This window comes from Magnetococcales bacterium, assembly GCA_015231175.1.
Classification (GTDB): Bacteria; Pseudomonadota; Magnetococcia; order Magnetococcales; family DC0425bin3; genus HA3dbin3.
In genome coordinates, this window is record JADGBZ010000026.1 from 1 (window position 1) to 41485 (window position 41485).

A 41485-nucleotide genomic window follows, 5' to 3' on the forward strand; every position below is an offset into this window, starting at 1 on the left:
TGAGGTCTCTGTCTCGCTGTAACGACGGGTGGTCAGATTGAATTGATTGGTCTTGTTGATCAATTGTACGATACGGCCCATGCTGGTGGCATCAAAGGGGGCAAACCGGACCCGCATCTCCAGGGATTGGAGGAAGAGATCGAGGTTGCCGGAGTGTTGTTGCCTGATCTGGTCCAGTTGTATCCGGTTGCGATAACCGGCGGCCCTGGTTCTGTCCTCGGCGGTCAAGGCGGTGGTTTCAAAATAACCTGCCGCCATAACCCACCTGGGGATCAGGGCGGGATCCCGTGGCAACTCCGGCGTCGCCACCCTGGGCAGGGCCTGGCGCACCTGCGCCCGTTCCGCCGGGTTGTCATCCAGAAAAACCAGGGAATCCACCCCCAGATCCAGCATGGCGGCCATGGATGCAAGGTTGGTGGCCTTGTCGTTCCAATTGGCCATGAATACCGCAAAATCGGACTCCCGCAACAGCATGTCCGGGTGGTGGCGAAAGGGGAGAAGGGCGGTATCGTGGTCGTTTTTGGAGCAGACGGCGAGCACGATGCCACGTTGGTTGAGATCCAGTGCCATGCGCTGCACGGCGAGATGGGCCTCCCCCAGGGCATCCCCCTGACCGATCCGGATGCCCTCCAACCCATCGTCCCCGACCACCCCCCCCCAGAGGGTGTTGTCCAGATCCAGCACCAGACATTTGCGGCTCTGCCCCCGGCTGGCTGCAATCAGACGGACGACATGTTCGGCATAGAGAGGCAGCAGGTGTGGCGCGAAAGGCAATTTGGCCCAATGCCACTGGACCGGATCGAACCACCGCTCCAATCCCACCGTGGCGGCGAGCCGCTCCACGTCCAGGATCAAGTGGGGTCCACCGGCAACCCTCTCCCGCAAGCCGGCGTTGAAGGCGGCAATCCGTCGCAAAAGGGTCGCCGGTATCCGACAATCCAGATGGCCCAGGAGAGGTTCGGGAGGGGGAGGCAGCGTCTGGAAAATCAAGGTGGGCGGCTGGGATCCTGCCTGAAATCCGGCGGCGATCAGCTCCAGGTGGCGCAGAGGGGCATCCTCATCCGGACCCTCGTCGGCCAGGGGGTCGCGTGAAAAGGGCAGGCCGCGGTGATCCAAGGCCAGGAGAAGGGCATCCAGCCGGGCGTTGCGCAACGTCGAGCCAGGATGCAGCGCCTCGGATACGGCTTGATCATAGCCCCCCACGACCACCTCCAGATCAAGGCCGTGTCGGAGGGCGCTGGCTGCAAGACAGGGAAGCAAAAAATCCGTACTGCCATGAGCGGCAACACCCAAACGAAAGGGGATCAGCCCGGATGATCCTTGCTGGCTCGCAACCAGACGTTTGAGCTTCGCCAGACGGGAAAGTTGGTTGAGATCCAGGAAATGGCCCGCCAGCCGGACCAGCTCCTGCCAACAACCCGGGTCGGTGGGATCCAGGGCCAGACAGGTCGCGGTGAAGGTCTCCGGTGGCCGGGGCAGCCAGGGCAGGGAGGCGAGAGAGTCGGGAGTCATGGCCTGTCGGAATCAGACGGTGATCTTGGCCAGGATCATCGCCACAAAATCGCCTACATGGCGGTTGGACGAAAGCTCCTGAGTGGTAAAGCGGATCTTGAAGTGTTGTTCCACAGCCACCACCATCTGGATGTTGCTCAGACTGTCCCACTCCGGCACATCGTCCGCGCACAACTCCCTGGTGACCTCCAACTGCGGATCGTCGAAGACATCCCGGAAGATGGGTGTCAACACCTGGTAGATTTTCTCTTCGGTCATGGCGAATTCCCGGGGATAAGATGAATAAACGTGTGTGAAGGTCTGACACAGCGGGCGCTGAACAGCGACCTAAAACTGAAAATAGACGTAGGGCACCGCCTGCTGGACAAAAACCGCCACGATGGAGACCAACAATACCGCACTAGCCCACCAACTCACACGCGCACGCGACCAGGGCGAGGGGCAGGTCACGGGAATCCGCGTGACCGGGTAGCCCTTGCTGGCGAGTCCCGGTTTTTGTGCGCCCAACATTTCGCAGGAGTTGGGCAGGTTCAGTACCGCCCATAGCAGAGGAGGGAACAGCAGGAAATATTGAGTGGCCGGGACATGTCCCAGAACTCCGGGAACCAGATGCAGAAAGTCGGCCAGCCCTGGCTGCACCTGGGCCAGTATCCATGGTGGCACAGCGAAGCCGTTCAATCCCGTGAGACCGGCGTACATGTTGACGATGGCAGCAAAGTTTGTGGCCCGAAAAGGAACCCAGGAGAGATTGAGCACCAGGAAGGTTGTCAACCAGGCCAGCCAGGGTGTGAGGGGCTTGCGACGCTCCTTCCAGGCGTGGGATACCACCGCCGCCACACCATGGATCAACCCGTAGAGGAGAAAATTCCAGCCCGCTCCATGCCATACGCCCATGAGCAGAAACGTGATCAGCAATGGCGCCGTGACGGTCATCGACCATGGTGAGAGTCGCCGTACCGCGTTGTGGGAGCGGTGACGCATGAACCACAGGGCCAGGGAGGCGTGAAGGTGATTCATGATCAACCGGGACAGGGTGATGTGCCAGCGTCCCCAAAATTCGATGATGGAACGGGCCTTCAGGGGAGAAGCAAAATTGATGGGCAGGCGGATCCCGAAACATAAGGCACACCCCATGGCCATGTCCGAATAACCGGAAAAATCGAAATAGAGTTGGAAGGTGTAAGCGGTCACCGCCGCCCAGGACTCCAACAGGTGCGGATGGTAGCCGCCCGCAGCGGCGTCAAAAACCGGGTTGACCCATCGCCCCATGACATCGGCCACCAATACCTTTTTGCCCAAGCCAATGGCAAACAGGGTTAAGCCGGTTTCCAGGTTGTCCCAGAGGTGTGGGAGCGGATTCGCCGCAAACTGATGGTCCGTCTCCCGGTGGTACACAATGGGCCCGGAGATCAAGTATGGAAAAAATGCGATGAAAACCGCATGGTCCAGAATCCCCCGGGGTTGGTCCTGTTCCTTCAGCCGGGCATCCGACAACAGGGTGATCTGTTGGAAGGTGAAGAAGGAGATGCCGACCGGCAGGATGATGCGCTCCCACTGCCAGTTCGTTCCGAGCAGAACATCAAGGTTTTCGAGGAAAAAATGGGCATATTTGTAGTAGGCCAGAGCGCCCACGTTCGCAACCACTCCCAACCAAAACCAGGTATCCCGATGCCGGGGAAGTTGACTTGCCCGCATCCGGTTCAATACCACGGCATTGATGGACAGGTAGAGTCCCAGCAGCATGGTGTAGCGCCACTCCCAACAGCCGTAGAAAAAAAAGGAAGCGGCTGCCAGCCAATAAAGAGCAAGGCGCTGTCCCCGCCAGCGGAAAAACAGGTAGTACATGGTGAGGACGATGGGTGCGAACAGGAGGATGAATGCTGCAGAGTTGAAAAGCATGGTCCGGTGGGACTCTTTTGTTGGGGTAACCACTCACTACCCGGCAACGCACCGGGGTCCAGGGGGCCGGCTCCCTGGCTTGGTCCAGGGCAGCTCCCTGGCGGGTTCGGGGCGAATCCTTGACAAAGGCTCTCATGTCCGAGCCTCCTTCCGCTCTTCGGGAGGCGGCAGTCTAGGTCATTTTTTTCAGCATTTCCAGCAGAATCACGATGGGTGAAACAGGCTGGAGTTTCGGGCCTGCAACTGTTAGCATCCGCAGCGCGAGGCACTGCCGGATGGGTCGGCTGCGGGTGGGTCGGCTGCGGGTGGGTCGGCTGCGGGTGGGTCGGCTGGCGATTGAGATCCCGATGGGTCTTGTTTCCCCGTTTGCATTGTCGTTGCATGCCGGTTATGGCAGGGGTGGCGTCGTGGTGGTTTTGCCTGTTGATTCATGGATTTGTGCTTCATGGGAATTGCCGCAGATATTGTCATGATCATGGTGGCTGCCTTGATCGGTGGGGTGGTTGCGCACCGTCTTGGCATGCCTTTGATCGTCGGTTATATCATGGCCGGCGTCGCGGTGAGCCCCCATACGGGCGGTATCACGGTCTCCAACGTCCACGATATCGATTTGTTGTCGGAAATCGGGGTCGCTCTGCTTCTTTTTGCTCTGGGGCTGGAGTTTTCCCTCAAGGAGCTGCAACCGGTACGTCGGATTGCCCTGATCGGCACTCCTATCCAGATGGTCTTGACCATGGCCTACGGCTATGGGGTGGGTTGGTATCTGGGGTGGCCGTGGTTGTCATCCCTGTGGCTGGGCGCCCTGATCGCCCTCTCCAGCACCATGGTGATCCTGAAGACGTTGATCAATCAGGGGTGGATCGGCACCCTCTCCAGCCGGGTGATGGTCGGCATGTTGATCGTGCAGGATCTGGCCGTGGTGCCCCTCATGATCATTCTGCCCAAGCTCAGCGACCCGGCTGCCGGTGTGCCCATGTTGCTCCTGGCGGCCCTCAAGGCGGGCGCTTTTCTGGCCGGCATGGTCTTTCTGGGAACCCGTTTCCTGCCCTGGGTTTTGGCCCGGGTGGCAAGATCCGGATCCCGGGAGTTGTTTCTCCTGACGGTGACCTCCATCGGTCTGGGGGTTGGCTACATTACCTACCTGGCAGGGCTTTCTCTCGCTTTTGGGGCCTTTGTGGCTGGCATGGTGTTGAGCGAATCCGACCATGGCCACCAGGCGTTGAGCGATATCGTGCCCCTGCGCGATCTGTTCGGCCTGCTGTTCTTCGTCTCCGTCGGCATGATGCTGGATCCACGCTTTCTGTGGCAACATATGGCGGAAATAGCCGTTCTGGTTGTGGCGGTCTCCCTTGGCAAGGGGGTCATTTTTTTTCTGTTGGCCCGATTGTTTGGTTACGGCAACGTCGTGCCTCTGGCCGTCGGGCTGGGGTTGTTCCAGATTGGCGAATTTTCCCTTGTCCTGGCCAAGGTGGGGTTGGCCAGTCAGGCCATCAGCCAGGATGTTCATACCCTGCTTTTGTCGGCTGCTGTGGTGACCATGGTCCTGACCCCCCTGGTCTCGGGCCAGACGGCGCGCATCTATGCCTGGCAAAGGCGTCATTCTCGCCGTGAACCTCTGTACGGCGTCAACCTGCCGGAGAGACGGTTCAACAAACATGTCGTCGTCATGGGGTGTGGGCGTATCGGCATGCAGGTGGCCATGGTCCTGAAACGGCTGGAGGTGCCGTTCGTCATGATCGATCTGGACCATCGCCACATGGAGCAGGCCAAAAAGGAAGGGTTTCCCGTCATCTTTGGCGATGCTGCACAAAAACCCGTTCTCCAGGCGGCCAGAATGGCTCAGGCCGACATGTTGCTGATCACCGCCCCGGGATTGGCCGTGGCCCTTGGGGTGATTCGCCAGGCGCACGCCATGAATCCGTCTTGCCCGATCGTCGTCCGGGCCGCCGACTTGACGCAAATGCAAATCATCCGGGAAGCCGGCGCGGTGGGGGTCATCCATCCCGAATTTGAGGCCGGCCTGGAATTTATGCGGCAAGCCCTGCTGCATCAGCATCTGCCGCTGTCGGTCATCCAAAAATACAGCGATTCGATTCGCCAGGACATCTACGGACCTCTCTGGAACAGCGCCCTGGCCTACCAGACCCTGCTGCAAGTGCAGACCGCCCAGCCCCAATTCGAGCTGGAGTGGATCCCCCTGAGCAGAGCCAGCCCCCTGATCGACCAATCTCTCCGGCAAGGCCGTATACGTGAGCTGACCGGGGCTTCCGTCGTTGGGGTGTTGCGCGCCGGCGAACTCATCATGAACCCATCCCCGGATTTTCTCCTGGGCGCCAACGACATGGTAGCGGCGATCGGGACGACCTCAGCTTGTGAGGATCTCCGGCGTTTGGCGGGGAAAGGGGGGTGACCACCCCTTCAACTCCTCCGTCATCTGCTGAATCACCTCCGCCCAGCCGTCAACCTGGGTCTGCCGGAAAAGGCGCATTACCCGGGGATACCAGGCGGTATCCGGCTGATCATGCAACCAGCGCCAACTGGTGTTGCTGCGGGTCAGCATCACCCAGCACGGTTTGCCCAAAGCCCCGGCCAGGTGACCCACGGCGGAATCGACCGTGATCAGCAAATCCAGAGAGGAGAGGATGGCCGCCGTGTCGCCAAAATCCTGGATCAACCCACCCAGATGAATGAGGGGTTGCCCCGGCGGAGAAAGGCGGGCTTCCTCTTCGCCATGGCCTTTTTGCAGGCTGAAAAAAGTGACGTTCGGCACGGTCCACAGAGGGGCCAGGAGTCGCATGTCAGGGACGGAACGGTTGGCGTCATTGATGTGCGTCGGATTGCCGCGCCAAACCAGACCTGCACGCAACCCTTTTTGCGCCAGAATGATGTCGCGACCGGTTTGGCGGTCGGGAGGGGCATGCAGATAGGGAATCTCGTCCGGAATGTTGGTGAGCGTGGTTCCCATATGGAGGGGGACGGAGAGGAGGAAGGTCCAGTAATCGTGGGGAGGAAATGTCCGGTTGTGCCCTGACAGGAGCTGGTCCACGCCGGCCAACGACTCCATCAACGTGGCAAGAGGCGGGGAACAGACAAGGGTAAGATGCCGGACGCCTCTGGCCTTCAGAAGAACGGTGTAGCGGCAGAATTGAATCTGGTCGCCGTAACCCTGTTCCAACATGACCAGGAGAGATTTTCCCGTCAAATCCTCTCCCTGCCACATGGGAAAGGGCACCTGGATCGGGAAAATGTCCCGGTTGCACTTGTTTTTGGCAAAGCGGGCCTCATACAGCGGCCACCCCTCTGCCAGGCGGCCATTCGAGATGTAAAACAGACTTAGATTGAACCGGGTATCGGCAGAATCCGGATCGAGCCGCAAGGCCTCCAGATAGGCTGCCTCGGCCTCTGTGTTGCGCCTGAGTTCGTCGTATAAATTGGCTATGTTATTGTGGGTCAGAGCCCGATGGGGATCCAGACGCAACGCCTCCTGGTAGGCCGCCTCCGCCTCGGCGAACCGTTTCTGCTCGTGCAAAACGTTGCCAAGGCTGTCCACGGCATCGACAAATCCCGGTTGGATGCGCAGGGCGTTCCGGAAGGCATCTTCGGCTTCGCCGGGCCGGTTCAGCAATGCCAATAAAATCCCCAGATTGTGCAGGGTTTTGGGATTGTTCGGCATGAGGCGCAAGGCCTCGCGATAGGCGATCTCTGCATCGGCGAGGCGTTTTTGCTGCTTGAAAAGCAGTCCCAGGTTGCTGTGGATCAGGGCAATATTCGGATTGATGCGCAACGCCTGCCGGTAGGCGGCCTCGGCTTCGGCAAAACGCTCCAGCTCGGTCAGGAGGATGCCCAGATTGTTGCAGGAGTTGATATGGTCAGGATGCAGCTGCAGGGCTTGCCGATAAGCGGTTTCAGCATCGACTGGCCGCTTTTGCTCGCGGTAGAGGTTGCCCAGACGGTTGAAGACATCGGCATCGTTCGGATTGATGCGCAGGGCCTGCTGGTAAGAGGTTTCGGCTTCGGCGAAACGTTTGCGTTCGGTCAAAAAGTTGCCCAGGTTGTAATAGGCATCGGCATAATTCGGATTGAGTTGGAGGGAGCGGAGGTAGGCGGCCTCAGCCCCTTGTGGATCACCTGCCATGTGGGCCAGATTGGCAGACAGATTCCATGCGGCACACGAGTTGTCGTTGGTCGCGAGGAAATCATCCAGAATCAGGCGCGCCTGATCATAGCGGCCTGCCAGATAGTGTTGGGCGGCCATTTCATAACCGTCGGGTGTTTGCATGCTGGCATCCCCCATGGATGACACGGATTGAAAGTGATGAGGTAACTATTCAGCACCCTCTCAAGAAAAGCCTGGATATGAAAGCCTTTGTCAGGGCTTCGTTCCGAACCCCGCCAGGACGCTGTCTCAGGCCCTGCCAGGGAGCTGGTTCCCCGGATCCCCGGTGCGTTGTCGGGTGGTGAATGGTTGCGGTGGATTCATGTCTGGGCGAAAAAAGCCTCCAGCAGGCGCAGGAGGTCACGCATGTCCTGGCAACCGGCTGTTTCGCGAACCGAATGCATGGCCCAGGAGGGGAGTCCCAGATCCACTGCCGGGATGCCCAGACGCGCCGACAGGGTAGGACCGACCGTTGAACCACAGGGCATGTCGGCGCGCACGGTAAAATCCTGGAGAGAGACCGCCGCACGAGCGGCCAAGACCTTGATGCGGGCCGCCGTGGCCCCCTGGGTGACATAACGCTGGCCGGCATGGTGTTTGACCACAACGCCGCCATTGATATGGGGTGCGTGGTTTTCATCCTGCCGGGCAGGATAGTTGGGATGATAGCCATGAGCGTTGTCAAGCGACAGAAGGAGGGAGCCCGGCATGGCACGGGCCAGAGAGTGACCATCCGGGTAGATGCGGAGCAACAGGCTCTGTAGAAAATTGCCGGCGGCACCGGCCATCGACAACGAGCCCGTCTCCTCATGGTCAAAAAGGGCGATCATGGCAAGGCTATGGGATGGGGTGGCAGCATGTCGGGCCAGAGCGACGACAGTGGCATAAACCGACAAGAGGTTGTCCAGCCGGCTGCCCACGATCCATTGCTGGTCAACCCCGGCCAACCTGGCTGGTTGGGTGTCGTAGAGTTGCAGATCCCAGGCGAGCAGATGAACGGGTAGGGATGTCGGGTCCAACCGGCGGATCTCATTCACCAACAGATCGATAAAGGGCTGTTGAGGTGGGGAGTCACCGTTCTTTGCCTGGTTCAGGGTCAGCTGAAAGGGTGCGGAAAGTTCTTCGTGGGGATTGATTTTTTGCTCGTCGCCGCCAGACTTCTGCAAGTGGATGGCCAGGTTGGGGATGCGTGTCACGGGTCGAGCCATATCCAGATCGATCTGTTTCTCCGTGCCCAGATGGTCCAGATAATAAACACGCCCCGCCAGCGATAAATCCCGGTCAAACCAAGTTGACAGCAGAGCGCCCCCATACACCATGAGGTCAAGCGCCAGATAATCCTTTTTGCGCTTCAGGGGGTTGGGCTTGACTTTGAGGGTGGGGCTGTCCGTGTGAGCAGCAGCGAGGAGGAGTGGGGGAGGAGCGTTGAACCGGGTTGGCAGGGTAAAAGCGACAAGGGAAGCATCGCTGCGGGTCACAACATAGCGACTCCCCGGCGCCAAAACCCAGGGATCCTCCTCGCGCAAAAGTTGGAAACCGTGCTCCGCCAGAATTTTTCTGGCCGCTTCCACGGCATGAAACGGGGTTGGCGATGTGTTGAGAAAATGCAGCAATCGGTCCATGGTCTCCAGGCCTCGGATACGGATGCAACAACCAGGTCGGGCCATACCCCCTTCGCAACTTTTGCGCCTGTTTGGTGATCACCCGCCTGGCTGCCGGGCTTGAACTTCCTTCCGAAGCGTGGCCAGAGTGGGTTTTTGCGTTGATATGGAAAATAGTGATTGAAGGATAGATGAAAATGATGCGATCATTGAACGCTCGACCATGTGCGCAAGCCTGACGGATGGGATTCCATGGGATTGAATGGCATGAGAATCCTGTCTGACGGTCATGGGAAGATCGGGTCGGCACGATTCCAGCATGAAAAATCACACCATGATCGCAATGATCGGCGGCTTAACAGGAGGTGAGCGAATGGATGGGTTTTTGGTTCCCAAGGATGCCGTGCCGCGGTGGATACACCGGCTTGCACAAAAAAATACCGTTTATTTTCCGCAATCCTCAGGACGCTCCAGCCTCCGGTTCAAGCGCGTGCGGGAGGGATCCGAGATCCAGTTCGATCGCTACCATCCGACCCTCGTGCCCCCGGGAAAAAAGCTGGCTCCGACACAGGAGATTCTGTTTCGTTACCGTAAAAAAGAGGGGGACGAAACGGAAATCGAGCCGGTGCTGGCGGAGGAGATCCAGATTCTGGCCGGGGTTAGGCCTTGTGATCTCAAGGGTATCCACCTGATGGACCAGGTGAACCAGGATGGGTATGGGGATCCCCACTATCAGGCGCGGCGCGCCCACACCATCCTCATCGGCCACGACTGCCTGCGGCCTTGTGATGGGGCATGCTTTTGCGACGCGACCGGTTCCCTGCACTGGCGTCAAAACGCCGACATTTTTTTGACCTCGATGGATCATCAGGTTTTGGTGGAGATCGTGTCGGAGCGGGGCCGGGCTCTCTTGCAAGGGAGTGAGTTTCCCGTTTGCAAGGATGTGGCGGCCCAGAAGGCCCGGGCGGAGAGCCTGCGGGCCAACCCCTTCGGTCGCCAGTTGGCCGCTCCGGTGGCCCAGTTGCCTGCCCTCCTGGCCAGGCAGTGGCAATCTCCCATCTGGAGCAAGCATGTCGAGCACTGTTTCTCCTGCGGCACCTGCAACCTGGTCTGCCCAACCTGCTACTGCTTCAACGTCGAGGACGATTTTCACCTGACGGAGATCCAGGCTGGTCAGCGCACCCGAAGTTGGGACAGCTGCATGCTTCCCAAATTTTCGGAGGTAGCCGGCGGACATAATTTTCGGCCCCAGCCGGAAGCGCGCCAGCGGCATCGGGTCAAACGCAAGTTTGAATATTTGACCCATCGTTTCGAGGAAGGCAGCTTTTGCGTCGGATGTGGCCGGTGTGGCCGGCAATGTACCGCCGATATCGATATTTTCGATATCGTCAACGATCTCGTCACTCATGCGGAGGCGATGTCATGACCATGCCGACTGCTGCCACCCACCCGACGTTTGACAAGGCGTTGTATCTTCCCCGCATGGCCCGGATTCTTGAGGTCCGGGCCATGACGCCCCGGGAGAAATATTTCAAGATCGAGCTGCCGCAACCCCTCGGGCATCGTCCGGGACAGTTTGTCATGCTCTCGCTTCTGGGGTTGGGCGAGGCCCCCATCTCCATCTCGTGTGGACCACGGGATGACAACATTCTGGAAATGGTCATTCGCAACGTCGGCAGCCTGACCCGGGTTCTGCACGGTTTGCAACCCGGCCAGCAGGTGGGTGTGCGTGGACCCTTCGGTTCCGGTTTCCATCTGGCCGATTTTTATGGCAAGGATGTCCTGTTTGTGGTGGGGGGGTTGGGATTGGTACCCCTGCGTTCCCTGATTCAGCCCGTACTGGCCCAGTCGGAGCGGTTCGGCACCATCACCATTGTCAGTGGCTGTCGCACCCCGGCGGACGAACTCTACCGGGAAGAGACCATCGCCTGGTCGCGCCTGGATGGTGGCCGGGGAAAAATCAACGTGATCCGCCTGGTGGATGACACCGCCAGCCTGCCGTGGGATGGGGCTGTCGGACTGGTGACAGAGCCCATCGCGGATTTGCGCATGGATGCGGGGCGCACAGTTGTGGCCCTCTGCGGCCCGCCCGTCATGTACAAGTTTGTCATCATGGAGCTGACAGCCAGGGGTATTCCCCACAGCCAGATCTTTGTTGACCTGGAGCGGCGGATGAAATGCGGTGTCGGTAAGTGTGGACACTGCCAGATCAACCATGTCTACTGTTGTCAGGATGGACCGGTATTCCGACTTGACCGTATCGAAAATCTTCCCGAGGCCTTGCAATGAAACCGAAAGTCGCGTTTTTTGATTTTGCCGGCTGTGAAGGTTGCCAGTTGACCGTGCTCAACTGCGAGGATGTGTTCCTGGATCTGCTTGCCTTGGTGGATATCGTCGAGTTTCGTGAAGCCATGTCGAACAAGGCGCCACGTTATGACGTTGCCTTCATCGAGGGGAGCATCAACCGCGAAGAGGATGCCCAAAAGTTGCGGGATATTCGTGCCCGCAGCACCTATTTGGTGGCCATGGGCGCCTGCGCCTGCATGGGCAACGTCCAGGCCCGCTCCAATTTTGTCGCGCCGGCGGAAAACTTCAAACGGGTCTACGGCGAAGCGGCCCGCAACCAGGTCCAGACCGATCCCGACTATTGGCCCCTGTGGGCGCACACCCGGGTGCGGGCGGCCAAGGAGATCGTGGCCGTTGATTTTGAACTGCGCGGCTGCCCCATGGTGGCGGAAGAGTTTGTGCGCCTGGTCAAAGCCCTGGTCAGCGGTTCCCTTCCTTACTTCCCGGCCAATGCCGTATGCGTCGAGTGTAAAATGAACGAAAACGAATGCGTTTTCGATCGCGGCGAGGTTTGTATGGGACAGGTCACCTACGGAGGTTGCAACGCCGTCTGCATCACCCACGGGTATCGCTGTGACGGCTGCCGTGGAACCTTGCCCCATGCCAACATGGTGGCCCACCGGGAGTTGCTGCGGAAGAAAGGACTCTCCGCTGCCCTTATCCAGAACCGGTACCGCCTGTTTTGCAGTACGGAGCCGCCAGGACGGGAGAATCGCTCATGAGAGCCGACACCAAAACCTACAGCATCGACGTTCACCACGTCACCCGTGTCGAAGGCCACGGCAGCATTCGCATCAACACACGTGATGGGGTGGTGGAAGAGGTCAAACTTTGTATCGTCGAGGCCAACCGCTTCTTCGAGAGCTTCACCCGTGGCATGATGCCGGATGAGATTCCCTGGGTGGTGGGACGGATCTGCGGCATCTGTTGTGTCGGCCACCAATTGGCTGCCACCAAGGCGGTGGAAGATGCCCAGAAAATCGTCGTCTCCCCGCAGACGATCCAATTGCGCAAAATGCTCAATGAATCCCAGTTTTTGCAAAGCCATGTCCTGCATGTCTATTTTCTGGCCGTGCCCGATTTTGTCGGAGCCCCCAGCGTATTGCCCTTGATCAAAACCCACCCGGAGGTGGTGAAACGGGCGCTGCGCCTGAAAAAATTGGCCAATGACTATACGGCGGTCATCGGTGGCCGCACCATCCACCCCATGAGCAACACCCTGAAAGGGTGGCGCGTGCTGCCGGATCTGGATCAGGTCGAGCTGTTGCGGGATCGCCTGCTGGCGGCAGTGCCGGATCTTCTGGAGACCGTCGGCATCGTCAAAACCCTGAAAATTCCCCCCTATGAGCGGGAAACCGAGTTTGTCTCCCTGAAACATCCCGATGAATATGCCCTCTATGACGGAGAGGTGTTCAGCTCGGATACAAAGCGGGGGATACCTGTCTCCGACTACCGCTCGGCGACCAATGAATTCACGGTCACCCACTCCACCACCAAGTGGTCGCGCTGGCACCGGGAGGCCTACGCCGTCGGCGCCCTGGCGAGGGTGAACAACAGTTTCGAACAACTCCACCCGCAGGCACAAGAAGTCGCCGTTGAATTGGGGTTGAAGGTGCCCTGCTTCAACCCCTATATGAACAATGTCGCCCAGGTGGTGGAGATCGTCCACTGCGCCTACAACAGTCTGGCCATGATGGAAAATCTTCTCAATGGCCGCTTGTTGGACGAAGATATCCACCATACCCCCATTCCGGGGCGAGGCTTTGGCGCCGTCGAGGTGCCACGAGGGATTCTCTTCCACGAATACGCCTTCGATGCCGAGGGGCGTTGTTGTGATGCCAACGCCATCATCCCCACCAGCCAGAACATCAACAATATCGAACAGGATATGAAAGCCTTTGTCCCGCTCATGTTGCCGGAAATGTCCAAGGATCAGCTGACGCTGCACATGGAGATGCTTCTGCGCGCCTACGACCCTTGCATCTCTTGCTCGGTACACATGCTGGATATCGATTTTGTCGATTGAACGGGCATGCCAGAGTTGACCGTGGTGGGTATCGGGAGCCGGTATGGGCGCGATGATGCGGTGGGGCTGCTGCTGGTGGAGACCCTGTCGGCGTCGGCCACCCGCCACGTCAGGACGCAAGTATGGGAAAATGCCGACGCCCTGACCCTGGTGCATGACCTGCTCGAACTGACCGGTCCGGTCCTTGTCGTCGATTGCGCCGATATGGGGTTGAAAGGTGGGGAGTGGCGCTTTCTGACCTGGCAGGAGGGGCGCTGTCGGTATCACCGCAGTTCGGTCTCCACCCATGGCCTGGGCATGGCCGAGGCCCTCGCCATGGCCAGGGATCTGGGTTTTACCCACCCGATCCATCTGTTTGGTGTGCAACCATTTGATCTTTCACCATTCCAAGGTTTGACAACCGAAATGCAGGGGTTTTTTTCGGCTGCGCTGCAAGCGTTGGAGGCGACGATTTGCCGACTTCTCGGAGTCGTGGACTCTGCCATCGCACCCATATGTCGGCGAGCAGGGAGGGAGTCATGTGTTTGGCCATCCCCATGAAAATCATCGCCATCGCTGAAGATGGCCAGACGGGAACAGTTGACCTGGATGGGGTGCGCTATGCGGTTGGGTTGATGTTGTTGGACAAGCCCGCCGTGGGGGATTACGTCATCGTACACGCCGGCTATGCCATCGAAAAACTGGACACGGCGGAGGCGGATGCCCGCTTGGCGCTGTTCGTTTCCCTGGCCGAGGTGTATGAACGGGAACTGGGTCAGGAGGTGGTCTGGGTGGCTCCGTCGCCGCCACGGGGCCATGGCGCATGAACTACATGGACGGTTTTCGCCGCCTGGAGGCTGCCGTTCACTTTCGTGCGCGCCTGGCCGGTCACGGTCGTGCGCTGGCCGGACAGGGACGCAAGGTCCATCTCATGGAGGTGTGCGGCAGCCACACCATGGCCATTGCCCGCTATGGCATCAGGGGTTTTCTTCCCGAGCAGGTGGCATTGGTCAGTGGCCCGGGTTGCCCGGTGTGCGTGACCGATCCTGGCTTGATCGACGTGGCCATCACCCTGGCCGGGCAGGGGGTGATCGTGGCCACCTTCGGGGATATGGTTCGGGTTCCCGGTTCCCATGCCACCCTGGCCAAAGCCCGGGCAGCGGGGGGACGCATCGAAATTTGTTACTCGCCGCTGCAAGCCCTGCAACTGGCGATTCACCATCCGGAAAGCGAAGTGGTCTTTCTGGCGGTGGGGTTTGAAACCACGATCGCGCCGATTGTGGCCATGCTGGATACGGCCATGCGCCAGGGCGTTGCCAATCTCTCCTTGTTGACGGCTTTCAAGCTTGTCCCGCCTGCCCTTGACGCCTTGCTGGCCGATCCTGACATCCGCATCGATGGTCTGCTCTGTCCAGCCCATGTCAGCGCCATCATCGGCGCCGATGCCTATCGCCCCTACGCCGAACGGCACGGGGTGGCCTGCGTGGTGGCCGGGTTTGAACCCCTGGACATCCTGTATGGCCTGGATGGTCTGGTCGAGCAACTGGTGACGAACAAACCGTGTGTGGACAATCAATACAGTCGCGTCGTCAAAGCCGAAGGCAACCGGCAGGCGCAACGACTCATGGCACACTATCTGGAGCCCGCTGCCGCCGCCTGGCGGGGTTTGGGGAGCATACCGGAAAGCGCCCTGGTGCTGCGGCGGCAGTTTGCCCGATACGACGCATTGCAACGCCACGGTTTGACTCTGCAACCGGGACGGCACAATCCACGCTGCCTGTGTGGAGAGGTTCTCAAGGGCAAGATACGTCCGAGGGAGTGCTCCCTTTTTGGCGTGGCATGTTTGCCGGAACAACCTTTGGGACCATGCATGGTCAGCTCCGAAGGGAGCTGCGCGGCTGAATACAAATACGAAGAGTGCTGAAGTGGTCACCATGAGCGAATCCATTCTGTTGGGGCATGGCGGGGGGGGTCGGTTGTCCCAACAACTGATTGCGCGGGAAATCCTGCCGCGTTTTGGCGATGGACCGCTGCGGACGTTGCCGGACGCCGCCGCACTGGAGTTATCCTCTTGCCAGATTCGTTTCTCCACCGACAGCTTCGTGGTGCAGCCCCTGGAGTTTCCCGGCGGCAACATCGGGGATCTGGCAGTACATGGCACGGTCAACGATCTGGCGGTGGCCGGCGCCGTGCCACGCTGGCTCTCCCTGGCCTTGATCCTGGAGGAGGGATTGCCCCTGGTCACCCTGCGCAGGGTGTTGGATGCCCTCCAGCGGGCCGCCCATCAGTGCGGGGTGGTTGTGGCCACCGGAGATACCAAGGTGGTCAGGCGTGGCCAGTGCGATGGCATGTACATCAACACCTCCGGCATCGGCGAGGCGTTGCCGGGTTTTTCCCTGGGCGTGGAGCATCTCGTCCCGGGCGACCGGATCCTGGTCAGTGGTACGTTGGGCGACCATGGTATGGCGGTGCTTTCGGCGCGTGAAGGTCTCCAGGTACACAACGGCCCGGTCAGCGACTCCCGGCCTCTCCATCGTCTGGTGCAAGCCGTGCAGACCTGGGCGCCGGAAATCCGCTTCATGCGCGATCCAACCCGGGGAGGGTTGGCTGCGGTCCTGAACGAAATGGTCATGGGACGGGAGGTGGGTTTGCATGTGCGCGAGAGTGCTCTACCCTATGCGCCCGGGACCAAAGCCATGGCGGAGGTGTTGGGTCTGGATCTGCTGCATGTGGCTTCCGAAGGGTGTCTGGTGCTGCTGTGCGCCGCCGGGGTGGCGGAAAAAATATTGGCGTGTTGGCACGCCTTGCCCGAGGGGGTGGGAGCCAAAGAGATTGGCTGGGTGACGCAGCGACGTGGCCGGGTGATACTGGAAACATCCATCGGAGGAGAACGGGTGGTCGATCTGCCCGGTGGAGAGCTTCTGCCAAGGATTTGCTGATGCACGAGTTGAGTCTGGCCACGGCCATGGTGGATCAGGTGCAGGAGATCATGGCGCGGGAGAAAGTGCGGAAGCTGGTTTCCATTACGGTGGCCATAGGGGCGTTGAGTGGAGTCGAACGTGAATCCTTCCGTTTTTGTTATCCCCTGGCGATTGAAGGCACCCCCCTGGATGGTGCGGAACTCCATGTAGAGGAAGTGCCGCTTCGGCTCCTTTGCCTGGATTGTGGTCAGGAGTCGCAACCGGAGGAAATTTATCTCCTGCATTGTGCAGTGTGTCGGTCGGGCCGGGTGGAGATTCTCTCCGGCCAGGATTTTGTGATTCGTTCCCTGGAGGTGCAGTGATGTGTCGGGATTGTGGTTGCGACGCCGGTCTTGAACAACTCTCACGCACGCATGGACGTTCTCACGACCGGGGCGAGTGCCATGATGGACACCACCATCACCATGAAGATGGGGAGCATGCCCACACGACACACCACCACCACCATCACCATGCGGATGGGGAGCATGCCCACACGACACACCACCATTCTCACGACCGGGGCGAGTGCCATGATGGACACCACCATCACCATGCGGATGGGGAGCATGCCCACACGACACACCACCATCACCTCGAAGATGATGAGCCTGTCCGTGTGGAAAGGTTGCACGAGGATCGAACCATCCATCTCGAAACCAGGGTTCTGGCCAAAAATGCGGCCATCGCCGCAGACAATCGCCAGTGGCTGGCGGAGCGCAACGTCAAGGCCATCAACCTGATTTCTTCTCCGGGTGCAGGGAAAACCCTCCTCCTGGAGCGCACCCTGGAGCGTTTGCGTGGCCGTATCCCGTGTGCGGTCATCGTCGGCGATCTCCAAACCGACAACGATGCGCGTCGCCTGCGGGGCAAAGGAGCACCCGTGCATCAGATCGAGACGGGTCACTCCTGTCACCTGGATGCCGGACAGGTAGGGCGAATGTTGGCCCACGCCGTACCAAAGGGGACACGTCTCCTGATTATTGAAAATGTTGGTAATCTGGTCTGTCCTGCCGCCTTCGATCTGGGCGAGGAGGTGAAAATTGCCCTCCTCTCCGTCACCGAAGGTGAAGACAAGCCGCTGAAATATCCGACACTCTTCTATCAAACCCCGGTGGTGCTGATCACCAAGGTGGATTTGGCGCCCCACCTTGTCTGGGACAGGGAGCGGTGCCGCAACAACATTTTGCAAGTTCGCCCCGATGCGCATATCCTGGAACTGAGTGCCACGCAGGGCACGGGGATGGAAGTCTGGATCCAATGGCTGGAACGAGCGGTCTACCAGAATGTCTGAAGCCGAAACGCAGTCGGTGCAGGGTCGCAACCCCTTCTTCGCCGGGGAAGCCGATCACATTTGTGAAGAAGGCATGCGCGCCACGGAGATGTCCGAGCGAAGTGCCTGGTTCATTCAAACCCGTTGGATCTCAGTGATTTTATGCTCCTTGGCAGCCATTGGGGCCACTCAGTTGCCCCTCGGGAGGATGGCTGGATGCACCATCGATTTTCGGTATTTTCTGGTCGTTTCCACACTGCTGGCTGGCAGTAACCTGATTTATCGGCGGCTGGCGAAAGCCATGGTGGCCGACCCGTCGGCCAAGAGGCCAATGTGCCGGTTTCTTGCCGTCCAGGTGGTGACGGATTTTATCAACCTGTCGATTCTCACCTACGGTTTGGGGGGTGTCGAGACGCCGGTCCTGATTCTCTTTCTGCCGCACATCATCCTTGTGACCCTGTTTTTTTCGCGATTTTACAGCTTCATCATGACGTGGGTGGGAACTTTGTTTGCCACTCTGCCCATGTTGTTGGAATATCAGGGAATCATTCCGACGCTCTCCATTTTCGACACGGCACGGAAGGTGGCCCGTATCAGCTCCAATCCGGTGATCACGGCGGGATACACCCTGGGTATCGCGGCAGCCTATCTTGTTTGTTGGTATCTGGTCAGCACCATCACCGCAAGCCTGCGCCTGCGCGAACAGGAGTTGGAACAGGCGTATGCGCGTCTGCAACTTCTTGCGCAGGAAAAATCCCAGGTCACCTTGCGGGCAACCCATGAACTGAAGGCGCCCTTTGCTGCCATCAAAAGTTATGTCTACACCTTGCGGGATGGCTATTGCGGCGCCTTGCCGGAAAAAGCGCAAGCGGTGGTGGTGCGGATCGGCGAGCGGTGCGATCTGCTCATGGAAAAAATTTCCGATATCATCCACCTGAGCAACCTGCGCACGGCTACACCCGCAAGCTCACCCCTGGCTGAGGTCGATCTCGGAGCTGTCGTGGGCAAGGAGGTGGAAGAGACACGGCTGATTGGACAGGTGCGGAGCATCACGGTTCAGCTTCAGGCGGGAGAGGTGAACCATCCCATCATGGCGGCGCAGGAGCATCTGCACACTCTGGTCTCCAATCTGTTGCGCAATGCGGTCAACTATTCCAAGCCTGGTGGTGTGGTCGAGGTTGCCCTTGACCTTCGGGAACGGCATATCGTCCTGCATATCCAGGATCATGGCATCGGCATTCCCACTGAACATCTCGACAAGATTTTCGATGAACACTTCCGATCCAACAACGCCGTTCGCCACAACCCCAACAGCAGCGGCATGGGGCTGGCGTTGGTCAAGGAGATCGTCCGGTTGCACGGGGGCGATATTCAGGTATCCAGCCAACTTGGCGAGGGTTCACGCTTCAGCGTCACCTTCCCACGTTTGCAGCATCAACCCAAGACGGGAGACGAACATGGCTAAGATTCTTGTGATCGATGACGATCAGGATATCATCGACACCCTGACCATGATTCTGGAGAGCCAGGGTTACACGGTGGCGACCAAGGGGGATATGGAGAACCTGATCGACGAGGTCAGGGCTATTCATCCCGACCTGATCCTCCTGGATATCATGATGCCAGAGGATTCTCAGGCTGGATTCAAGGCGGCGCGAACCCTGCACAAGGATAAAAACGTCGGAAAAATTCCTGTCCTGATCCTTTCCGCTGTCAACCAAAGGAGCAATCTCTCGTTTGGTTTTTCCGAAAGCGACATCGGGTCGGACTTTCTGCCCGTCGAGGCCTTCATCGAAAAACCTGTTGAACCAAAGATTCTGCTCCATAAAATCGAGCAGTTGCTGGGCTCGCACTAGCCTCTCGGGAGCAGCGGTCATGCGGCGCCGTGCGGAAACGGAGCATCTGCGGGAGCGTGCCCCCTGGTGTGGGTGTGAGCGGGTCATGCCCGAAGGCTGTTGACATAACTGGTCAGGGCACTGAGGCATTGAGCGAAGGTCTCGATGCTCTGGGTGTTTTTGGCCATACCGATGCACCCTTCCAGGGCGGCAACCAGAAACAACCCCACGGCCTCGGGGTCGATGTCGCGGCGCACTTCGCCCAGCGCCTGGGCCTGGCGCAAACCCGTGGCCAACTCTCCGCGCCACCAGGAGAAAACCCGATCCACCCGCAGACGAAACCCTTCGTCAACGGATGACATCTCCTGGGCTAGGTTGTTCAAGGGGCATCCGAGCAGGGCGAGGGTTTCGCCCCGCTCGGCCATGGCCCTCTTCATGTTCAGAAGCAGTCCGTCTATAAAAGGAAGCCGCTCCCCTTTCCGGCTGAAAAACCCCTCTTCCAGACGCGACCGCAATACTTCATCCACCACGGCATATCCCAACTCCTGTTTGCTCTTGAAGTAGTGATACATGGCCCCCTTGGTCATTCCCGCACGGGCCAGAATGTTGTTGAGGCTTGCGGCATTATAGCCGTGTCGGTGCATCTCCTCGAAGGCCGCCATCAGCAGGCGTTGTCTGGTTTCATCGGGGTTGCGGGTCATGCCGTATCACAACGCTCCATGGATTGATCAGCATGCGGTCACATCGACCTTGAAGGTGTTGAAAACGATATCTGCCGCAACGTTGTTGGCGCCATGCAGAATGGCGTCCAGAATGTCTCTGTCCGACCATCCCTGTTGCCTTGCTGCTTCCAGATCATGGGCAGTCACGGCCAGTGGCTCAGCCACCGCTTTCAGCACCAGTTGCAACAAGCCAATCTCCTCCTTGGCCAGCGGCGCCAGGGCAGGATCCCGCCGGGCGGCGTCAATGGCTCCCGGGGAGATGCCGGACTTTTGCAGGATAGCGATGTTCAGGCCGATACAGAAGGGGGCTTGCATGCGCTCCGATACCAAAAGCCGGATGAAGGCGAGCAGTCCCATGCTCAGGCGGGGATGGTGCAGATAGTACTGCATTCCTGCCCAACGCTGTTCAAGAATCTCTGGACTGAGAGCAAAAAGCTTCATGCCCTCAGGAACTTTTCCGAAAAGGTCGCTGATGGCGTTCATGACGGCTTCGACACGGACTTCCTCACCTGCGGGGGGTTGGGGAGAAATCAACATGGTTCACGCCTCCGATGTGGGTGTTGCGATGATTGGCAGGGGAGAACCTTCACGACACGAGAGCTATGAAGGAGCAATACCAACCGGTTTGTATATGCCAATTTAAACCAACCGGTTGGTTTGGTGCAAGCGCAATATCGGCATCGCCCGAAAAAAAAATGTTCCAAATGGGAACGGATCGCGGTTTACTTGCAGAAAAACAAAGGGATGGCATGGCGATGGCGATGGCCTATCTTTTTGGATCGGCAATGCGTAGAATCAGATCCCTGGAATGCTTCAGGATCATACGGGATGCCTCATGAATCTGGTCGCACCAATCGCTCGCCCGCCCATGCCAAGTCAGGCAGCCCAAAGGGAAGAAGTGGAATGCCGCTCTATTTGGTGACCGGAGGCGCCGGTTTCATAGGGTCTCACTTGGTGGAGCGTTTGTTGCGCCAGGGAGACCAGGTTCGCGTGTTGGATGATCTCTCCACCGGATCCCTGGCGAATGTTCCCCCCGGAGTGGAGTTCATACAGGGTGATGTGGCGTGCGCCAAGCCGGTCAGGGAGGCGATGTGGGGTGTTGTCGGGTGTTTCCACCTGGCAGCGGTCGCCTCGGTCGAGCAATCCAACCGGGAGTGGGTCGCCGTGCATCGCGTGAACCAGACCGGGACGATACAGGTGTTTTCCGCCGTCCGGGATCTCTCACCCGATGCCCCCATACCTGTGGTGTATGCCTCCTCGGCGGCGGTTTATGGCGACAACCCGGTGATGCCGTTGACCGAGGCCATGTGCCCGACACCGATGACGGCCTATGGAGCCGACAAGCTGGGGTGCGAACTCCATGCCCGCGCCGCAGGCCTGGTCCATAAAATTCCCAGTATGGGGCTGCGTTTTTTCAATGTTTATGGTCCACGCCAGGATCTTTATTCTCCCTACTCTGGAGTGATCTCCATGTTCATGGAGCGGGCGCAACGTGGAGAGAATCTGAAGATCTTTGGGGATGGGCACCAGGTACGCGATTTTGTTTTTGTGCAGGATGTGGTGGAGATGATGATCCGGGCCATGGCACGGGCGCATATGGGTGGAGTGGTTCTCAACGTGTGTACCGGGCGGGCTACATCCATTTTGGAGTTGGCCGGCCTGGTGAACCGTCTCTGCGGGAATCCGCTCCCCGTGGTGCATCATCCGGCCCGCCCGGGGGATATACGGTTATCCATGGGGGATCCAGTCCAGGGAGAAAAAATTCTGGGTTTGCGGGCAGGAGTATCCCTGGAAGATGGGCTGCAAATCCTGCTTGACTGGCGGAAAAAGGAGCCGCAAACCCGTTTGACCTGCCCAGGGTGAGTCAGATGCAGAAGGTCAAGGTGTTCATTCAGGCCCGCATGTCCTCCCGGAGATTTCCGGGCAAGGTGCTGGCGCCTTTTCGCGGACGGCCCTTGATCATGAGCGTGGTTGATGCGGTGGCCCGGGTCGTGGCGAGGGATGACATCGTCGTGGTCACCAGTATCGAGGCCTCCGATGACCCTTTGGCCCTGTTTCTGGCAACTCGCCAGGTCAAGGTTTTCCGGGGTGAATTAGACCGGGTGTTCAGCCGTTTTTGCGCGGCCATCCAGGACCACCCGTGTGACTGGGTCGTGCGCATCTGTGGAGACAGCCCGCTGTTGGATCCGGAAATTCTGGCTCTGGTCTTGAATCGTGTCGACTCTCCAGCGGATGTGGTGACCACCTTGGCTCCGCGAACAGTTCCCAGGGGGCATGCCGTCGAAATGGTGCGCGCCGGGTTGTTTCAAACCCTGGACGCGCATCTTTTGACGCCCCATGAGCAGGAACACGTTACGCCCGTGTTTTACCGGGAGTCTGGCCGGTTTCGGCTGGAAAACGTCCTCCATCCGGGGGGGGATCTCTCCGGTCTGAGTTATGTCGTGGATACCGTGGAGGATTTGCACAAATTGGAGAGAGAACATGCAGGATGATACACCGCACCGCGTGGGAGCCGCTGTCGTGGGGCTGGGTGTGGGAGAACAACATGCCCTGGCCTGCCTGCGTCACCCGGCTTGCCAGTTGCGCTGGGTTTACGATTTGCTGCCGAAAAAAGCCCACGGGTTTGTGGAGAGGCACGGGGTCGGGCGGGTTGCAACCAGCTACGAGGAGATTCTGGCCGATCCAGAGGTGCAACTGGTCTGTCTTGCCAGTTTTGATGACATGCATTTCCAGCAGACCGTAGCGGCGCTCCAGGCTGGCAAGCACGTGTTTGTCGAAAAGCCTTTGTGCCGGAGTCGAACAGAACTGGCGGTCATCCATGCCCTTTGGCGGGGTGGGCAGGGGAAGTTGCATCTGTCATCCAACCTTGTGTTGCGTGCCGCCCCGCTCTATGATTGGCTCCGCCGTGCCATCCATGCGGGTCTGCTTGGGACGGTCTATGCCATTGACGGCGATTATCTCTACGGGCGTATCCACAAGATTACCGAGGGATGGCGCAAGGATCTTGCGGATTATTCGGTCATGATGGGCGGCGGCATCCACCTTGTCGATCTGATGCTCTGGATTTCAGGGCAGAGGCCGAGCCACGTCCACACGGTCGGCAACAAGGTTTGCACGCACGATGTTGCCGCATTCCGCTACAACGACTTCATGGCTGCGACCTTCACGTTTGCCTCCGGCCTGGTGGGTCGCATCACGGCCAACTTTGGGTGCGTCCACCGCCATCACCATGTGTTGCGGGTGTTTGGTGATCGCGGGACTTTCGTCTATGACGATCAGGGTCCACGTCTCCACACCAGCCGCGATCCGGCCCTGCTGGCGGCCCCGTTGGCGCTGGATCCGCTCCCGTCCCATAAAGGGGTTCTCATCCCGGATTTTGTGGAGGGTTTGGTGACGGGCCGGGATGCAACCCCGTCGGTCTTGCACGAGTTTGACCTGATCAGCGCTTGTTCCGCAGCCGACGACGCGCTCGCGGCGGGTCGGGCCGTGGCGATTGACTATATGGAACCGATGCCATGACATCCAGACGTGATATTCCCTTCGGTCGCCCGGACATCGACGATGCCGACCGGCAGGCCGTTCTGGAGGTGCTCCAGCAGCATGTTCTGACCCATGGTCCCCAGTGCAAGGCGTTCGAGGTCGAGTTTGCGGCGTTTGTGGGCGCCCCTGCGGCAGTGACGGTCAGCTCCTGCATGGCGGCTTTGCATCTGTCCCACATGCATCTGGGCATCGGTCCCGGAGATGAGGTCATTGTGCCGGCCCAGACCCATGTGGCCACGGTGCATGCGGTGGAGCTCACCGGGGCAAAACCCGTTTTTGTCGATTGTGAGATCCATACCGGCAACGTGGATCTTGCGCTGGTCGAAAAGGCCATCTCACCCCGCACCAGGGCCGTGACCGTCGTGCATTTTGCCGGCATCCCCGCCAACATGGCGCGGTTGAGGGCCCTTGCCGATGCGCATCGACTCAAGGTCATCGAGGATTGCGCCCTGGCCGTTGGCGCCCGCTTCCAGGGTCGCCATGTGGGACTCTGGGGCAAGTCGGGTTGTTTTTCCTTCTATCCGGTCAAACATATGACGACCGGCGAAGGAGGCATGTTGATCTCATGCCACACCGATGAGCTTCAGGAGATGGCCAACTTTCGGGCCTTCAACGTGGACCGCAGCGCCAATCGGCCCCAGGCCCCGGGGGTTTACGACGTGGCCGGGGTGGGTCTGAATTATCGCATGAGCGAGATGGCCGCTGCGTTGGGGCGCTCGCAGCTGCGGAAAATGCCCCGTTTCCTTGCCGCACGCGCTGCCAATTTCCATACCTTGCAATCGCGTCTGCGGGATATACCGGGTTTGCAGTGGCTCGATGCCGATGGCGAGGAGGCGCAAAGCAGTCACTATTGTCTGGTGGCCATGTTGCCTGGAAAAATGGGTGACAAACGCTCTGAAGTTGTGGAAAGATTGAAAGAGTTTGGTGTTGGAGTCAGCGTGTACTACCCGCAGCCGACGCCACGCATGAGTTATTACCGGAACCGTTATGGGTACGATGCCAGGAACTTTCCTCATGCCGAAATCATCAGTGATCGTTCCATCGCCCTGCCCGTTGGCCCCCATCTCGATGCAACCGACATGCATTATATGGGCGACCGATTGGCACAACTGGCAGGAGAGATGACATGATCGACCTGGTTGGACGACGGATTGTCCTCATCGGCGGGGCCGGATTTATCGGCCACAATCTGGCCCTGAGACTCAAGAAGCTGGGCGCGGAAGTCTCCATCATCGACAGTCTTCAGGTCAACAATCTCCTCGCCTTTTCCTGTAGCAGCAATGAACTTCCCAACCGTGACCTTTACCTGACCATTCTCAACGAGCGACTCAGCCTGTTGCGCAAGGCCAACGTGCCCCTGTTGATCCAGGATGCCCGTGATTACCATGCCCTGTCCCGCTTGATTACCCAATTGAACCCGCAGGTGATCATCCACATGGCTGCGGTTTCTCACGCCAACCGCTCCAACAAGGATCCCTACAGCACGTTCGATCACTCCCTGCGCACCCTGGAAAATGCCCTGGATTGCCATCGGGATGTGGTTGAACACTTCATCTACTTCTCCTCCAGCATGGTCTATGGCCATTTCAAGGCGGATCAGGTCACCGAGGATACCCACTGCGAGCCCCTGGGTATCTATGGGGCCTTGAAATTTGCCGGGGAGAAGCTGGTTATTGCCTACAGCCAAACCTTTGGATTGCCTTACACGATTATTCGGCCTTCGGCACTGTACGGTCAGAGGTGCGTGAGTCGGCGAGTGGGTCAGATATTTATTGAAAACGCCTTGTCCGGCACCGAGGTGATTATCTCGGGAGACGGGTCAGACTATCTTGATTTCACTTATATAGATGACCTGATCGAAGGTGTCGTCAAGGTCATCCAGAATAAAAATTCCCGTAGAGAAATTTTCAACCTTACTTTTGGTGGTGCCCGGTCTTTGGCTGATATGGCCGCTATTCTCAGGGTCCATTTCCCAGAGGTAAAAATCACCTACGTCCCCAAAGATAAATTAACGCCGGACCGGGGTACGCTTTCGGTTGAGAAGGCCAAGAATCTTATTGGTTACGTGCCTGGTTTTCCTTTGGAAGAGGCGTTTCCGGTTTACATTAAATGGTACAGGGATATCTTCGCCCAAACAGACCCAAAGGGGGAGAGGCTAGGGTTTGTTGTTTGATGTGTGGCGCCATGGCCGATTCCAAGGAACGGACGAGTTAAACAGAATGCGCATTGTATATTTTGGCAAAGGGGAGAGAGGGGCCGGATGTCTGGAACGTCTCTATCAGACGGGTCGTGAATTACAGTGCGTGATCGTTCACCCAGGATATTCCGCCTCAGCGATTGACCCTGTGGCAAATGTTGCACGCAGGATGGGAACGCCGGTTCTGGATCCGGTCGAGCCAAACACCGAAACTGTTGCAACCACCTTGGCCAAGATGCGACCGGATTTGTTCGTCCTGGGGGGGTACGGGAAAATATTGAAGCAAAATTTGCTTGATATTCCTCGCAAGATGACGATCAATCTGCATGGGGGAAAGTTGCCCGAGTATCGTGGTTCGTCACCCATGAATTGGGCGCTGATTCGTGGGGATCCCCGTTTTTCCATATCTATAATCAAGGTGGATGCTGGGATCGATACAGGGGACATTCTGGCAGAGAAGGCGTTTTCCATAGGTCCAGACGATACCATCCATGATTTGCACCGCATTGCAAACAGTCATTTTCCTGAAATGCTGATCGATGTTATCTCGTCCATTGACAATAACACCATCACCTGCAAAAAGCAGGATCAGGCAAGAGCATCTTACTATCCGATGAGATTTCCGGATGATGGCGGCATTGTCTGGGATATGTTGACAGCACGTGAAATCCATAACCGCATTCGAGCCCTGACAGAACCTTACCCGTGTGCCTATGCTCTGTTTGGGGATTTAACCATCAAACTGATTGCATCCAAAATGCCGGATGTTCCCTATTATGGGGAACCTGGTCGAGTTTATCAGGTAACAGACAAGGGCCTTTTGGTGTGTGCCTCGGACCGGTGTTTGTGGATTTCACGATTCGCGGCAGTGAACAAGGATGGCGGGTCGGCACAGGTTGCGATCAAAAGATATGATCGCTTTGTTACCATGCGGCAATCGCTGTTGAAAAAATAAAGAAGACACCTTTTAAATTTTTAGATGAGTCCCCTGCAAAAAGTCCCCGGCTAGGATGTAAACATAGCAAAATCAACAGGTTATGTAGTTGCTCAGCAATTAGTCAAATGCAATAAAATCAAGTAGTTGCGCGTGGCGGAAGTGCCCTTTCGGGACTTTTTGCAGGGGACTCTTAGATAGCTGCTTAACTTTGGGGTGTGTCATGGAACTTCGAGACGAAGGCTTAATCCGGAACGCTGTATATGACCCTCAGATAGACATGTCCCCTTACGCAAAAATTGATCCAGAAAGATATGAAAATGCAAAGGAAATTTTTAAAGCGATCATTTTGCGATTGCAACAGATTACGGACCCGGACAAAATATAACGTTTAGTAGATGTTGGGTGCGCCAACGGGGAGTTTCTTTATCAATTAAAAAAAGTCGTTTCTTCGGTGGGAGTTGGTTGGTGTTGAAAAGACAAGGGAGTTTATTGCGACTGCGCAGTCTCATCCCGGATTGCATGGCGCCAGGTTTGAGAATGTAGATATGTTTGACTTTAGCGGGCAATATGACTTCGTCTGTTGTTTGGGTACGTTGACGATTTTTGAGGATCCAGAAAAACCTCTCAGGAAACTGTTGGATTTATGTCAGGAAGGAGGGTGAATTTTTGTTGATGGCCAGCTAAATGAGATGGAAGTTGATGTTCGGTGTCTATAGGGATAGATCTATGAATGCTGAGAATAACGAATGGAACAGAGCTTTTAATATATTCGCGCAGAGCGCATTGCTAAATTTTTTGAATAGGCAATGTGTGTCTGTGAAATTTGAGAATATTCCTATGAATGTTGTTATTCCGAAAGATCCTGGTAAGCCACATGCATCGTGCTGGACATTTAAAGATGAATATGGTGTTAATCATATTACGAGCGGGATGCGATTGCTGTTGGATAATACACTTATGACAATTTTGAAATAAAGATTTTGAAAAAGGAAATTTGGTTTAGGAGATATAAGGGTTCTTACCCAAAAAATCAGGTAGAGGTTGGGGTGTTTTATACAGGAAGATGGGAGGTTGATCGGTCGTGCAATTATTTGGCAAATGCTTGGACGAACAAGTTGCGGTTGTGGCTGAAATTGGCGTCAACCACGAGGGAAGTGTCGGTGCTGCGTTCGATCTGCTCCGGTTGGCAGCTGGGAGCGGTGTAGATGCCGTCAAATTTCAGACCTATACTGCAAGCCGTTTTATCTCTTCATCTGACCCGGAACGCCTCAAGAGGGTTGAAAGGTTTTGCCTTGAGTCAGAGGCATTACGCGCCTTGGCGGAGGAGGCCACAACGTTGGGGGTCACTTTTTTTTCCACCCCGGTTACGGAAGATGTGGTTCCATACCTGGATGCGATCTCTCCTGTTTTCAAGATTGCCAGTGGTGATTTAACTTTTGAACCGACCATCCGGGCTGTGGCACGAACCGGAAAGCCGACACTGCTTTCAACCGGAGCCGGTGACGAAACAGAAATTGCCCAGGCTATTGACTGGTTTGCTGCTGAGGTTGGCACGGCAAATGTGCGTGATCGACTGGTATTGATGCACTGTGTCTCATCCTATCCGGCCCCTCCGGAACAGGCAAACCTGCTCAGCATACCTTTTCTCAGGGAAAGATTCGGGCTTCGGGTTGGTTATTCCAACCACGTTTTGGGTTCCCAGGCTTGTGAGACAGCCGTTGCCCTGGGTGCATGCGTGGTGGAGGCCCACTTTACAGACTCCAAGACGGGCCGGGTGTTCCGTGATCACGCTCTCTCCCTGGAACCATCCGAGATGGCCGCATTGACCCGTGCGATTCCAACCATTCGTGCTACCCTGGGGGAACGTGGCAGACGACCACAACCCTGCGAGGTTGACATACGTAGCTCGATTCGCAAGGGTATTGTGGCTGCGGTCAGACTGCAAGAGGGAGCGACTTTGCAACGCAGTGATTTGATGTTTGCGCGCCCAGCCACAGGGTTTCCTTCTGCGGCTATGGCCTCTTTGGTTGGACGTCGGTTGCTTCGGGATCTAGAGCCCGGAGAGGCCATTCTGCCCATGCATTTGGATGTTTAGGTCAAGCATGATATGTGCGGTATAGCTGGATATATCGGGGACCGGCCCCTGGCAGAGGCTCGGGAACGGGAGGCGTTGCGCCTTATGCATCGCCGGGGGCCTGACCACCAAGAGGTCGAGCGGCACGCTTCCCACGGTCGGCATGCTGTTTTTCTGCATTCGCGACTCAAAATCATTGATCTTGATCGCCGTGCCAACCAGCCTTTTCATTGTGGAGAAAAAAGTTTCATATTCAATGGTGAACTCTACAACTATCTGGAACTGGCATCCACTCTGACCGCCCAAGGCCTGACCCTGCGCACCCGTTCGGATACCGAGGTATTCCTCCTGTGGCTGGATCGCTACGGTATGGAAGGTCTTGACCAGTGTGAGGGGATGTGGGCATTTGGCCTGTTTGATGAGCGGGATGGGTCGTTGGTCCTGTGTCGTGATCGGTTTGGGGAAAAGCCCTTATATTACTATAAGGACGATTCCGGCTTTTATTTCGGGTCCGAGATCAAGTTTATTTTTGCGTTGATGGGGCGCAAGCTGCCTGTAAATGATGATCATATTGACAGGTTCCTGGTCAATGGATACAAGGCGCTGTACAAGAGTGGCATGCAATTTTTCCAGGGACTGGAAGCGGTTCCGGCTGGCGCGTGGCTCCGTTTGGATCGTTCGGGACAACTTCAAGAGTGCAAACGCTATTGGAACCCCGCCTACGATCAGGAACGAGAGATGACCTTCGATCAGGCTGCCCTGTCTGTGCGTGAAGCCATGATCGATGCCATGAAAATTCGCTTGCGATCGGATGTGCCGCTGGCATTCTGCATGAGTGGTGGTGTCGACTCCAATACCTTGATCAGCATAGCCAAACGTACTTTTGACTATGATGTGCATGGTTTTACCATTGTCAATTCCGATGAACGCTATGCCGAGATCGATCTGGTGGAACATGCCGTCGCGGAGTTGGGTATTCGACACACGGCCATTCCAGTGCAGACAACAGATTTTATCGATAACTTCAGGAGCCTGGTTCGTTATCACGATGCGCCGGTTCTGACAGTCACCTATTATGCCCAATGGCTTTTGGAGCGCAGTATTGCCGAAGCAGGATATAAAATTTCCATCAGTGGTACGGGAGCGGATGAGCTTTTCTCTGGTTATTACGATCATCATGGGTTCTATCTGCACGACATCCAAAATGATGCGCCATTGTTTGAAACATCTTTGGCAAACTGGCAGACACATATCAAGCCCATTGTGCGCAATCCATACCTGCAAGATCCACAACGTTTTGTGCAAAACCCCGCTTTTCGGGACCATATTTTTTTGGATGCGCAAAAGTTTGCAGAATATTTATGCAACCCATGGAGTGAACCATTCCATGAAAATGCCTACGCAACATCATCTTTGTTGCGGCTGCGGATGTTGAATGAACTGTTTCACGAGTCGGTTCCGGTTATTCTTCACGAAGATGATTTGAACGCCATGTATTTTTCAATCGAGAATCGTTCACCGTTTCTTGATCGGAAGCTGTTTGAAACAGCGCTTGAAATTCCCATCAGGCACATGATTCGCAACGGTTCGGCCAAGGCTGTGCTGCGGGAATCCATGCGCGGCATCGTACCTGACAGGATTTTGGATAGTCGCAGAAAAGTTGGATTCAACGCGCCGTTGTTTTCTTTTTTGGATAGAAAAGATCCTGCAACCCGACGTTGGTTGTTGAGCGATAGTGAAATATTCAACCATGTCAAGAGAGATCGCATCGAGAAATTCCTTGACCGCGATCAATTGCCTAACAGCGAGAGCAAGTTTTTGTTTTACTTTATCAGTGTAAAAATGTTTCTGGAAGAGGTTGCATGATGCGCTGGTGCCAACGATGTGTGCTCCCCGACACGCGACCCAACCTGGTCATAGGCGCCGATGGGGTTTGCAACGCCTGTAAAAATCACGGCACCAAGAAGGTGATTGATTGGGAAGCGCGTGAGCGTTTGTGGCAACAGGTGGTGGCAAACGCCAAACACCGCAGTACAGGTTACGATTGTCTGATTCCGGTCAGTGGCGGCAAAGACAGCACATGGCAAGTTGTCAAGTGCTTGGAATACGGACTGAATCCTCTTGCATTCACCTGGAAGACACCAGCCAGGACAGCATTGGGCAGACGCAATCTGGAGAACCTTGTTTCCCTCGGCGTCGATCACATGGACTATCAGGTCAACCCCAAGGTAGAGAAGCGATTTCTGCGTGAGAGCCTTGCACGCTATGGTTCCACGGCCATTCCCATGCATATGGCCATTTTCAACATGCCTCTGACCTTGGCGGTTCGTTATGCCATTCCTCTGATCGTTTGGGGAGAAAATTCCGCTTTTGAATACGGTGGCAGCGAGGAAGAAAGCACCGGTTTCAAATTGGATCGTGCATGGATGCAAAAGTTTGGCGTCACCCACGGAACCACGGCTCAGGATTGGGTCCAATTCGGTTTCGACAGAAAAGCCATGCTCCCCTATTTTGGACCTGCACCTGAAGAGTTGGCAGCCCGGGATGTGTTGGCTGTTTTTCTGGGGTATTATTTTCCCTGGGATGTTGAAATCAGTTTAAAAACGGCTTGTGAACATGGTTTCCAGGTGCGCGTCGATGGACCAAAAACAGGGTATTACAATTATGCCGACATCGACGATGATTTCATTTCCATTCACCATTTTTTAAAGTGGTACAAATTTGGTTTTACGCGCTTATTCGATAATCTTTCCCTTGAAATTCGCCATGGTCGCATGACCCGGGAGCGTGCTATCGATATCATCAAGCAGCAAGGTGCAGAACCTCCCCATGACGATATCGCCCTTTTTTGTGCCTTTGTGGGGATGACGCAAGATCAATTTTTTCAGGTGATTGAGCCCTTCCGCAACTTGGCCATTTGGCATGTTGACCAGGGTGTCTGGAAGATTCGTGACTTTCTTATGGAAGATTGGAACTGGAAGTGAAATTTATCCCTACAGATCCACCCAGACGTTTCAAGGCGACCGGAGCCGGCCTGACCATCGAGTTGTCTGATTGCGGACGGATGGCTCTGGAGCCGAATGAACAAGTAACCTTTGTTGCCAACAATGGCGGAGAATATGATGTGGCCCGCAAATCCTGGGGCTATTATGCCACGCCATCCACCAATGGGCGGCTGGCGCGATTTGGTTTCAAAACGGCACTGGTGTTGAATGCCAAGGGCCAACTCTTCGTCATGTTGGTGGAGCAGGGCGGCGAGGAAGATTTCAATGACTACATCAGGGAAGACCGTCAGAGGGTCTTGTGCTGGTTGGATGATGACCGGGAGATTGAACAATTGAAAAATTTATTTGGTGAAGAGCATGGGCAACCCGCAAAATGAACGACCCTGGATGGCAGACCATCTCTGCCCCATGTGCCGTGGTCGGGAATTACAGCACAAGTTTACCTATGATGCACCATCGCCTGGGGAGATCGTCTTTGATTTCATGCGTGGTGTTCCTTATCGGCGCGAGTTGAAATCCTGCCGATGGTGTCGTCATGTGGTGGAGTGGATCGAACAGGACCAGTCGGCTCTGTACTCAGGCGGCGATTATGTCACGGCCACCTATGGAGACAAGGAGGGGCTGAAGCGCGCCTTTGACAAAATTGTTGCCCTTCCCCCGGAAAAATCAGACAACACCGGTCGGGTCAGGTATGTTCTTGAATTCATGAGACGCCGCTTGGCGTCTTCTCAGGGAAACACGATGCAGCCCAAAATACTGGACGTGGGTTCAGGGTTGGGAGTCTTCCTGCATGCCATGAAAAAAGCCGGGTGGCGGTGCCGTGCTGTGGATATGGACCAACGGCAGGTGGATCACCTGAATCAGGTCGTTGGCGTCCACGCCATTCTGGGAGATGCAGTACTGGCTCAGGGGTTGGGTCAGTTCAATCTTGTTTCCTTCAACAAAGTTTTGGAGCATGTTGCCAACCCTGTTGAATTGTTGTCGGGGGTAGCGTGTTTGCTCGAAACGGACGGAGTGGTTTATGTTGAGTTGCCGGATGCAGAGGGGGCTGAAAAGGAAGGGTTTCATAGAGAGGAGTTTTTCCTTGGGCATATACATGTGTTCAGTTTCGCGTCATTTTCCCATTTGGCAATGCGCGCAGGGTACCGGATGATATCGCTGGAGCGTTTGCGGGAACCAAGTGGCAAGTATACTTTGCGTGGTTTTATGGCTATAAGTGCATAGTTATTGCTCGGTTTGGGGATTGGATATGGATACGTCAGATTTGTTATCTAAAACAGAGTTTGTGTCAAGGCGGTTTTTTGAGGATGTTCAAATTGCTCGATTTGGAGATCGGTATGTCAAGTACAGGTCTGACTTTAAAAAGGCGATGAATCTGGAGTTTGTTACAGACTTCCCTTTATATATTATGTTGGAGCAAACTTTCAAGTGTAATCTTGGATGCGTAGGGTGCATCCAAGGAAACAAAAATGATAGAGAGAAATATGCGACCGAAACGATGTCAGATTTGTTGTTTGATAAAATCATAGACGAATCTGGTTGCCATAATCTTTGTTCAATTGCAATGCACTCTACAGACGAACCTTTATTGGTCAATAGACTATCAAAAAGGATTGAATTGGCTCGCCAGGCGGGAGTTATGGATATTATTTTGACTACCAACGGCAATCTGTTGACCAGAAATAAGTCTGAGGATATTCTGAATGCTGGCGTGACGCACATTTTATTCAGCTTGGATGCATATACAGTTGATACCTACAACAAAGTGAGACCCGGAGGTGATTTTGATAAGGTGTTGAATGCAATAAAATATATTCGTGAAATCAGAGGAAACAAGGCGATTCCGTTGCTGAGAGCCTCTTTTGTGGAGAGCTCACTCAATAAGCATGAAAAAAAAGGGTTTGTTGATTTTTTTAGAGATATTGTTGATTTTGTGGAGATCCAAGCTTTTAGTGCGTATGGAAACGACTCAAAGACCCTTGCTCCAGAGGACTCCCTCTTCCTGGATCCGAATGAATACTCATGTTCTATGCCTTTTACTCGCGTCATTATACGAGGAAACGGGGATGTGTTGCCATGTTGCAGTTTTTATAGTTACGATATCGTTCTCGGAAATATCAATACAGAAAGCATAAAAAATATTTGGAGAGGCGACAAGATGAATTCTCTTCGAGCGGACTGCAAAAATCGTTCATATAGCGACCCGACATGCCGGTTGTGCATATCAAGCACGGTTGATTTGACAGGGTGATTTTGATTTAACGTAAAAATGTGGTTATTAGAATTTTTAAAAAAGGCTTGATAATGAATCAAGATGGTCCAGCTAAAGATGTTCAGTCTGCATCAATAATGATCCGTGCTGGAAACGTGAGAGAACCGGATCAATCACATGGAATGCATCGTATTTTTGTTGAAATTGGACCATGTGATCCTTCCTGTCGTTATAAAGGTGCTCCGTCTGAATATCTTTCCGGAATGAATTACAAGGAAACTAACCAGTTTGTTGACTCGATGAGTCGTATGTTCGTAAACAGCCAGACACTGTCTCGTTTTTCTATTTATGATCGAGCATCCATGTGGCAGTTTGTCCCGTCCTATATTTGGCCTGAAGTGTTTTTAGCTATTGAACTCATAAAAATTGTTAAGCCTGTTATTAAAAAGATGCAACCCGGCTTGATTTTTGTTGAACCCCCTGCTGACGATGGTGCACCCATCTGGGTGGGCGCCATGCAGGGGATTGCCGACTCTTTAGAGATTCCCATGCGCGTGATCGGCCAAAATTTTCAATTGCAAAATCGTTTCTATAATAGACCTGACCTGGTTGAGTGGGGAAGATTTTTTTTCAAGGTGGGAATAAAGCTGTTGATGAGAGTGATCATCAGCCTGGTGTCTCCAAAAGCACCAATCTGTTCATCCTTGGGTGTAAAGAAGAAACTGCTGTATGTAACTTACCCGCCGCAATGGGCCCCATCTTCACATGTATTCGGTGGGTTTCATGAAAAAAATCTCGGATGTTTCTTGCCTGCTCTGAAAAAAGAGGGCTGGGGCTGCATCCTGGCTTTGGACTCTCCACATGATTGGGTCAGAGGATTCAGAAAAATCATCAGGGTGATGAACCAGCGTCGAAAAAATGTTTTGCCAGGCGTTGAGTGGAAGAGTTATTTTTCATGCTATGGCATTTCATCCATCCTGGAGGAGTTTCGGGCAAAGATCTTTTTTGCCAAAAAATGGGACAATCTAAAAAACGATCTTGTTTTTATTAAAAATTTTCATTACGATGGCATATCCATGTGGCCTGCCCTTGATCACGTTATAGAAAAAGCCTTTTTACGGATCATGCCAGAATGCTCAGGCATGCGCAGGACCGCCCAGGAGATTATCGAGAGAATAGAGCCATCTGCGATAATGGCCATTTATGAAACAGGACCATTTCAGAGGTCCGTTTTGTTGCAAGGCAAGCTCGCCGGTATTCCAGGTGTGGGCCTGATGCATGGCATGATATTGGACAACCACTATGACTACGTTTACCAAAACCTGAGTTCAGACCCTCAGCAGTATCCCGATACTCGTTTGATCCCGGATGTGACTTGTGTCTGGGGAAGTCTATGGAAAGACAATCTGACTAGACTTGGATTTTATCCAGACAGTACGGTCAGGATCACAGGAAACTGGAAGTATGACGACATGGGATCGTTTTTGAAATCCGTTGATTTAAATATATTCAAGAAACATTTTAACATCCCGCCAGACAGGCGTGTCGTTCTCATTTTGACGGCAATGTACGATACATTAGCATATATTAATGAATGTTTAAAGGCTCTCTTGCAACGCTCTGACGTTACGCCCCTGATCAAACTGCACCCCAGTGAGGAGTCCCTGGAGTTGTCAGACCTGTTGTCCAAGGCAAACCTGCCATCGACGACCCTTGTGAACGGTTCGTTGCCCGAACTGCTGGCGATATCAGATCTGGTGATCACCCAATTATCCACGACTATCACGGAAACCGTGATTGTTGGACGGCCATTGTTGATCGTGGACTTCATGCAGCAGGCCGGCTGGGAGCAATACACATCCATTCCAGAACTGCCTGTGGTAACCGAAGTGGACCAACTCGGTCCGGCCATCAACAGGAGTCTGGATGATCCCGAATTCCAGGCGCCTCTGGTTCGTGCCCGGGAGAGATTGATCAGCCAGTGGTTCTACAAGCTGGATGGTCTGGCTGCTACGCGGGTGGTCGAGGTGCTGGAGGAGTTGTATGCGGGCAGCAGGGCAGGGAGGGGCGATCCTGCGGGGCGACCCTGACGCTAATCCAGATCACGATGAATGCGAGGCAGTAAACGGTGGAGCGACGAAGGTTTCCTGGGTCTGCTCGTAGGTTCCGATATCCTGCAAGACTGCCTTGGCTTCACCGCCGAGCGTAATGATCACGGGGTCGGCGCCCTCGGACAGGCCGCGAATGACCTCGGAGGCGTGGGCCTTCAGGTAACCGATGGGTTTGACCTGTGCAGATAATTTCATGGTTGAACCTCCTCTCCGGCCAGAATAAGGCCTTTCTCAAGCCCGATCAAGTGCAAAGACGGGGAGTTCCGCTGCTTGTTACCCATGTCGTGATGCGTCGACTCCATCTTCAATCCAACCAGATTGCCGCTGAAAGTCGTGCAGCAACTCCCAACGGCGGAGAAAAAAGGGTACCCTCCCTCCTCTATGTAATTTGGGTTGGTCAAAGGTGGGTAGCACCGCAAAAAGCAGGTCGGATAGCGGGCCAGGGAAAGGGTCATCCAGCCGCCTTTCTCAGCAACGCCACCGCCATGGCCGCCATTCCTTCGTTGCGTCCGACGAAGCCCATTTTTTCGGTGGTGGTGGCCTTGATGTTGACCTGGGACGCCTCGACATGCAAAAGCCCGGCGATGCGGGATTGCATGCGCGGCATATGGGGAGCCAGTTTGGGTTTTTGACAAAGGATGGTGGTGTCCAGATTGACCACCTGCCAGCCAAGTTGCGCCAACTGGACCATCACCTGTTCCACGAGGCGGGCGCTGTCGATACCCTTGTAGGCTGGATCGGTGTCGGGGAAATGGTGACCGATGTCACCCAGTCCAGCCGCGCCCAGGAGGGCATCGCAGATGGCATGCAACAAGACATCGGCGTCGGAGTGCCCCAACAAACCCTGGGTGTGGGGTATGTGAACCCCACCAAGCATGAGAGGGCGACCTTCGACCCAGGCGTGGACATCAAATCCCTGACCGATGCGCATGTTCACGTGGGTTCTCCCCGCAGGTAAAAGGTGATGAGGGCTTCATCGTGGGGGTGGGTGACCTTGATGGTGCGGGCATCGCCAGGAACTACGTGAACCGGCATGCCCTGGCGCTCCAACAGCGAGGCATCGTCCGTACCGATGAACCCCTCCTGTGCGGCCTGGATGTGGGCGGCCAGGATCTGGGCGTAGCGGAAAATTTGTGGCGTCTGGGCCAGCCATATCTCCTGGCGATTCAAGGTGGCCCCAATACGATGATCGGTTGCGACTTGTTTGACGGTATCATGCGCCGACAAAGCGGCAATCAGGGCGTCTGCGGTCTCCCGGGCTTGAAAAAGACGATCCAACAAGTCTCGTGGCACCCACGGGCGGGCGCCGTCGTGGATACCCACCCAGGCGTCAGGGGGTAGGGTGAGGGATTCGAGGCCATGGCGCACGGAGTGCTGGCGCTCTCTGCCACCGGCAACAGGAAAAGCCACCTTGGGCAACCGATCCAGGTAGGGGTGGAGAATCTTTTCCCAGAGGGCAAAACCATCTGGAGAGATGACCGGTACGATCTGATCAATCAGGGGATGGGCGTGCAAGTGGGTCAAGGTGTGGACCAGCAGGGGCACTCCCGCTACCTCACGGTACTGTTTCGGCAGCACCCCGCCAAAACGTTGACCGCGCCCGGCTGCCACCACCAGCATGGTGCAAGGTGCCATACCCGTTATTGCCAGCGACGAATTATCCATGCGACCCCACAGGCAAGTTTGCACAACTCTGTGAGATGGAGTAGAAAATCTCCATGCCTTTGTCAATGGCCGTCACTTGAGAGAGAGAGGCAAGTTGCATGGTTGATGTGTTGTTCTGGGTCTCCGTTTTGGCCTACGGCGTGGCGACCTGGATCATTGCCAGGGGGCATGTGCGGGAAATCGCGGAGGCGTCACCGACAAGTTGGTGGCTGGTGGCGACCGGGTGGACTGCGCAAGCTCTGCTGTTGGCAGCGTCTCTGTTCCGGGGCGGAGGGATGTTGTCGGTCGATCTTGCCCACTCCCTGAGTTTGGTGGCCTTGGCCATGGGGCTGCTGTTTATCGTCGGTTGGCGCATCCGGCGCAATGAGGCCCGTTCCGTTGGGCTGATCCTGCTTCCCCTCATGCTTGTCCTGCTGCTGTTGTCACGGGTCATCCCTTCGCGGCACCCCGTGTTGAGTGATATCGAGGATTCCCTGCTGATCGTGCATGTGACGCTGTCGCTGCTGGCCTATGGTTTGGTGACCATCGCAGCCATCCTGGCCATGTTGGAGTCATTCCAGGAACATGCTCTGCGCCAGAAGCGGTTCGGTCCCATGTTCAGCATGTTTCCACCCCTGGGTGTCCTGGAGGATCGCATGTTCTGGATTCTGCGGCTGGGGATGGTTTTGTTGACCTTGAGCATGGTGACGGGAGGATTTTTTTCCCATCAAAAATGGGGGGTATACTTTGTCTTCAGCCACAAGGTGGTTCTTTCCTGGGCGACGTGGTTGGTGTTTGGCGTGCTGCTGTATGGTCATGGGCGGCATGGTTGGAGGGGGCGGCGTGCGGTACGTTTCACCACTGCCGGTTACTCTTTCCTCGTTTTGGCCTACCTGGGGGTCAAGGTGGTCACGGAGTTGATTTTGCGACGGTAGCGGATCATGGACTCGGTGCGGCATCCTGGAATCTTTGTCTCCATCGCCAGTTATCGCGATGCGGACTGCGTTGAAACGTTGGCTGACCTCTTTACCAAGGCTGCTCATCCTGAGCGGGTGCATGCCGGAGTATTATGGCAGGTAGCCCCGGAAGATGGAGATGTTTTTACCCGGCGGCCCGAACCCTGGCGGCAACAGATTCGCGGGGAGATTGTCGATGCCGGCAAGAGCATGGGAGTATGTTGGGCACGGCACCGGATCCAAAAACATTTTTGGGATGGGGAGCCTTATTACCTCCAAATCGACAGCCATTGCCGCTTTGACCCGGAGTGGGATGATCGACTGCTGACCCTTTTGCGGGAAGCTCCTTCTGAAAATCCGGTTCTCTCCACACACCCGCACGAGTTCAAACCACCGAATCAGCTGATCAAAAAGGGCATCCCCGTCATGCGGGCGGGACGTTTCGACAACCACGGCATCCTTATGCCCGAAGCCAAGTTGCACGCACTGGGGGATTGCCCGCGACGACCCATGCCATCCCCTTTCGTTGGCGCCGGGTTTGTTTTTGCACCCTCTTCGATCATCCAAAAAGTTCCTTACGACCCTTTCCTTTATTTTCAGGGTGAAGAGATCAACCTTTCCGTTCGCCTCTGGACCTGGGGCTACGACATCTTCAGCCCCAACGATGTGCTTGTTTACCACGACTACACCAGTCGCGAACGGCGCCGCCATTGGAGCGACCATGTCGATTGGACCAAGCTGAATGATCGATCCTTTGCTCGTTTGCTGCACTTGCTGAATGTTCGCAAAAGCACCGACCCTGATACCCTCCAACAGATGGAGCTTTACTCCCTCGGGGAGGTGCGCACCCTGGAAGAGTATGAGATTTTTGCCGATGTGGATTTCAGCAAACGGCGCATCGGCCCGCGTGGAAAAGATGCCCTGTTTCCCGATCCCCCTTCCACCGGACGGGATGCGGTTGCCATGCGGCAATGTTTTCGCCGGATCTACCACAACAACCAATGGGCGTCGGGCGAGACGCGCAGCGGGCCCGGATCTGCCCCCCGGGTTACGGCCACCTTGCGCGACAGTTTGACGACCCTTTGGCGGGAGCTGAGCGTGCGCACCGTGGTGGATGCCGGTTGTGGGGATCTGCTTTGGCTGGAAGCCATTACGGTTGACCTGGGTCTTTACCTGGGATTTGATCTCGTCGAAGCTTTGGTGGTCAACAACCGCGTTTTTTACGGCGCCCGTAAAAACCATTTTTTCAACACTGCCGACATCACACGGGATGTTTTGCCCCAGGGAGATCTTCTTTTGTGCCGCAACACCCTGACGCACCTTTCCAACAGCCTGGTTCAGGCGGCGCTGGCTCATTTTTGGGCCAGCGGGTCGCGCTATTTGCTTGCCACTACTTTTCCGGGGGCCAACAATGCGGACATCGAGGTTGGTCACTGGCGCAAGGTGGATTTGACGGCCTCTCCCTTTTCGTTGCCACCGCCTTTGCAAATGGTGCAGGATGGTGATGGCAAAAATGGCTGTTTTCAGGGTTTATGGCTAAATCCCCACGCAGCATGAGATCAGCACTGGGTGGGGTGTGTTTTGCCGAAATGCCTATAACCGATGGCTTATAGAATTATGTTAAAATAGTGGACTATGATGCGCGCCACCGTGGTGTGGCTTGGTGGGGTGTGTTTTGCCGAAACACCTATAACCGATGGCTTATGGAATTATGTTAAAATGGTGGGTTATGATGCATGCTACCGTGGTGTGAGTGGGGAATTGCTCGTGGGATGCGGTGTGACAAGTGGTGTGGTGGGTCTGCGAACTGGGAGGATGATTCAAAATGGCTGAGGACGTTGCAAATACGATCACCGCTGAGCAAAGAGAGTCTGCACAAGTCTTAGATGATTTGACCTCCCTGAGTCAGCCGAATGCGGTGGAGTCTGGGCCCAATGATGCGATTGAGAACGCCGGTCGCGTCGAAGCGGTCGACCACTCCGATCTTGCGAATCTGCAACCCAATCACATGAATTTTGAGTCCCCGGCGCCCGATGTGCTGCGGGGTGCTCCTGATCTTCGCGGTTTAGGTGTCGTGCCCGACCAAGCGCCGCCTATTCCGACGGTGCCCCCGATTGACAATCCAGATGGTCAAAGGCAGGAGCCGGTTCTTCCGCCACCGACCGAAATCCCTGTATACGAGCCCATTGCGTTTACGCCTCCCGGTCAGCCTGCTTCTGATGGTCAGCCCGTTCCCCAGGATCGTGTGGATCCTACTCCGTTGCCTGCTGGTCGTCCCGATGTTGAAGCTCCGGAGGGTGTGGTTCCGACTCGGGCTGCTGCTGGTCCTGCCGAGCCGTCTGTAACCAACCCACCAACGCCTGAGCCGACCCCGGCCCCGACCGAGCCCCCGGTGACAACCGAGCCTCCTGTCACGACGGAGCCGCCTGTCACGACGGAACCTCCGGTGATGGCAAAAATGGCTGTTTTCAGGGTTTATGGCTAAATCCCCACGCAGCAT

The 41485-nt window shown here is 55.9% G+C and carries 41 protein-coding genes; 30 read left to right on the plus strand and 11 right to left on the minus strand.

The features are described 5' to 3' along the window. The 3 genes from HQL63_07535 to HQL63_07545 form a co-directional block, all read right to left on the minus strand. Positions 1–1512 (minus strand): HAD-IIIC family phosphatase (locus HQL63_07535; GenBank protein ID MBF0176682.1); only part of this gene is annotated, 1512 nt, incomplete at its 3' end. A gap of 12 nt (positions 1513–1524) precedes the next feature. Next, entirely contained in the window at positions 1525–1770 is a 246-nt protein-coding gene (locus HQL63_07540; protein MBF0176683.1) for an acyl carrier protein, read from the minus strand. A gap of 69 nt (positions 1771–1839) precedes the next feature. Continuing rightward, positions 1840–3411 carry an MBOAT family protein gene (locus tag HQL63_07545; GenBank protein ID MBF0176684.1) on the minus strand — a complete coding sequence of 524 codons (1572 nt, stop codon included), beginning with the start codon at positions 3409–3411 and terminating at the stop codon, positions 1840–1842. Between the two features lie 445 nt (positions 3412–3856). Between HQL63_07545 and HQL63_07550 the strand changes: the two genes are divergently transcribed. Beyond that, the gene (locus HQL63_07550) at positions 3857–5821 is read left to right on the plus strand and encodes a cation:proton antiporter (protein MBF0176685.1); all 1965 of its coding nucleotides are present in this window, start codon (positions 3857–3859) and stop codon (positions 5819–5821) included. Here HQL63_07550 and HQL63_07555 read toward each other — a convergent pair. Both HQL63_07555 and HQL63_07560 read right to left on the minus strand, forming a co-directional pair. After that, complete coding sequence (locus HQL63_07555) at positions 5777–7690, minus strand: tetratricopeptide repeat protein (protein MBF0176686.1); 1914 nt, start codon at positions 7688–7690, stop codon at positions 5777–5779. The two genes, HQL63_07550 and HQL63_07555, sit on opposite strands and share 45 nt — an antisense overlap. Positions 7691–7887: 197 nt before the next feature. Then, positions 7888–9189 carry a M18 family aminopeptidase gene (locus HQL63_07560; GenBank protein ID MBF0176687.1) on the minus strand — a complete coding sequence of 434 codons (1302 nt, stop codon included), beginning with the start codon at positions 9187–9189 and terminating at the stop codon, positions 7888–7890. 352 nt (positions 9190–9541) lie between these two features. Here HQL63_07560 and HQL63_07565 point away from each other — a divergent pair, with 352 nt between their 5' ends. From HQL63_07565 to hypA, 9 genes are read left to right on the plus strand one after another with little or no spacing between them, the layout of a single operon-like run. Then, the gene (locus HQL63_07565) at positions 9542–10594 is read left to right on the plus strand and encodes a 4Fe-4S dicluster domain-containing protein (protein ID MBF0176688.1); all 1053 of its coding nucleotides are present in this window, start codon (positions 9542–9544) and stop codon (positions 10592–10594) included. A 2-nt stretch (positions 10595–10596) separates the two neighbouring features. Further along, positions 10597–11457, plus strand: coding sequence for an FAD/NAD(P)-binding protein (locus HQL63_07570; GenBank protein ID MBF0176689.1), 861 nt, complete (start codon positions 10597–10599; stop codon positions 11455–11457). Next, positions 11454–12236, plus strand: a complete 783-nt coding sequence (locus tag HQL63_07575) for a hypothetical protein (protein MBF0176690.1) — start codon at positions 11454–11456, stop codon at positions 12234–12236. Before HQL63_07570 ends, HQL63_07575 begins: the two co-directional genes overlap by 4 nt. After that, positions 12233–13540 carry a Ni/Fe hydrogenase subunit alpha gene (locus HQL63_07580; protein ID MBF0176691.1) on the plus strand — a complete coding sequence of 436 codons (1308 nt, stop codon included), beginning with the start codon at positions 12233–12235 and terminating at the stop codon, positions 13538–13540. Before HQL63_07575 ends, HQL63_07580 begins: the two co-directional genes overlap by 4 nt. Positions 13541–13546: 6 nt before the next feature. After that, the gene (locus tag HQL63_07585; protein ID MBF0176692.1) at positions 13547–14080 is read left to right on the plus strand and encodes a hydrogenase maturation protease; all 534 of its coding nucleotides are present in this window, start codon (positions 13547–13549) and stop codon (positions 14078–14080) included. Then, positions 14059–14346 carry a HypC/HybG/HupF family hydrogenase formation chaperone gene (locus HQL63_07590; protein MBF0176693.1) on the plus strand — a complete coding sequence of 96 codons (288 nt, stop codon included), beginning with the start codon at positions 14059–14061 and terminating at the stop codon, positions 14344–14346. The genes HQL63_07585 and HQL63_07590 overlap by 22 nt, the downstream gene beginning before the upstream one ends. Further along, positions 14343–15443, plus strand: a complete 1101-nt coding sequence (gene hypD / locus HQL63_07595) for a hydrogenase formation protein HypD (protein MBF0176694.1) — start codon at positions 14343–14345, stop codon at positions 15441–15443. Before HQL63_07590 ends, hypD begins: the two co-directional genes overlap by 4 nt. A 10-nt stretch (positions 15444–15453) precedes the next feature. After that, the gene (gene hypE / locus HQL63_07600; GenBank protein ID MBF0176695.1) at positions 15454–16458 is read left to right on the plus strand and encodes a hydrogenase expression/formation protein HypE; all 1005 of its coding nucleotides are present in this window, start codon (positions 15454–15456) and stop codon (positions 16456–16458) included. Then, positions 16458–16802 carry a hydrogenase maturation nickel metallochaperone HypA gene (gene hypA, locus HQL63_07605; protein MBF0176696.1) on the plus strand — a complete coding sequence of 115 codons (345 nt, stop codon included), beginning with the start codon at positions 16458–16460 and terminating at the stop codon, positions 16800–16802. Before hypE ends, hypA begins: the two co-directional genes overlap by 1 nt. Positions 16803–16843: 41 nt before the next feature. On the opposite strand, the gene HQL63_07610 is transcribed toward hypA, so the two are convergent. Beyond that, positions 16844–17113: a hypothetical protein gene (locus HQL63_07610; GenBank protein MBF0176697.1), complete on the minus strand. Its 270-nt coding sequence runs from the start codon at positions 17111–17113 to the stop codon at positions 16844–16846. Between HQL63_07610 and hypB the strand changes: the two genes are divergently transcribed. The 3 genes from hypB to HQL63_07625 are packed head-to-tail and all read left to right on the plus strand — an operon-like array spanning position 17099 to position 19608. Next, positions 17099–17773: a hydrogenase nickel incorporation protein HypB gene (gene hypB / locus HQL63_07615; protein MBF0176698.1), complete on the plus strand. Its 675-nt coding sequence runs from the start codon at positions 17099–17101 to the stop codon at positions 17771–17773. The genes HQL63_07610 and hypB overlap by 15 nt on opposite strands. After that, a complete protein-coding gene (locus tag HQL63_07620; GenBank protein ID MBF0176699.1) occupies positions 17766–19217 on the plus strand; it encodes a HAMP domain-containing histidine kinase in 1452 nt (483 codons plus the stop codon). The genes hypB and HQL63_07620 overlap by 8 nt, the downstream gene beginning before the upstream one ends. Further along, the gene (locus tag HQL63_07625) at positions 19210–19608 is read left to right on the plus strand and encodes a response regulator (GenBank protein ID MBF0176700.1); all 399 of its coding nucleotides are present in this window, start codon (positions 19210–19212) and stop codon (positions 19606–19608) included. The genes HQL63_07620 and HQL63_07625 overlap by 8 nt, the downstream gene beginning before the upstream one ends. Positions 19609–19691: 83 nt before the next feature. Here HQL63_07625 and HQL63_07630 read toward each other — a convergent pair whose 3' ends face one another. Then, complete coding sequence (locus HQL63_07630) at positions 19692–20288, minus strand: TetR/AcrR family transcriptional regulator (protein MBF0176701.1); 597 nt, start codon at positions 20286–20288, stop codon at positions 19692–19694. Between the two features lie 27 nt (positions 20289–20315). Then, on the minus strand, positions 20316–20846 hold the full coding sequence (locus HQL63_07635) for a hypothetical protein (protein MBF0176702.1): 531 nt from the start codon (positions 20844–20846) through the stop codon (positions 20316–20318). Between the two features lie 366 nt (positions 20847–21212). On the opposite strand from HQL63_07635, the gene HQL63_07640 reads away from it, so the two are divergent. The 14 genes from HQL63_07640 to HQL63_07705 all read left to right on the plus strand — a co-directional run bounded on the left by HQL63_07640 (position 21213) and on the right by HQL63_07705 (position 36364). Next, on the plus strand, positions 21213–22172 hold the full coding sequence (locus HQL63_07640) for an NAD-dependent epimerase/dehydratase family protein (GenBank protein MBF0176703.1): 960 nt from the start codon (positions 21213–21215) through the stop codon (positions 22170–22172). 5 nt (positions 22173–22177) lie between these two features. Next, positions 22178–22801 carry an NTP transferase domain-containing protein gene (locus HQL63_07645; GenBank protein MBF0176704.1) on the plus strand — a complete coding sequence of 208 codons (624 nt, stop codon included), beginning with the start codon at positions 22178–22180 and terminating at the stop codon, positions 22799–22801. Then, the gene (locus HQL63_07650) at positions 22791–23828 is read left to right on the plus strand and encodes a Gfo/Idh/MocA family oxidoreductase (protein MBF0176705.1); all 1038 of its coding nucleotides are present in this window, start codon (positions 22791–22793) and stop codon (positions 23826–23828) included. The genes HQL63_07645 and HQL63_07650 overlap by 11 nt, the downstream gene beginning before the upstream one ends. Beyond that, positions 23825–24979, plus strand: coding sequence for a DegT/DnrJ/EryC1/StrS family aminotransferase (locus HQL63_07655; GenBank protein MBF0176706.1), 1155 nt, complete (start codon positions 23825–23827; stop codon positions 24977–24979). The genes HQL63_07650 and HQL63_07655 overlap by 4 nt, the downstream gene beginning before the upstream one ends. Then, a complete protein-coding gene (locus HQL63_07660) occupies positions 24976–26022 on the plus strand; it encodes an NAD(P)-dependent oxidoreductase (GenBank protein MBF0176707.1) in 1047 nt (348 codons plus the stop codon). The genes HQL63_07655 and HQL63_07660 overlap by 4 nt, the downstream gene beginning before the upstream one ends. A 46-nt stretch (positions 26023–26068) precedes the next feature. Continuing rightward, on the plus strand, positions 26069–27001 hold the full coding sequence (locus HQL63_07665; GenBank protein MBF0176708.1) for a methionyl-tRNA formyltransferase: 933 nt from the start codon (positions 26069–26071) through the stop codon (positions 26999–27001). Between the two features lie 440 nt (positions 27002–27441). Beyond that, positions 27442–27645 (plus strand): class I SAM-dependent methyltransferase, encoded by a 204-nt coding sequence (locus tag HQL63_07670; GenBank protein MBF0176709.1) that lies wholly within the window; start codon positions 27442–27444, stop codon positions 27643–27645. A 440-nt stretch (positions 27646–28085) separates the two neighbouring features. Then, positions 28086–29078, plus strand: coding sequence for an N-acetylneuraminate synthase family protein (locus HQL63_07675; protein MBF0176710.1), 993 nt, complete (start codon positions 28086–28088; stop codon positions 29076–29078). A 12-nt stretch (positions 29079–29090) separates the two neighbouring features. Continuing rightward, on the plus strand, positions 29091–30923 hold the full coding sequence (gene asnB / locus HQL63_07680) for an asparagine synthase (glutamine-hydrolyzing) (GenBank protein MBF0176711.1): 1833 nt from the start codon (positions 29091–29093) through the stop codon (positions 30921–30923). After that, the gene (locus HQL63_07685) at positions 30923–32041 is read left to right on the plus strand and encodes an N-acetyl sugar amidotransferase (protein ID MBF0176712.1); all 1119 of its coding nucleotides are present in this window, start codon (positions 30923–30925) and stop codon (positions 32039–32041) included. The genes asnB and HQL63_07685 overlap by 1 nt, the downstream gene beginning before the upstream one ends. Next, positions 32038–32439, plus strand: coding sequence for a hypothetical protein (locus HQL63_07690; protein ID MBF0176713.1), 402 nt, complete (start codon positions 32038–32040; stop codon positions 32437–32439). The genes HQL63_07685 and HQL63_07690 overlap by 4 nt, the downstream gene beginning before the upstream one ends. 10 nt (positions 32440–32449) lie before the next feature. Next, positions 32450–33286 (plus strand): class I SAM-dependent methyltransferase, encoded by an 837-nt coding sequence (locus tag HQL63_07695; protein MBF0176714.1) that lies wholly within the window; start codon positions 32450–32452, stop codon positions 33284–33286. Between the two features lie 25 nt (positions 33287–33311). Next, positions 33312–34313: an SPASM domain-containing protein gene (locus HQL63_07700; GenBank protein ID MBF0176715.1), complete on the plus strand. Its 1002-nt coding sequence runs from the start codon at positions 33312–33314 to the stop codon at positions 34311–34313. A gap of 53 nt (positions 34314–34366) precedes the next feature. Beyond that, positions 34367–36364, plus strand: coding sequence for a hypothetical protein (locus tag HQL63_07705; protein ID MBF0176716.1), 1998 nt, complete (start codon positions 34367–34369; stop codon positions 36362–36364). A gap of 12 nt (positions 36365–36376) precedes the next feature. On the opposite strand, the gene HQL63_07710 is transcribed toward HQL63_07705, so the two are convergent. The 3 genes from HQL63_07710 to ispD all read right to left on the minus strand — a co-directional run bounded on the left by HQL63_07710 (position 36377) and on the right by ispD (position 38050). After that, positions 36377–36580, minus strand: coding sequence for a type II toxin-antitoxin system Phd/YefM family antitoxin (locus HQL63_07710; GenBank protein ID MBF0176717.1), 204 nt, complete (start codon positions 36578–36580; stop codon positions 36377–36379). 256 nt (positions 36581–36836) lie between these two features. After that, a complete protein-coding gene (locus HQL63_07715) occupies positions 36837–37316 on the minus strand; it encodes a 2-C-methyl-D-erythritol 2,4-cyclodiphosphate synthase (protein ID MBF0176718.1) in 480 nt (159 codons plus the stop codon). Positions 37317–37318: 2 nt separating this feature from the next. After that, positions 37319–38050, minus strand: coding sequence for a 2-C-methyl-D-erythritol 4-phosphate cytidylyltransferase (ispD, locus tag HQL63_07720; protein ID MBF0176719.1), 732 nt, complete (start codon positions 38048–38050; stop codon positions 37319–37321). A 98-nt stretch (positions 38051–38148) separates the two neighbouring features. Here ispD and ccsA point away from each other — a divergent pair, with 98 nt between their 5' ends. The 3 genes from ccsA to HQL63_07735 all read left to right on the plus strand — a co-directional run bounded on the left by ccsA (position 38149) and on the right by HQL63_07735 (position 41470). Further along, positions 38149–38964, plus strand: coding sequence for a cytochrome c biogenesis protein CcsA (gene ccsA, locus HQL63_07725; protein ID MBF0176720.1), 816 nt, complete (start codon positions 38149–38151; stop codon positions 38962–38964). A 6-nt stretch (positions 38965–38970) separates the two neighbouring features. Further along, the gene (locus tag HQL63_07730) at positions 38971–40542 is read left to right on the plus strand and encodes a hypothetical protein (GenBank protein MBF0176721.1); all 1572 of its coding nucleotides are present in this window, start codon (positions 38971–38973) and stop codon (positions 40540–40542) included. A 268-nt stretch (positions 40543–40810) separates the two neighbouring features. Beyond that, the gene (locus HQL63_07735) at positions 40811–41470 is read left to right on the plus strand and encodes a hypothetical protein (GenBank protein ID MBF0176722.1); all 660 of its coding nucleotides are present in this window, start codon (positions 40811–40813) and stop codon (positions 41468–41470) included. Positions 41471–41485 lie beyond the last annotated feature (15 nt).

What these genes read in the sequence shown, in the direction of transcription:
- HQL63_07710 (MBF0176717.1), bottom strand. Translation starts at nt 36,580, where the DNA reads ATGAAATTATCTGCACAGGTCAAACCCATCGGTTACCTGAAGGCCCAC.
- HQL63_07575 (MBF0176690.1), top strand. Translation starts at nt 11,454, where the DNA reads ATGAAACCGAAAGTCGCGTTTTTTGATTTTGCCGGCTGTGAAGGTTGC.
- HQL63_07620 (MBF0176699.1), top strand. Translation starts at nt 17,766, where the DNA reads ATGTCTGAAGCCGAAACGCAGTCGGTGCAGGGTCGCAACCCCTTCTTC.
- HQL63_07565 (MBF0176688.1), top strand. Translation starts at nt 9,542, where the DNA reads ATGGATGGGTTTTTGGTTCCCAAGGATGCCGTGCCGCGGTGGATACAC.
- HQL63_07635 (MBF0176702.1), bottom strand. Translation starts at nt 20,846, where the DNA reads ATGTTGATTTCTCCCCAACCCCCCGCAGGTGAGGAAGTCCGTGTCGAA.
- HQL63_07550 (MBF0176685.1), top strand. Translation starts at nt 3,857, where the DNA reads ATGGGAATTGCCGCAGATATTGTCATGATCATGGTGGCTGCCTTGATC.
- hypD (MBF0176694.1), top strand. Translation starts at nt 14,343, where the DNA reads ATGAACTACATGGACGGTTTTCGCCGCCTGGAGGCTGCCGTTCACTTT.
- HQL63_07570 (MBF0176689.1), top strand. Translation starts at nt 10,597, where the DNA reads ATGCCGACTGCTGCCACCCACCCGACGTTTGACAAGGCGTTGTATCTT.
- HQL63_07685 (MBF0176712.1), top strand. Translation starts at nt 30,923, where the DNA reads ATGCGCTGGTGCCAACGATGTGTGCTCCCCGACACGCGACCCAACCTG.
- HQL63_07640 (MBF0176703.1), top strand. Translation starts at nt 21,213, where the DNA reads ATGCCGCTCTATTTGGTGACCGGAGGCGCCGGTTTCATAGGGTCTCAC.
- HQL63_07715 (MBF0176718.1), bottom strand. Translation starts at nt 37,316, where the DNA reads ATGCGCATCGGTCAGGGATTTGATGTCCACGCCTGGGTCGAAGGTCGC.
- HQL63_07545 (MBF0176684.1), bottom strand. Translation starts at nt 3,411, where the DNA reads ATGCTTTTCAACTCTGCAGCATTCATCCTCCTGTTCGCACCCATCGTC.
- hypE (MBF0176695.1), top strand. Translation starts at nt 15,454, where the DNA reads ATGAGCGAATCCATTCTGTTGGGGCATGGCGGGGGGGGTCGGTTGTCC.
- HQL63_07625 (MBF0176700.1), top strand. Translation starts at nt 19,210, where the DNA reads ATGGCTAAGATTCTTGTGATCGATGACGATCAGGATATCATCGACACC.
- HQL63_07730 (MBF0176721.1), top strand. Translation starts at nt 38,971, where the DNA reads ATGGACTCGGTGCGGCATCCTGGAATCTTTGTCTCCATCGCCAGTTAT.
- HQL63_07735 (MBF0176722.1), top strand. Translation starts at nt 40,811, where the DNA reads ATGGCTGAGGACGTTGCAAATACGATCACCGCTGAGCAAAGAGAGTCT.
- HQL63_07630 (MBF0176701.1), bottom strand. Translation starts at nt 20,288, where the DNA reads ATGACCCGCAACCCCGATGAAACCAGACAACGCCTGCTGATGGCGGCC.
- HQL63_07705 (MBF0176716.1), top strand. Translation starts at nt 34,367, where the DNA reads ATGAATCAAGATGGTCCAGCTAAAGATGTTCAGTCTGCATCAATAATG.
- HQL63_07665 (MBF0176708.1), top strand. Translation starts at nt 26,069, where the DNA reads ATGCGCATTGTATATTTTGGCAAAGGGGAGAGAGGGGCCGGATGTCTG.
- ispD (MBF0176719.1), bottom strand. Translation starts at nt 38,050, where the DNA reads ATGGATAATTCGTCGCTGGCAATAACGGGTATGGCACCTTGCACCATG.
- HQL63_07655 (MBF0176706.1), top strand. Translation starts at nt 23,825, where the DNA reads ATGACATCCAGACGTGATATTCCCTTCGGTCGCCCGGACATCGACGAT.
- asnB (MBF0176711.1), top strand. Translation starts at nt 29,091, where the DNA reads ATGTGCGGTATAGCTGGATATATCGGGGACCGGCCCCTGGCAGAGGCT.
- HQL63_07585 (MBF0176692.1), top strand. Translation starts at nt 13,547, where the DNA reads ATGCCAGAGTTGACCGTGGTGGGTATCGGGAGCCGGTATGGGCGCGAT.
- HQL63_07560 (MBF0176687.1), bottom strand. Translation starts at nt 9,189, where the DNA reads ATGGACCGATTGCTGCATTTTCTCAACACATCGCCAACCCCGTTTCAT.
- HQL63_07590 (MBF0176693.1), top strand. Translation starts at nt 14,059, where the DNA reads ATGTGTTTGGCCATCCCCATGAAAATCATCGCCATCGCTGAAGATGGC.
- HQL63_07650 (MBF0176705.1), top strand. Translation starts at nt 22,791, where the DNA reads ATGCAGGATGATACACCGCACCGCGTGGGAGCCGCTGTCGTGGGGCTG.
- ccsA (MBF0176720.1), top strand. Translation starts at nt 38,149, where the DNA reads ATGGTTGATGTGTTGTTCTGGGTCTCCGTTTTGGCCTACGGCGTGGCG.
- HQL63_07555 (MBF0176686.1), bottom strand. Translation starts at nt 7,690, where the DNA reads ATGCAAACACCCGACGGTTATGAAATGGCCGCCCAACACTATCTGGCA.
- HQL63_07695 (MBF0176714.1), top strand. Translation starts at nt 32,450, where the DNA reads ATGGCAGACCATCTCTGCCCCATGTGCCGTGGTCGGGAATTACAGCAC.
- HQL63_07580 (MBF0176691.1), top strand. Translation starts at nt 12,233, where the DNA reads ATGAGAGCCGACACCAAAACCTACAGCATCGACGTTCACCACGTCACC.
- hypA (MBF0176696.1), top strand. Translation starts at nt 16,458, where the DNA reads ATGCACGAGTTGAGTCTGGCCACGGCCATGGTGGATCAGGTGCAGGAG.
- HQL63_07540 (MBF0176683.1), bottom strand. Translation starts at nt 1,770, where the DNA reads ATGACCGAAGAGAAAATCTACCAGGTGTTGACACCCATCTTCCGGGAT.
- HQL63_07645 (MBF0176704.1), top strand. Translation starts at nt 22,178, where the DNA reads ATGCAGAAGGTCAAGGTGTTCATTCAGGCCCGCATGTCCTCCCGGAGA.
- HQL63_07660 (MBF0176707.1), top strand. Translation starts at nt 24,976, where the DNA reads ATGATCGACCTGGTTGGACGACGGATTGTCCTCATCGGCGGGGCCGGA.
- HQL63_07700 (MBF0176715.1), top strand. Translation starts at nt 33,312, where the DNA reads ATGGATACGTCAGATTTGTTATCTAAAACAGAGTTTGTGTCAAGGCGG.